The sequence below is a fragment of the Microcystis sp. Msp_OC_L_20101000_S702 genome (assembly GCF_007095705.1).
In the GTDB taxonomy this organism is placed as follows: Bacteria; Cyanobacteriota; Cyanobacteriia; order Cyanobacteriales; family Microcystaceae; genus Microcystis; species Microcystis ichthyoblabe_A.
On sequence record NZ_SFBO01000103.1, the window covers coordinates 1 to 43,980 of the forward strand.

Consider the following 43,980-nt stretch of genomic DNA (forward strand, 5'->3'; position numbering starts at 1 on the left):
ATCTCCAGAATTACGCGAAAAAATTCTGCAAGAAGGGTTTTATGTGGCTCGGATTCATGACCAAGTATTTGAATTAGATATTCCCGATAATTTTCAACCTCGACCTTATTAAAAATTTAAATGTAATCGCTCTATCTTGCCCAAAGGCAGCAACACTTTTTTCTTCATGAATCGGCAAAATTCAGTAAAATAGTAATAGACCAAATCAGAGAGAAAAAACTCTATGGCATATTAGTGTCCCTGGGTAAGCGCATCTTAACAATCCTTGACAAGATGAACTTTATGTGAGTTGCCTACCCAGACGACAATTCAGGCATATTTGAGTAGAATTTGCCATCTCAATTGTTAAGCAACAATCGACCAAATAGGTCGAGTTCGTAACTATTCTGATTGACTGGTATCACTTGAAATGCCCACGCAAATCACAAAATTGACCAATTGTCAATAGCCTTTGAGATGCCCTTACCCCAGTTTGGGTCTAGGTTTTAAAAATCCCACAAAAGAAGATTTATATCTCAAATCAGCAACGCTGGAAAAATTATTGCTATGACAGGAGGTACCCCGACTCATATTCGCTCATCAAATACATAAACAAAGAAAATTATCTGTATATTTAATCACTTAATCAGAAGCATTTACCTTTGAAATAGCAGTTTTTAAATAGGAAACCACCTCATTAATTGCTACTTCTGACGCTTTTTTACCGGCTCTTTCGACTAATTCCACCTTACCCGATTTGAGAGATTTACCCGTGACAATGCGATAGGGAATCCCAATTAAATCCGCATCTTTGAACTTAACTCCCGCACGTTCATTCCGGTCATCCAACAGGGTTTCAATGCCGGCTTGATTTAACTCATTGTATAAACTTTCGGCGGTTTTTACCTGCTCGGCATCGGCTAAATTAGGAATAACCACAATCGCTTGATAGGGGGCAATAGCTACCGGCCAAATAATGCCATCTTTGTCGTAGGATTGTTCTACGGCTGCCTGGGCCAAACGGGATACTCCTATACCATAACAACCCATACAAATGGGGGTAGATTCTCCCGCTTCATTAGTATAAAAAGCATTCATAGCTTGAGAATATTTATAACCCAATTGGAAGATATGACCAACTTCAATTCCTCTAGCACTTTGCAAGGTTTGATTAGGATCGTGAATAGCTCGATCGCCTACCCGGGCTTTGCGTAGATCGACGATTAATTCTGGTAAGATAAAATCTTTACCCCAATTGGCTCCCACTACATGAAATCCGCTTTCATTAGCACCAGTGATAAAGTTTTCTAAGTCTATCACTGTGTTGTCTGCTATGCGTAAAAACTTAGGAGCTATATCGCTGGCTTTTTTGAGTAAATTATCTTCTAAGTCGGGAGCAATATAACCTAAAGGTAAAGGTTTAGTTGCCCATTTCTGTTGAGCGGCAGCATCGGGTATTTTTAAAGCCAAAATTGTTTTAGCATTGTAACAGCTCGCCTGTCTAACTAATTCATTTTGTAGTTTAACTTCATTAACCTCTTGATCGCCGCGAATATGCAGTAAAACTAAAACAGTTATGCCGCTATCATAAAGCACTTCGTAGAGAACATTTTTGACGATGGCAGTGGCAGAACAATCAAGAAATTTAGCTAAACTTTCGATCGTGTTGGTGTTAGGAGTCTCTTTTTTAGCAAACTTTTTAAAGGGAGAAGCCACTTTATCTGCTGGCAAAGAAACGGCTTTTTCTACATTAGCCGCATACTTTTCATCGGCAGTAAATAAAACCTCATCTTCCCCAGCATCAGCTAAGACCATAAATTCTTGGGATGCGGAACCGCCAATCGCTCCAGAATCCGCTTCTACTGCCCGAAAAGCTAACCCACAACGGCGGAAAATATTGCGGTAAGCTATATCCATCGCTTGATAGGTTTTCTTTAAACATTCCTCGTCGAGATTGAAAGAATAGGCATCTTTCATAATAAATTCTCGCCCCCGCATTAAACCAAAACGAGGGCGAATTTCATCGCGAAATTTAGTTTGAATCTGATATAAATTAACCGGTAATTGTCGATAGGAACGAATTAAATCACGAGCGACGGCAGTAATTACTTCTTCGTGAGTCGGTCCTAATCCTAACTCCCGGTTTTGCCTGTCCGTCAGGGCAAACATAATCCCTTCTGCTTTTGTGTAGGTGTCCCAACGGCCCGATTCTTGCCAGAGTTCCGCCGGTTGCAGTTGGGGAAGTAAACATTCTTGGGCGCCGGCTTTATTCATTTCTTCCCGGACTATCTGGGAGACTTTCTGCAAAACCCGCCACATCAGAGGTAAATAGGCGTAAATACCGCTGCCGATACGACGAATGTAACCGGCACGGACTAAGCATTTATGACTGGGGATTTCCGCCTCGGCTGGATCTTCCCGGAGGGTGACAAAAAGCTGTTGAGAGAGTCGCATCCTATCGATATCCTTTTGAACAGAAGACTTTCTATTATCTCATCAAAGGAGAGCGACTGCAATTATCAATTACTTGTGTTGACAAACAATAACAGCGATCAGTTTACCGATTCTCAGGTATTTCCCCTCATAACTTGAGACTGGTTGGAGAAGCATTGAACCTCGGTTGCAATTGCCTAACTCCCTTGTTCTCTACTCTAGGAAATATGAGCGTTCAGGTTGATCGCTGTTATCGCCGTTATCGAGACAGAATGGAACTTTAACAGGGTTTACTCCTTTGTGAACTTGACCTTATAACCTTGCCAGTTGATCTGTCAGGGAGGCTTTTCTCTTTAGCCTCAATTATTAATATAACATCGGATCGGAGCTAGAAGTCTTTCTCTTAATTAAAGTTTACATTGCCAGGGTCAAGGAAAAGCTTAGATGTTTTGACGCTTGACCGACCATAACTCTTATTATTCAAAAATTATGGCAGCAGTGACCTCAACAGTAGTCAAAGAAAGCGCAGAAGAATTAACTAACTCAACAGACCAAAGAAGCAATCACCGCTAGGGAAAAAGACAAACTGCCCCTAAAGCAAGAAAAAGCTCCCACCCTCAAGGTGATAGCTAAAAGTTGATGGCATCATAGAAACACAGTGCCAAGGTGCTTGTGTAAATATCGTGAGCAAGGCAACGAAAAGAACTTTATAAGATGAATCGGAACGATCCCTTAAACTTCCCGTTGCCGAGGTCCCAGTGAGACAGGTGAGTAGTATGCTTATCCACAGGGAGGCTTGATTTGGGCGCTATATATACAACCAGTCTCAATGGCTGGCTGGTACGAATTATCGTGTCTGACTTCAAATATGTTCTTGTTCCCCAAACTGAAACATCTTTGGCCTGTTTGCCGACAAGATACAAAGCTGAAATTATTGTGGCATCCGAGGCGATGCGGACGGCGAATGGGATTGATATCGCCCCTAAAGAACTCTTCGCCTTCACCATGAACTGCAAAGTTCTTGGCGCTATGAGTTGGACTCTGGTAAATGCGTAGCCATCTGAAGATTCTCCCTGCTTGAGATAGTCACTGCTTAGTCTTTCAATGATATCGAGATCAATTTCATGATCTAGCACTTCTGAAGGGGGGTGCGTCGGCCTGGAAAATCCCAAGAAACTGTGATCGGCAAATACGTCCTCAGCAGCGTAAGCCGTTTCTATTTGACCCATTTCATCTATGGTTATATGCCCGGGCCCGTGAAACCCATTAAAGTGATTGCTTACTGAATAGCAATATGCTCCTGCGTGTTGGATTAACAATGGATCCCCACGACTCTGGCCTTCTAAATTGGTCGATGGTAGCAATATATCGCCAGCAAAACAAAGTGGCCCTCCAATAGCATCGTCCCCTTGAGTAGGCAGGGTGCGATGATTGCGATCGATAATTTGGTGGCTCCATGAGAGGAGAGTCACCTTGATTAGCTGGTCGGAGCCAACATCAACAATAGCCCAACGTCTGCCCCGCATCTGCTTAAGCTCGCGGATACGAGTCAACAAGGCGACGGCATTACCAACCAGTGCGTGTCCAGGCTCGACTATGTACTCAATACCGGGTAACAAGTGTTTCTTTAATGCTTCTGTGTACTCTAGGATTGTTGGAAACTGTTGCCCGTCATGGAAGTCAATGCCAAACCCACCGCCAAGATTTAGTTTTCTCATGCAATGATTCGAGCTGGCTTCGATTAAGTTTTTCAAATGATGAATAAACTGAACCGAATTATTAAATGCCGATACATTATCCATCTGAGTTCCAATATGGATATGCAAGCCAGCTATAGGTAGTTTGCAACTGGCCAGAGCATCTGGCAATTCCTCGGATGGGATGCCAAACTTACTGTTAGGCGAGGCGTGAGAAACCAGATCCTGCCAATCAGTATTGTGGAAATATTCCACCGGTTTTTCTGGGTTAACTCGAACCAGCAAGCTCCCACTCCAATCCTTGCCATAAAGCTTATGTTGAAGGTCATCTAATATAGCTTGGGAGTCAGCAACTACTGTTGAGCCTCCATCGAGGAGATCTACCATTAGCTGGTGGTCGGGCGCCGGACTGTTGTATGTGATCCGATTCAACGGGAATCCCCAAGAAAGGGCCAACTCAACTTCATATTTAGAAGAGCAGTCTGCGGAGCATCCCAGGGATGCCAGTTCATTCAGAATCGCCATCGACGGATTAGCCTTGATCGGGTAGGCAACCTGAGATGGACTGCCGACAAGCTCCACAAAGTGGGACAGGTTCCGACGAAGCTGACCGACGTTCAGTATGTAGAGAGGAGACCCATGGCGTTTTGCTATCTCCTCGATGTCAATTGATCGCGTCCAAGTTTCCATAATCCCTTCTATAATCTCGCTTTTGTCCAACGCCTAGCATCACCCGCAAACAGCGATCAGTTTATCGATTCTCAGGTATTTCCCCCCACTACTTGGGACTGGTTGGAGAAGCATTGAACCCTAGCTGCAATTGCCTAACTCCCTTGTTCTCTACTCTAGGAAATATGAGCGTTCAGGTTGATCGCTGTTATCGTCGTTATGCCACCCTATCGAACCATACCAAGTAAGGAAGAACCTTTTTTTTTAGCCTCAATTATTAATGTAACATCGGATCGGAGCTAGAAGTCTTTCTCTATAATCAAAGTTTACATTACTAGGATTAAGGAGAGGCCTAGATGTTTTGACGCTTGACGATAATTACCCTCAGTTCGGTATCAGAAAAGGAGGGGGTGGTAGCCTGAAAAAATACAAACGATTCAGCACCCCCGTTCTACATTAGCCGAGTCCCGCCCTCTCGAACCGGTCATCGAGTTTTTCGCCACGCTCTGACGTAATATGAAAAATCACTTAGCGATGGCGTACTGCTAGGCAGTGGCTTCGACATTGCAATCAACTTATGGAACAGGGTCAGACGGAAGGCGATGTTAGTCCAAAATTATTTATTTTGAATTACCATTGTTGCACAAGTAATTATATTTTCTAAATTGTTATACTCATATCTTTGTCTTTCAATATAATTATCAAATAAATAATTTTTGTCTGGATATTTTATCGCTAAGTCTTGGCATTTTTGTTTAAGATAATTGAATTGTATTTCATACTCATCATTTTGATAACCGAACAACCCTGAGAACAGTTGAAGGAATTAACAATAAACTGAATGTGATTAAAAGGAGAGGCTGTGGATTTAGAAACTTTAAAAACTTTAGTCTTAGATATTTATTAAATTGGCATTTTGCTAGTTGATTTTACATGGTAAGTTCGGAAAAACTAGAAAAATGAAAGACAAGAGTTTGAAAATCTGCGAAGACTTCTTAAAGTAGAAAGAAAGGGTAGTCGCGGGGATAAAACTTATGAAGAAACAGCTTACTATATCAGCGGTCACTGAGCCTTTACATTGAGCTTGTCGAAATGTGTCGAAGTGTAGCCTAACCGAATCCGCTCAAGTATTTGCCAAAATTATTCGCGGTCACTGAGCTTTTACATTGAGCTTTTACATTGAGCTTTTACATTGAGCTTGTCGAAATGTGTCGAAATGTGTCGAAGTGAGGACATTGGAAAATAAAAAATCAGTTACATTGGGTAAAAGATGTAATTTTTGAGGAAGATAAAAGCCAGATCAGGGATTTTCAAGCGGCAAGCAATTGGTCAATTCTCACAACTATAGGATTGAATCTTTTCAGAGGTTTGGGTTTTCTCTCAATAACAGAGGGACAAAGGTGGTTAGCTGAACGTTGGGAAAAACTGATAGTTTTATCGACGTAAGAAGTAAGCAGAAAAATTAGCTAAATTAACAGGATGTACTCTCAGACAATTTCAAGAGAGATAGGCTTTTAGTGGCTTGATAACAAGCTTTATCAATCTATTCATAATAAATATTAGCAGAGGATTAAAGATTAATTGTTGTGACTAACTCTTTTAGTTAGAGAAAGATAAACTTGAGAATCTTCAGTCAAATTTATTAACTCAAAATCAGATGTACTTAATTTAAATGAATCAACCCTACCTTAATAAGGGGGCATCTGAAAGTTTTTAATACCTACCTACCCATTGATTGACTCCCTCAATTGATTATAGCAATTATTATACTGATGAAATGCAAAAGAATTACCAGAAATTAGCTATGTTTACCCAAGGAAAAGATAACAGCTATCTTAATAAGACTCTTGAAATTTTTTACCCAGCAACTAAACAGGAATTTGATCTCTCCCAAATGTGGGACAATTGACAAAGAACTAAGAATTGTAGAATCCCCCCATCATGACCTCGGAACTATCGAAGCAATACGATCCCAAGATCACAGAAACGAAATGGCAGCAATATTGGGAAAATCAAGAAATATTTACAGCAAACCCCGAAAAAGGCGGCGAAACCTACTGTATAGTTATCCCCCCTCCCAATGTTACCGGTAGTCTCCACATGGGTCACGCTTTCGAGAGTGCCTTGATTGATACACTTGTTCGCTACAAACGCATGACCGGCAAAAATACCCTCTGGCTGCCCGGAACAGATCACGCTAGTATTGCAGTACAAGCTATACTCGATCGCCAATTAAAAGCCGAAAAAACCGACCGTTATCAACTAGGAAGGGAAAAATTCCTCGAACGCGCTTGGCAATGGAAAGAGGAGTCAGGTAGTACCATTGTTAATCAACTGCGACGCTTGGGGGTATCCGTCGATTGGACGCGGGAACGTTTCACCATGGATGAGGGACTTTCCCATGCTGTCCGTACTGCTTTTATCAAACTCTATGAGGACGGATTAATCTATCGCGGTCAATACTTAGTTAACTGGTGTCCGGAATCCCGGTCGGCCGTTTCCGATTTAGAGGTGGAAAACAAGGATATTGAGGGAAATCTCTGGTATTTTCGCTATCCTCTCAGCGATGGTAGTGGTTATCTTCAAGTAGCCACCACAAGGCCCGAAACCATGCTCGGTGATACTGGTGTCGCTGTCAACCCGCAAGACCCCCGTTATCGCCATTTAATCGGCAAAACCGTCACTTTACCGATAATGGGGCGAGAAATCCCGATTATTGCCGATGAATTAGTGGATCCCCAATTCGGTACTGGTTGCGTCAAAGTTACGCCGGCCCACGATCCCAAGGATTTTGAGATGGGTAAACGCCATAATTTAGCCTTTATTAATATCATGAATTTAGACGGCAGTTTAAACGAAAATGCCGGAATATTCGCAGGTCAAGATCGTTTTGTTGCCCGCAAAAATGTCGTTAAAAAACTCGATGAAGACGGTTTTTTAGTTAAGATTGAAGCCTATCGCCATAGCGTCCCCTATAGCGATCGGGGTAAAGTTCCCGTGGAACCCCTTTTATCTACCCAATGGTTCGTTAAAATCGAACCTTTAGCCACAAAAGCTTTAACCTGTTTAGATCAGGAAAACTCGCCCCGTTTTGTGCCAGAAAGATGGACAAAAGTTTATCGCGATTGGTTAGTTAAACTAAAAGATTGGTGTATTTCTCGACAACTATGGTGGGGTCATCAAATTCCCGCTTGGTATATTATCAGTGAAACCAATAACGAAATTACTAACCATACTCCCTTCGTTGTTGCCTGGGATGAAACCTCCGCTTTAGCCAAGGCCAAACAAGAGTATGGAGAGGATATAATTATTCAACAAGACCCCGATGTTTTAGATACTTGGTTTTCCTCGGGATTGTGGCCATTTTCGACTATGGGATGGCCAGAAAAAACCCTTGATCTAGACACCTATTATCCCACCACAACCCTCGTCACCGGTTTTGATATTATCTTTTTCTGGGTGGCTAGAATGACGATGATGGCGGGCTATTTTACGCGACAAATGCCTTTTAAAGATGTCTATATTCACGGTTTAGTTAGGGATGAAAACGGCAAAAAGATGTCTAAATCTGCCAATAACGGCATCGATCCCCTAATTTTAATTGATAAATATGGAACCGATGCTTTACGATATACCTTAATTCGAGAAGTTGCAGGAGCAGGACAGGATATCAGTCTGCAATATAACCGTAAAACCGATGAATCGGAATCCGTAGAAGCTGCCCGAAATTTTGCCAATAAAATTTGGAATGCTTCCCGTTTTGTGATGATGAATCTGGAGGGAAAAACTCCAGAAGAATTGGGAGAACCAGCTTTAGAAAATTTAGAATTAGCCGATCGCTGGATTTTATCTCGTTATCATCAAACAGTACAAAAAACTAGAGATTATCTAGAAAATTATGGCATGGGGGAAGCGGCAAAAGGTCTATACGAATTTATCTGGCGCGATTTCTGTGATTGGTATATCGAGTTAGTGAAAACTCGTTTATGGAAGGATAAAGAATCGGTTTCCTGTGCTACGGCCCGGCAAACTTTGGCTTTTATCTTGGCAGGAACATTAAAATTATTACATCCCTTTATGCCCCATATTACCGAGGAAATTTGGCATCATTTAACCCAAGAAAATCAGCAAGTTTTGGCTTTAGAAACCTATCCAATAGCCGATAGTTCTCTGATCGATCTAGACTTAGAAAATACTTTTGAGTTATTAATAGAAAGTATTCGGGTGTTGCGTAATTTGCGGGCCGAAGCGGGGATTAAACCGGGAGCAACGATCACGGCAATTTTACAGACAGAAAACAGCCAAGAATTAGCTATTTTGCAACGCGGACAAGTGTACTTAAAAGACTTGGCCAAGATCGAAAACTTAATTTTGACGGCCAAATTAACCGAGGAAGTCAATCAAGCGATCGCTGGTGTTGTCGCTACGGTAGAAATCCTCATTCCCCTGTCCGGATTGGTTGATATATCGGTATTGGCCGGGAAATTAGCGAAAAATTTAGCTAAAGTAGAAGGGGAAATTAAGAGTTTGAGCGATCGCCTGAATAAACCTAGCTTTGTCGAAAAAGCTCCAGAAGCTTTAATCCAAAAAACGAAGCAAGCTTTAGCAGAGTCCGAAAAACAAGCCCAAATTCTCCAAGAACGCTTAAAACGTCTGCAGTAGTGCCTTCGTACTAACTAAGTCCAGTGGGCTAGAGCAAAGCTACTGCGATCGAGATTATCCCTTAATCCATTGACTTAGTTGTTCAAGTAGTTGAAGTTAAAGGAGAGGGGCTAACCTAGGGATGACTTTGGGGAACTTAAGCATCTCATAAACTTGCTCCTCTTAACTCCCTATCTAACTCGGACTCCTTGTCCAGCAAGTCTTTCAGGAGTTTTCTGCACCACTGGGTCAATTAAGTTAGCAATTTCAAATTCCGGCTCAATAACAATAAAGCTAACCTTGACTCGCTGCATCTACGACCAAAACCTTATTTTTTTCTGTCACATTTCTAAATAAACAATCAAAATGATGATCAACAAGGATACAGTCCTTTCTGGACAACAATTAAATATTTGTTCAGCGATTTGATTGAATAATTTTTCCTTTACAAAAATACAAGAATTATTATAAAGATTTAGATAAACAAGAAAAAATATAAAGTCTTATGAAGATTATTCAATAATTATCTCAAAAGTCAACAATTGATGAGATTCTGGCCAGATAATGGCGGTGGAGGGGTGAATCAACCTGATCCGAAAAAGAGATTGTTGTCGAGAGTCGGAGAGAAAAGCAATGAATATCAAGGATACATTACACAATTTTGTCCAGTACCTAACAGAGGCTTTCGCTCGCATTTTTAGTCCCAACAATGATGAATATCCCGATGTGGGGATGCAGCCTTTTGATTCTGAACCTTACCATGCTCCCAAGGGTAATTCTTAACTATAGCGATCCTAAATTATTTTTGCTCTTCGGTTTGTGTTATGCAATGGACGGGGGTTATAAAGGATGAAACCCTTATAGAAAAAGACATTACCGCAATTTTTGTCAATTGTTTGCGATCTGGAGCGAACTAATCAATTAAATCTCTTGCCAGATAAGAATTTAGTCGATTTATGCCCCCCTATCGAACCATACCAAGTAACGTCCACAATCGGTCAGTCGAGTCTGACCCCAATCGGGGGCTTAGACCATTTTTTGGATGGCCCCATTTGGCTTTCAGGACTGGCACCGGCGCGTCAACGCAAACAACAAATTTGGAGAAAAGATTATGCCTACGCGAACCATCAATGGCAACAACAGCGGCAATACGATCAACGTCCTCGACGACACAGGCGGCTATAAGGTCACCGGGTCGGGATTCACCATCTCCCCTGGGGGGTCACCTCCATTCACCGACACCGATCTGGTGATCAACACCTTGGACGCCACCGGCGGCACCGACGTCGTCAATCTGTCCGGCTTGACCACAAACTCCGGTGTCAGCTTCACCAGCATCAACATCAACGGCGGCGGCGGCACCCAGAACGTTACCGGCAGCGGCTTCGCCGAGACGATCAGCACCGGTAGCGGCAACGACATCATCAGTGCCGGCGCGGGCGATGACACTCTCATAGGCGGCGACGGTGCCGATAGCATGGATGGGGGCGATGGCAGCGACACCTACAACATCGCTGGCTTACAGCTGGGCGGCGACACCTTCAACGACACGGGCACCAGTGGCAGCGACACCATCAACGTCACCGGCGCCCTGTCCACTTCCCTTTCCTTCGGCGTCGCGGGGACGAACTACTCCCTCATCAACGGGTCTCTGCCGACCTCAGCCGGAGCGACCTATCAGGGCATCGAGACCTTCAAAGGCAACAATTTTGCCATCAACGGCACCAACAACGGCAGCGACATCTTCGACCTCTCTGGGTTCAGCAGCGCCACCGGGGTGGGCGCGATCAACACCTTTAATGCCACCGGCGGCACCGACTACGTCAACGTCTCCACCGCGGATGCCGGGGTGACCATCAACGGCGGCGGCGGCACCCAGATCGTCGTCGGCAGCAGCTTCGCCGATACGATCAGCACTGGTAGCGGCAACGACAGCATCAATGCCGGCGCGGGCAATGACACCATCACCGGCGGCGACGGTGCCGATAGCATGGACGGGGGCGATGGCGACGACACCTTCAACATCGCTGGCTTACAGGTGGGCGGCGACACCATCATCGGCGGCACCGGCAACGACACGATCAGGAACACGGGTGCTGGTGCGCTGAGCATATCTTCATTCGGCCCGTCGGGCAGCGGCACCACCGCCACCTATTCCAGCATCGAGACCCTGGACGGCAACAATCAGGCCATCAACGGCAGCAACGCCACCAACGAGGTGGTCAACCTCAGCCTGATCGGCCAGGTGCTGAACGTCACCGGCGTCAGCATGGCTGACGGTGCCGACACGGTTTGGACGGCGGCGAGCCACAGCGGCCAAGTCACCGTCTATGACGGCGGCGGTAGCGGTTCCACCCCACAAGACACCATCAATCTGGTGTTGACTCCCCTGCAGCTTGGGGCTTTCAGTGTCGGCGATATCGGGTCGCTCAACACTTACGTTGCTGCTCCCACGGGTAAGACCCTCGCGCCCAGTGGAGGCACCATCAATATCGCGAGCCTCCAGTTCAAGGCTAAAAACTTCGAGTCGGCCACAGCCAACGTGCTAGATGATGGCCAGGTTTACAACATCACCGATTGCTTGATCCCGATCAACAATGTGGTGGTGATGACCACGGCTAGTTATACGGATGTAGCCGGGAAAAGTAGCCTCATTGTGGGCACCGCAGCGAACAACACGATTCAGGCTGGTGATGGACAAGACTTGGTGTTTGGCCTTGCCGGAAACGACTCCATTACCGGAGGTGCGGATGAAGACTGCCTATTTGGCGGTGCGGGAGACGATACCTTCTTCGCCAACCTGAGCGAGGCTGAGTTTGACAACCTGCAAGGCGGGTCGGGGACAGACACTTTACAACGCACCACCACCGGCGGCCAGGGCAATCTGGTGCTGAACCAATTCTTGGCCACCAACGGCATCGAGCGGGTCAACCTGGATGCGGGCGGCTCAAATCGCGGGATTGATGGCAACGCGAATGGCAATGTGCTTGATTTCAGTGCCACCACCTTTCTCTCTAACGGCGTCAGTGGTTTAGGCGGAGACGACAGCATTACTGCCACCAACGCCTCGGCTCGCACCTATAATGGCGATGCCGGCAATGACACCCTGAACGGTGGTACACAGAATGACACCCTGAATGGTGGTGCCGACAATGACTCCATCTCCGGTGGCGGCGGGAACGACACCATCAAGGGGGGTGCGGGTGTTGACAGTCTGATTGGCGGCATTGGCGACGATACCTTCCTCGCCAACCTGAACGAGGCTGAGTTTGACACCCTGCAAGGCGGGTCAGGTATCGACACCTTGCAGCGAACCACAGATGGCGGCCAGGGCAATCTGGTGCTGAATCAATTCTTGGCCACCAACGGCATCGAGCGGGTCAACCTGGATGCGGGTGGTTCCAACCGAAACATCGATGGCAACGCCAGCGACAACATCCTCGACTTCAGCGCCACAACCTTGCTCTCTGGCAGCGTCTTCGGACAAGGCGGGAACGACACCATTACTGCCACCAACGCCTCGGCTCGCACCTATAATGGCGATGCCGGCAATGACATCCTGAACGGTGGTACACAGAATGATATCCTGAACGGTGGTCCCGACAATGACACTCTGGTTGGCGGCCTCGGCAATGACTCCCTAACTGGGGGGATCGGCAATGACACGTTCCGCTTCGCAAGTGGTTTCGGTAACGATGTCATCACTGACTTCAGTGGGGGTGGTGCTGACAAGATTGACTTGTCTGCCTTTGGTCTCGGCGGCATCGGGGCTTTGACGATTACTGTCGGCCCTGGTGCTGGTAACGACATCATTACGAGTCCTTCTACTCCAGGCTTCGGTCAGATTACCCTTGTAGGATTTGCGGGCACGTTAACTGCTAGTGACTTCATCTTTACTTGAAAGAGGGTGTAGGGTGTGGGGTGTGGGCTTCGGCCGTGAGCTTTTGCGTTCGACAAAAGCTCACGCCGAGGTCTGAACGGGTGTAGGGAAGGAAACCTCTTTCATCTCTGGTGGTGAAAATTTTTTCATCGGGACTGACTCCCGCGAATGGCTCGGAACGAGAAGCTCTCTGGGATGTCATTGGCTCGATTCAAGGATTACTGATTGGGGACAAAGGATACCTTTTTTTGACCACAACAACGATAAGGGACTTGCGTAGGAATAATATCCCAGCTAGAAAATCGCTCTGTAGAAGAACCAGACCAGCCAGATGGTAAATTATCAAAGCGCAAGTCCCTAACTGCTTTGAGATAAAAGTTATGGGTAGGGATAATAACCCTACCTGATTTTATAGGAAAATAATTAATCCTCTGCTTGCCAATCGGGACAACTATCACTATCCCAACCGTAGGGATGGAAACCGCAGACGAGAAGATTGCCTCCGTAGATATAACCGTGATAATTACGGCAACCGATACAAGCAGCATGGGTGTTAGGATCGGGGTTAACCTTAGGAGTGAGGGTAAAATCCGAGGGTTCGTCTAATTCCGAAAATAGGGATTCATCGAGGTTAAAAAATTCTTCTAATTCCTGGGGTAAAACCTCTTGAATAAACTGTTCCAGATCGATGATAATTTCCTCATTGATTTCTTCAATAGCTTGGGTCACTTCTTGGAAAAAATTTTCAATTCCCAGTGCCACAGTTTCGATCACTTCCCAAAAATCCTTCTGCCAATCGTCCATGTTTATACTTGCATCCCTTGTCTGGTAATAATTAGTTATTTATCCCTAAAATCTAGGTTTTAATCCTGTTGCAGTTTCCGTAATTCCTCCTGAAGACGTTCCACCTTTTGCCGCAATTCATCTACTTTGGGATCAGCTGCTTTGGTGTCCTCCTCATCTTCAATAATTTCTATCCGTCGGGGTTCATGGGGAATATTAGATTCGTTAGCTGTCACCGGTTGCTGTTGTGCCTGTTTCACCAACTCATCGACGTATTTCCTCGCTTCTTCTGCGTTTATTTCGCCGCGAGAAATCATTTCATCGGCTAATTTTTGGGCTTGATTTCTTAATTCTTGTAAATTTACTTCAGCTTTTTCGGCGGCATAAGTAGCAATGCCTACGCCCAAATAAACTGCTTTTTTGACTAAATCACCTAAGTTGGCCATAGCAAAAATCCTGAATCGATCGCTCTTACTTCCTAGAATAAACGATCCTTCTCCCAAATGGAGATGGGTTTTGGGAGTCAGTGAACAGTGAACAGTAATCAGTAATCAGTGAACGCTTGCGCCGCTAATGTAACACCATGAACATTTTTCAGCCAATATCCAAGAGAGCCATCAGTGAACTGAAAACTCACATCTGATAACTGGTAACTGATAACTGGTAACTGATCACTGATGAGGTAAAGTTTTGTAAAGAGATGAGGTGGTGGCAACAGCAAAAGTGATCGCTATAAAGATTAAATTTTAGTCAAATTGCTGGTTTTTCGCCCTCAAAACGACGATAAAGCCTCATTAGGTCAAAAATGATCTAAATAGTTTGATTAAGCTCAAAATAACTAAATATTGCGGATAGCTGCCGGCAGCCAGCTGCCGGCTGAATCGATTTGTGTTCATCCTCAGCAAAGATTTAAACTAAAGAATCGAGACAAGATTCCCGATTTAATCACAAAAAACTATGTTTCCTATTCATCGCCCCCGTCGTCTGCGTCAAACCCCTCAAATGCGCCGTCTGGTGAGTGAAACCGTCTTGACAGCCAATGACTTTATCTATCCCCTTTTCGCTACGACGGGGGAAGGTATTGCCCGGGAAGTCAAATCGATGCCGGGAGTGTACCAATTATCAATCGATAAAATTGTTGACGAAGCCAAGGAAGTGCGGGATTTAGGAATTCCAGCGATTATTTTATTCGGGCTGCCAGAAAGTAAAGACACAGAGGCGACGGGAGCATGGCACGATCATGGTATTGTCCAAAAAGCGGCCACAGCAATTAAAGAGGCAGTTCCCGATCTACTCATTGTCGCCGATACTTGTTTGTGTGAATATACCAACCATGGTCATTGTGGTTATCTGCAAACGGGAGATTTAACCGGCAGGGTGTTAAATGATCCCACTCTGGAATTATTGCAAAAAACCGCCGTTTCTCAGGTAAAAGCGGGAGTGGATATCATTGCACCGTCGGGAATGATGGATGGTTTTGTGCAGGCAATTCGTCAAGGATTGGATGAGGCGGGTTATAGTGATACGCCGATTCTTTCCTATACGGCTAAATATGCCTCTGCCTATTATGGGCCGTTTCGGGATGCGGCTGATTCTACCCCCCAATTCGGCGATCGCAGAACCTACCAAATGGATCCGGGTAATGCCAGGGAAGCCTTAAAAGAGGTGGAATTAGACCTATTAGAGGGAGCAGATATGTTAATGGTAAAACCTGCCCTATCTTACATGGATATTATCTGGAGAATCAAGGAAATGACTAATTTACCCGTGGCTGCCTACAATGTGTCGGGGGAATATTCAATGATTAAAGCGGCGGCGTTAAATGGCTGGATTGACGAAAAACGGGTGACTTTAGAGACTTTAACCAGCTTTAAACGGGCGGGTGCCGATATTATCTTAACCTACCACGCTAAGGATGCCGTGCGCTGGTTAGCAGAGGGTTAAACTTGATGATTGAACCCACCATGCCGATTATTGAGTAGGTAGGCACAATTCATTCAAGCAACTACATAGCGCACTGCTGCAACAATTTGTTAACCGATCGTGGAATCTATAGCGTTTCCTAAGCTAGTGAGGTACACCTATTTTTCTTCCCTTTCGCCTTTTGCCTAAAACCCATAACTTTTGTACCTCAGCCGACTGAAAAACGCTATATGATGCCTTTTATTTTTGGATGTTCAAGTGCCGACGGTTCCACAGTTTTAGTCCTTCAAACCAGAAAATACTGACAACTCCAGAAACTAAGCTGACCAGCAAATCATCAGTATGTAGAAATGAAAAGCCGAACAGGTGTCGTAACAAGGGAACATAGAGAACTAATCCCAAAAACAGCAGTCCACCGCCGATCACCCACCACAAAGCCTGATTAGGAGCTTGGAGCATTTCTGGAATCGTTCGGGACCAGGAACGATTGGTGAGAATCATAGCCAGGTTAGAGATAATCAATGTCGTAAATGCTAAGGCACGAGCATTAAATTCACTATTGCCGTTGCTATAGGCGATCGCAAATACAATAACCAGTACCACTAAAACGCTGGTTCCTTGAAGCAAGGCTAATCGCAACGTCCGACGACTGAACAAGGGTTCTTTGGGATTACGGGGGGGGCGACGCATAATATCGCTTTCTGCCGGTTCAGCTTCAAACACAACCGTGCAGGCCGGATCGATAATTAAGTGCAGAAAGGCAATGTGGATCGGGAGTAGCACCAAAGGCCAGCCAAAGATGACTGGAATCAACGACATACCCGCGATCGGAACGTGAACGGCCAAGGTATAGGCCATCCCCTTTTTCAGGTTGTCAAAGATACGTCTGCCCAGTTTGACCGATTCGACGATGGATGAAAAATCATCTTTCAACAGGACCAAATCGGCAGACTCGCGCGCTACATCCGTACCTCGTTCACCCATGGCAATGCCGATATGAGCAGACTTGAGGGCCGGGGCATCGTTGACACCATCACCAGTCATGGCCACAATTTCCCCGGAGCGTTTCAGTGCATTGACAATCAATAGTTTTTGTTCGGGGACGACACGGGCAAAGATGTTGGTGCTTTGAATGCGATCGCGCAGTTCCGACTCACCCATTTGCTCCAGTTCCCTACCGGTGATCACCTTGTCTAAAGGCCTGAGTCCAATCTGACGGGCAATGTTCTGGGCTGTTACCGGATAATCACCCGTAATCATGACAACGCGAATTCCCGCACCATAGCATTCAGCGATCGCAGGTGCCACAGTAGGACGCACGGGGTCTTCCAGTCCGATCAGTCCCACAAATTCAAACTCAAAGTCGTGTTGTTGCACAGGTAAGCGATCGTCAGATTCTAAGTAGGCTAGAGGCCCGGATGACTCAAGAGCGTGAGTTTTGGGTAATGTTCCCATTTTGCGTCCTTGGGCGACTCCCAGAACTCGCAAACCCTCTCCGGCCATTGCCTGGATCTGTTCGACAAGCTCCTGTTGTTGAATCGGGCTGAAATGGCAGAGATCAGCGATCGCTTCTGGGGCCCCTTTTGCCGCAACGGTAAGCTCCCCCGTCAGGGATTCCCAGACACAGGACATGGCCAAGAGATCGGTGGACAGGGGATATTCGCGCAGTAGTTGCCAATCGCTATGCAGGTGTTCAGTCTTGGCTAGGTAATCCCAACCAATTTGCTGCAACGCTTTCTCCATCGGGTCAAAGGGATCTTTGCGACTCGCTAGAATGCCAAACTCGATCAGGGGATGAAGGACTTCGGGCAAGGGTTCGCGCTCGTGGAGCGTCACATCGTACAGATAAGCATTGGAGCCGCTGTAAACCAACAATTGTTTGACGGCCATTTGGTTCAATGTCAGGGTTCCAGTCTTATCGACACAAAGAACGGTGACAGAACCCAGGGTTTCAACCACTGGAATGCGACGGGTTAGTACCTGTTTTTGCGAGAATCGCCACGCTCCCAGAGCCAGAAAGATGGCCAGCACCACCGGAATTTCATTGGGCAAAATTGCCATCGCTAGGGCTAATCCTGCCAAAAAGCCATGCAACCAATCGGCCCGGGTTAATCCATAAATCACGACCACCGCCGCACAAATGGCCAGCGCGATCATCGTCAATTTACCGACAATGCGACGGGTTTCTTTTTGTAAGACCGTGTCTTCCGGTTCAACCGTTTGCAGAGCTTTGCCAATTTTTCCCATTTCAGTATGTATGCCCGTTGCTTGCACCTGGGCAATGCCCTGCCCTTGTACCGCCAGAGTGCCAGAATAGACAGTGGGTAAGTCGTCTCCACCCGGTCTCAAGGTGGCTGAAAGCTGCTTCGGGTCTTCTGCCGTCTGGATGGTGCGTTTCCTGACCGGAACAGACTCTCCGGTTAACAGCGATTCATCAATCGTCAAGTGAGTGGACCACAGCAAAATCGCATCCGCAGGAACGCGATCGCCTTCCTCCACCACGATCAGATCGCCCTGTACCACTTCTCGGCCGGCAATCCGCTGCCGTTCCCCATCTCGAATCACCAAGGCCCGCGGACTGGATAAGTCCCGCAGTGCTTCTAGAGAACGTTCCGTTTTTTGCTCCTGGTAAAGATTGATGCCAATAATAAAAAAGACAAACCCCAGTAAAATTAGAGCTTCTTGTGCATCACCCAAAAAGAGGTAGATGACACCACAGGCAATTAGGAGCAGGAAAATCGGCTCTTGGATAATGTCTAGGGCGATGGTTAAAAAAGTACGATGCTGAGTTGAGGGGAGTTCGTTGTAGCCGTGCTGTTTCAAGCGCTCACTAGCTTCTTGGCTAGACAACCCGTTAAACTGTCTATTTTGTATAGGTGCAACCATAACAATTACCTAGGTTTTTCACACAGGCTATTCTCGCACACAGAGAGTGGGTAAGCTGTACTGAATTTAAACTGCGTATTAACAATTTTAGTACAAATGCTCAAACTTCCTCTCCCTGCTCCCAACTCTGACACTCCGGTGCAGTCTTAACGGCTAATTTAAGTAGCTGGTTATAATTAAATTAAAAATGGATTTTAGGTTCGATCCCCCCTGCCCCCCTTGATCTACCCATTATAGGGATCTTTCTTAACAATTTTTGCAGTAAGCACTCCAACCCTTATCCTGACTTGATTTCAGTTTTTTCGTTGTCAGTAAGGGTGTCAACAAGGAATATTACAAATTGTTAACCGAGTCTTGAAAGCCTTGTGCTACAAGGGTTTGAAATGTTAAGAAAGATCTGACTAATGGATAGCCCCCTTGATAAGGGGTGTGCCGATCCCCCCTTAGTCCCCCCTTTAATCCCCCCTTAATAAGGGGGGCATCTGACAACTTTTAACGCCTACCTACTTAGATAGTCAAGAGCTTGGCCGGTCGTCAAGACCAAATTAGGTTATAAGCTAAGACGCATCTTAACCGCCTATCCTTAGATTAGCTGAATCTCCCCCAATCCTTTTACTAAGTACCTAAGCAAAATTAATTACACATATCTAACCTCCCCTTTGCCTATTGCCTATTGCCTATTGCCTCTCCTAACCAAGAAGTTAATTTTTTTCTAGTGCTTAATCATATTCTTTTGCCGCTTGTACTAAGGATAAAAGTTGTCCAGTTTGATCGGTTCCCGATACTCCTAAATCACTGTGACAGAGGATAACTTTTTCGCTTACCCTTGCTAATAAATCCCTTAAAACTCTCTGTAAACGGCCCTGATTTTCCTCTAATTCTGCTTCCGTTGTCCAGGGTTGATAGGGACTTTTTCGCCAAAAAATTGGCGCAGCAAAAAGAGTAGCAGCACCTCCTTGTTCCCAGAGTGGGGAGGAACAATCTAGCCAAAAATGCCAACGATGACTAGAACGAAAAGAACGATATTGAAAGATATTGCCTAGGGTAACTGCTGAGGAAGATTTAATAAATTGTCGCACAGGATAGGGATTAGCGGTAATTGTACCACGGCGCAAAAGTTGGATAAACTGACTAATAGTTTCGCTGGGACTTTGAAAAGAGGGTTCACTCTCACGCAAACGGCGATCGATCTCCCAAAAATGTTGGGCAGTTTCCATTAATTCTCGCAAAGCTGCCAAGTGATCGAAGGGCAAATTTTCCCCATCGTTTAATAATTGTTCGATCGCTTGATTTAAGACAAAAATCGGGAAAAGTTTGGCTTCCTGCTGCCGTTTTTTCATCCCTTCGATCCAGTGACAAATTCTTTCGTAGGCAGTACAAGCTTTTTGTCCTAAGCGATCCCAACGGGGAAAAGTTTCGATCGCTAATAAACGAGGATTTTCCAGATCCACTTGATAACAATAATCGGCAATTAATCCAGCGCGAACCGGATCGATATCGGGAATTAAATTTTGTTCTTCATCCCAGCGATAACGGCTAAAAATCACCAGCATTTCCGCTATAGCCTCTTGGGGGGCTAAACGCCCCAAATTTTCATAAACAAGGGCGAGAAGGGTCAATAATGCCCGAATCAGAGGACAACTGATCAGGGGTCGTTGTTCGTTCAGGGGTTGAACGGCTATCCCGGCACCAGTTAAAATTTCCATCAGGCTATAACGGGCTATTTCGTCTAAACCGGGGGCAATAATGGCGATTTCTTCGGGTTTTACTGCTCCTTGCTTGACTGCTTGAATAATAGCTGTGGCTGTCTTCCGTAACAATTCAGCGCGAGAGGTGGTTTGCAGGGAGATGAATTGATCGGGAAGATTGCCACGATAGTCACCGTCGCTAATTAGGGAGATAATCGTCTCGCTAAACTGAGCGGCTAACCCCTCAGTGGTGGATAATGGCATAATTTGACAGCGTGCCGCTAATTTTTGTAGATAATCGGGATCGGCAGTTAATCCTAAGCGAATTTTTCCCTGGGGATTGTAGGTAAAAACGCTAAAACAATCATGATCGAGGAAAAAACTGAGTAAATCCTTGGCAATAGCCGGATAATCGTCCACATCGTCCGCAAAAACTCCCCGGAAGCGTTTTAATAGTTGCTGTTGATAGCGACTATCAGGGAATAAATAGCGCCAATAGAGTTCGTAGATGATACCATAACTTAATAAACCACGTTCTAGAGACCAATCACGCCATTGAATGATTAATTCTCCCACTTTTTCTGGTGTTTCCTGCTCATTAATCGCTAAAACTCGTTTTAGATCTGTTTCTGATAATCCTTCGGCTAATCTTTCGGGTATCTTTTCTGCGGGAACACCACTAGCGCCGGCTAATTGTAACAGATCGAGAACTTGACGCACGAAACGATATTCATTTATGCTAGTAAGCTGGAAGAATTCGGCGATTGCTGGTTGCCAGAGACGGGTGGCGAGTTCCTGCTCCGTTTCTGGGCGTAATCGGCGGGGAAATTGCGCTTTTAGCTCCAAAAACTCGAAAATTAACGGCCAAAACAGGATGACTTCATCGGTGAGAAAACCTAAAGGGGTTTTACAGAGAATCGGATAGCTACCCCTAACAGCAATGGCTAATCGATCGGCTAATTCCCGTTTATTATCATCGTTGGCAGCGAAAACTAAGATCGATCGAGGAAGGGGGGATGATTTTGAGCGATCGCGAGACACCCAGCGCCGAAATTCCCCGACTAAAGTGGTGGTTTTTCCTGATCGCGTGCCACCTTCGATCCAAATTGGTATGATTGACATCGTTTTTTCTCGATTGTATTTGTTAAGATGACTGATCGGTACTCTAGCTTTTCTCCCTTGTGGAAGTAATTGTTTTCTATGAATCTTAATCGGATTTTGCAAGGTGTTAATCAATGGTTATTACAAACTCCTGAACGTTCTTTAGATGAGGCGTATCATGCAGCTTTGAAGATTAAGGAGATAGAAGACAAGCATTTTCAAGGGCGAAAAGTGGCGAATGGGTTCTCGAATTATGGCAGCAGCACTAATTCCTATTTTATCGCAGAAGTTAAAGGTTATCTGCAAAAAATTAAAGTCAGATTGACGGAGTTTAAAGCTAGTCGCTCGATCGTGAATACCTTCGGACCCAATCAACCGACAATTAGTAATGGGGTGATTACTGTCACCACAGATGTTTGTCTGAAAAAACTTCAGTTTATCGATAGTGTTATCGGAAAATATCAAGATAATTATTGGCAAGAAGATATTGAAGATGTCCCCAAAAGTCTCCAGAACCGAAATTTTGAGCAGGAAACAGCCAAAAATAAAACTTCGAGAAATCGCTCTTTTTTAGCGGCGGGTAGTCTTGAAGATGAGGAAATAATCAAAAGTAATAAATCCCAAAAAGCTACGGAAAAACCGGGGGTTTTGCCCCGTTCTTTTGTCAACACTTTTAATCGCATTAAACAGGAAATTGATCCCCAAGCGGAGGAATCGGAGGAGGCAGTTTTAAAGAAATTTCGCAATTCTCGTTATAAAACAGCCATTTCCCTCAAGTTTATTTTACTGTTAATTATTGTTCCTTTATTGACCCAGCAATTAACCAAAACTTTCCTGATTACCCCCTTGGTTAATAAATATTTCCAACAACAGGAACAGTTTATTTTTATCAATCAGGATTTAGAAGAAGAAGCTTTTTCGGAATTGAGAAGATTTGAGGAAGCTTTACATTTTCGAGGTATGATTGGTTTAGCACCCAAATTATCTAACGAAGAAATCGAGGGAGAAATTACCAAAAAAGCAGCGGTACTAAGTGAAGAATTTCGCCAACGAGGTTTAAATGCGATCGCTAATATTTTCGCCGATATTTGTTCCCTGATTGCCTTTGGTTGTGTTGTCGCTTTTAGTCGTCGAGAAATTGAGATTGTCAAGTCTTTTCTGGATGGCATTCTCTATAATCTTAGCGATTCAGCTAAAGCTTTTTTAATTATTCTTTTTACCGATATATTTGTCGGTTTCCACTCTCCCCACGGTTGGGAAGTGATCCTAGAAGGGTTAAGTCGTCATTTCGGTTTACCAGAAAATCGCCAGTTTAATTTTCTCTTTATCGCCACTTTTCCCGTTATCTTGGATACAGTCTTAAAATATTGGATTTTCCGTTATCTCAATCGCATTTCTCCCTCGGCAGTGGCTACCTATCGTAATATGAATGAATAGGGTAAAATCCGGGAGAAAACTGATAATTTATCCTTCTAATTTGGAGGGATAATTTGGCTGCATCTCACATTTGCAGAAATACCGACAATCAGCAATTATCAGTGACTCTTAAATTATTACAGATATATCAGCAGCTGTTTGTAAGCATCCCTCCGAAAAACTAATGCACGGGGGGGTTTTCAGCTATTTATTCCGATAAATCGACTAAAAACGTTGCCAGATAAGGATTGGAGAGAATGACATTGGAGAGAGTGAAAGAACCCTAGGAAGCGTTGATTCATGAATCAACCTACAAAGCACGACGTTTTGAAAAATGCAATATCTCTCTTCAATTTAATCATAACTACTTACTTATGATAAAATGCTATCAAGGTCAGGGAGGGAAAACTTGCAATTATTCACCCAATAAAATAACTGATAGCCGAGATGAAACCCTGTTACTGTATTAATCCCAATTGTTATCAACCAGACCATCCGAGTAATAATAACTCGAATACTCGTTACTGTCAAAGTTGCGGCTCTGAGTTGTTGTTAAATGGTAAATATAGGGTAAGTCGGTTATTGAGTGATACGACCGGTTTTGGCGTTGTTTATGAGGCTTTTGAAGGTTTTACAGCCAAAATCCTCAAGGTCTTACAAGAAAAATGGAATAATGAACCGAAGGCAGTGGAATTATTTAAACGGGAATATGACGTTTTATTAGAGTTGAGTCGTCAAAATGTCACCGGTGTTCCTCGCGCAGATGCCTATTTTCAATATTCCACAAGGGAGGGGAAAATATTACACTGTTTAGTTATGGAAAAAGTGGAGGGGATTAATTTAGAACAGTGGCTAAAGCAGTATGATAAGTTAAGTCAAAAACGAGCCTTAAAATGGCTGAGAGAAATTACTTTAATTCTCGATAAAATTCATCAACAGAATTGGCTGCATCGAGATATTAAACCCCCTAATATTATGCTGCGGAATAGTGGCGAGTTGGTGTTAATTGATTTTGGCACAGCAAGGGAAGAAACCCAAACCTATCATCAAAAGGTAAAAGGTCAACAGGTGACAGGTATTACCTCAGCCGGATATACCCCCAATGAACAACAACATGGTCAAGCAGTGATTCAATCAGATTTTCATGCTTTAGGACGAACTTTTGTGCATTTATTAACCGGAAAACATCCTTTAGAAATTTATGATCCGATTAATGATGTTTTACCTTGGCGAGAAGAAACGGAAAATATTCACCCGTTATTGTTGGATTTTATTGATGAGTTGATGGGAAGATTGCCAAAGAATAGACCGGCTAATACTAGGGTTATTTTACAGCGTTTGGATGAGATTGAACGGCAATTAAAGTCACCTACTATAACTCCTAATAAACCATCTCCACCACCACCAAATCCGCAGCCTGTTGTAACTCAAAAACAACCGCCGGTTATGCCTAAGATTAATCCTTCTCCGCCGGTTTCACCCGCACCTGTACCCAAAAAAACACCAGCACAACCGGTTAAAAATAATAATCTGAGAAATAGAATAATAGCTCTTGGTGGAGTTTTGTTATTAGGAGTAGGAATAACGCAAGCTTACGGTTATTTTAAATATAAAAATTTTCCTGCTAGTCCTCAATTATTAATATCTGATTTATCTAGTCTTCGCTTCTTAGATAAAACCCTAACTGGTCATTCTGATACGGTTTCGTCAGTGGTATATAGTCCCGATGGCCGCTATTTAGCTAGTGAGAGTGGTGACAAAACTATCAAAATTTCGGGGGTAGCAACGGGAAAACAATTGCGTACTCTTACCGGTCATTCTAGCTGGGTTAGTTCAGTGGTATATAGTCCCGATGGCCGCTATTTAGCTAGTGGGAGTAATGACAAAACTATCAAAATTTGGGAGGTAGCAACGGGAAAACAATTGCGTACTCTTACTGGTCATTCTTTCTGGGTTAACTCAGTAGTATATAGTCCTGATGGCCGCTATTTAGCTAGTGGGAGTCTTGACAAAACTATCAAAATTTGGGAGGTAGCAACGGGAAAACAATTGCGTACTCTTACTGGTCATTCTTTCTGGGTTAGCTCAGTAGTATATAGTCCCGATGGCCGCTATTTAGCTAGTGGGGGTGATGACAAAACTATCAAAATTTGGGAGGTAGCAACGGGAAAACAATTGCGTACTCTTACTGGTCATTCTGGTAGTGTTTGGTCAGTGGTATATAGTCCCGATGGCAGCTATTTAGCTAGTGGGAATGGTGACAAAACTATCAAAATTTGGGAGGTAGCAACGGGACAAGAATTGCGTACTCTTACTGGTCATTCTAACGGGGTTACTTCAGTAGTATATAGTCCCGATGGCCGCTATTTAGCTAGTGGGAGTGGTGACAAAACTATCAAAATTTGGGAGGTAGCAACGGGACAAGAATTGCGTACTCTTACTGGTCATTCTAACGGGGTTTATTCAGTAGCATATAGTCCCGATGGCCGCTATTTAGCTAGTGGGAGTGCTGACAAAACTATCAAAATTTGGCGGGTGGGACAGTAAAGTTGTGTTTGGGGTGACAGCAATAACTTTTGTCTATCAAAAATGAGCGACACTTGCGGGAAACTGCACCGATGTCTTTAAAAATATTGGGTTTTGGCTCAAATTTTTGAATCGAGCAGTTTTCTCCTAAATAGGGTATGCGGCAAAAAGTACGGGCGAAGCATTCGGATAGAAAATCTACAGTTTCACCGATAGGTTATTGTCCGAATGCTTCGCCCCTACAGGACGCGGGCCGATAAAGACGCAAGATTTTGAACGACGATTCTCTCACAATCTTGCACCTGTTTTGCGAGAAAAGCCACAAAATCTCTACCTTGCTTACATCTCACATTTATTCAGCAAACCCTATATAATGTGTATATTAACAATCTACTATACACAACTAGGAATAGGATGATGACTAACATTATCATTGATGACCAACTCATGGCTGATGCTCTTAAAGCTACTGGTTTAAAGACTAAACAAGAAGTTGTTGAATTGGGTCTTAAGACTTTGATTCGGCTCAAACAACAGGAGAAAATTAAAGCCTTTAAAGGTAAGCTTAAATGGGAAGGAAACCTTGAGGAAATGAGGCACAATCAATGATTCTTGTGGATTCTAGTGTTTGGATTGATTATTTCAATGGTTATAATACTACGGAAACAACAGAACTTGATTTATTGCTGGGAGTTGAGCCGATAGCTATTGGTGATATTATTCTCACCGAAGTTCTCCAAGGTTTTAGGAGTGATAAGGATTATCAAATAGCCTATCGCTTACTAACTTCACTGACTATTTATGATTTACTAGGTTTGAGAATGGCATTGAAAAGCGCGGACAATTATCGCCAGTTACGCAAGAAGGGGATAACTATTAGAAAAACTGCTGATGTTATTGTTGCCTCCTTTTGTATTTAAAATAATCTTCCGCTCCTTTTTTCAGATAAAGATTTTATTCCTTTCGTGAAGCACTTAAAGCTAATTTCAGCTTGTCCTACTACTAATGATGAACGATGATTGAGTTGCGACTCATTTCTATTAAGGAATGTTGAGTAAAAAGTGCTTTTATTTGGGTTAGATTATTCTGAAATAATGCTTCTAATTCAACATTCGTAATATTACCCGTAGTCACTAGCAGAAGCTTATAAGGTTCTTGACTAATTAAAAATGAATCGAGAAAATCTGTGTCTTTGGTAATAACAATTCGATTTTGTTGAATTGAAAGAGCGTTAATTTATGTATCTGTCGTGGCATTTTGTTGGGGTAAATCTTTAGTATGAATTGTATCATGACCAGCAGCTTGCAAAAAACGGGCTAAACGAACTGGCAATTGGGCATCGACTAAAAAGTTCATGGTGCAATTTGGTAGATGCTTTTTACCTGAGTTAATCGAGTGGCAAACAATAACGCCGCTAGAATATCCTCCCGTTCCAAATCATCGTAGTCGGCTAAAATGTCTTCGATACTCATGCCAGAACTAAGTAATTCTAGGATAAATTCAACAGGATAACGCAATCCTCGAAGGCAAGGTTTGCCATGACAGATATTTAAATCGAGGGTGATTCGCTGCCAAAGTTGGTTTTCCATAGGTAATTCAGTTGCTTGTAATCGTCCAATCTTCTGCTCTTAAACCGGCAATTTGCCCAAAATCTGAGAGATTTCTCGTCAGCAGGATAGCCTGATTAACCATTGAGATAGCAGCAATCTTCAAATCCATCGAACCCAAACGAGGGTAAGTTACCCGAAGTTCTTGAAAAACTTGACCTGCCTTTTCATCAAAGCCGACAATGGGAATCGTGCGATAATTAGCGAGGTGCTTTTCTAGCCTTCGATAGGCAACAACTTGGGTTTCAATCGAATTGGTCTTGGCTATGTAACTGAGCCATCCCCGCATTTGTTCTTCGTAGGTGATAATTGTGGTGGCAACTTCGCTGCTCGTAATAGCAGCCAGTTTTTTCAGCAATTGTTGTGCCGGTTGACCCCCGCGATCGAGAATAGTAATATGATCTGTGTCAAGGAGATACATTTGAGGGTTCGGATGCTTCCTCAGCTAATGGTTTTAGGGACTGACGGTACTCTTGACCAAACTGCATTGCCTCTTCGTAAACCGGATCTTCAGCAAAAGTGCCGACAATTTTTTCCCACCAGGGAGTTTCGCTGACAGTAGGTAGCAAACGCTTAAGCAGTGCTACTTCAGCTTCTAAAGCTGCTAGTCTTATCTCTAGATCAGTGGTTAACATGGTTGACATATCCTCCTATTCTGCTCTTGCTCAAAGGTTAGCTTTAAAACAAAAACTGCTAAATCCCAGCCAGAAGCCATAAGATGAACTGATGAAACCATACACAGCACTCCGGGTAAAATTACCGATGAAAGATTGTACACAATTCTGTCTTTAAGTCAAGTGGCTTTAGAAAACTTTAAGCAATTTCTTGACAAAATTTAACTTTTTTTCTCATTTTTGAACCCTCACAAATTAATTATGCAAGAGGTTTAATCTACTATACACAACTAGGGATACTATGAGAACTAACACTGTCATTGATGACCAACTCATGGCTGATGCTCTTAAAGCTACTGGACTCTCCTATTCTTTGTGTGATAAATTTAACTTATATAGTAGTGATCGATCTTTGTGTCTCTGTGGTTCGTTCCCCTCACTATTTATTGCCGGCAGTCTTCATTAACTATCTAGAGCAAAAAAGCCAGTCTTCCCTAATTTTTCAGGAAAACTGGCCAAGCTAATCTTGAGATTTTAACCGACGTTAGCGGTTTGTTTTTGGCTAAAAAATGCCGCTAAAACCTGTTGGGCAATCTGGGGACTGGTTAAACCCAAATCAGCGAAGGATTGCTCTGGTGTTGCGTGGTCCACTAATTTATCGGGAACCCCGAAACGCTTGACTGGAACTAGAATATTAGCATCCTGTAAAGCTTCCAAAACCGCAGAACCAAAACCACCCATCAAACAACCTTCTTCTAAAGTCACCACCTTACCAAGACGTTGAGCAAGGGGAAAGATAAGTTCTGTATCAAGGGGCTTGACAAAACGAGCATTAACCACTGTGGCTTCGATGCCGTGTTCGCTGAGGATTTCGGCCACCTGTAGGGAAGTGTTGACCATAGTGCCGTATCCTAACAGGAGAATATCATCGCCACTGCGGAGAATTTCGCCCTTACCGATGGGTAAAGCTTCCCAACCCTCTTCCATCAGGGGAACCCCTAAACCGTTGCCCCGGGGATAACGCATGGCAATGGGTCCGCTGGTATGATTAATCCCCGTTACGACCATTCTTTGCAGTTCTGCCTCATCTTTCGGGGCCATAATGGTCATATTGGGGATACAACGCAGGTAGGCGATATCGTACATCCCTTGGTGGGTCGGTCCATCAGCCCCGACAATACCGGCCCGGTCCATACAAAAGAAAACCGGTAGATTTTGAATGCAGATATCATGAATAATCTGATCAAAAGCCCGCTGCAGGAAAGTAGAGTAAATGGTGACAACCGGGCGCATTCCTTCGCAAGCAAGACCACCAGCGAGAGTAACCGCGTGTTGTTCGGCAATTCCCACATCGATATACTGTTTCGGCAGTTTTGCCTGAAATTTATCTAATCCTGTCCCGGTGGCCATAGCGGCGGTGATACCGATAATGCGCGGGTCATTTTCCGCTAATTTGGTGAGAGTATGCCCGAAAACTTTGGAATAAGCCGGAGGTTTCGGTTTACTGGAGGGAATCGGTTTACCCGTGGCTAAATTAAAGGGATTTTGGGCATGATAACCCACTTGATCTTTTTCGGCCCATTCGTAGCCTTTGCCTTTAACGGTGGCAACGTGGACGAAAACCGGTCCTTGGACCTTATGGGCCTGTTTAAAAGTGGCGATTAATTCGGGAATATTATGACCATCAATCGGGCCAAAATATTTAAAGCCCAATTCTTCAATGACAGCGCCGACTTTGGGAACTGCTAACCGTTTCATCCCTTCTTTGACTCGTTCCATTTCGGGGGTGAGGGAGTCACCGAAGAAGGGTAGGTGTTTCAATTGTTCTTCGAGATTATCGGCGATAAACTGGACGGGTTCGCTCAGACGCACTTTATTGAGATAGCGGGAAATTGCCCCGACGTTGGGGGAAATGGACATCTCGTTATCGTTGAGGATAACCATGATGTTGGTGTTCGGTAAATGTCCGGCATGGTTAATCGCTTCTAGGGCCATACCCCCGGTTAAAGCGCCATCCCCGATGATCGATACTACCTTGAAATCTTCCCCCTTGGCATCCCGGGCTAAAGCCATTCCTAACCCCGCAGAAATGCTCGTGGAGGCGTGTCCAGCCCCAAAATGGTCAAATTTGCTCTCGCAACGTTTTAGATAGCCCGCAACGCCATTTTTTTGGCGCAGGGTGTGAAAATCGTTATAGCGACCGGTGAGGAGTTTGTGCGGATAAGCTTGGTGTCCCACGTCCCAAAGGACTTTATCGCGATCGAGATCGAGGGTTTGGTAAAGGGCGATCGTTAGTTCTACGACTCCTAACCCCGGTCCCAAATGTCCACCGGTAGCGGCGATCGTCTGGAGGTGTTTTTCGCGAATCTGACGGGCAATATCTTCTAATTGACGGAGTGATAAACCATGTAACTGGTTGGGATGAGTAATTTCACTTAGGTGCATATCGGCTTCTTTTTCAAAGTAGTTTATCCCTATACCAACTGTATAGGATTTTCAGTCTGAGATGAAGGAAAATCTAGGCTAATCTGGCCGCCGTGCGTAAAATTTGGCCGGCTAACATGGCAGCCCCAAAACCATTATCTATATTAACCACACCGATGCCGACCGCGCAGGAATTGAGCATAGTTAACAAAGGAGCAATACCGCCGAAACTGGTTCCGTAACCGATACTGGTGGGAACGGCGATCACCGGGCGATCAACTAATCCCGCTACCACACTTGGTAAGGCTCCTTCCATTCCCGCAACAACAATTAACACATCAGCAGCATCCAGTAGATGGCGATGATTCAAGAGGCGATGAATTCCCGCTACTCCCACATCCCAGAGACGCTGCACGGAAAAACCGCATAATTGAGCAGTAACCGCCGCCTCCTCCGCTACGGGAATATCGGCAGTTCCCGCCGTTAGGATGGAAATTATCCCTTTTGGGGGATTTTCTGGAGCAGCTGCGGCAATGGCACAGATGCGGGCTAAGGGATAATAAACTAAGTCTGTTACCTGTTCCTGTAGCTGGACTGCTATCTCTGCTTCAATGCGGGTGGCCATAACCACGGGACTATTTTGACGCAATACACCGATAATTTGGGCAATTTGAGCGGTGGTTTTACCCGGTCCCCAGATAACCTCCGGAAATCCCGTTCTTAATTGACGATGATGGTCAATTTTAGCAAAGTCTTCCACCGGTTCAAAGGCCAGATGTTTAAGTTTATCTAAGGCTGTCTCCGGGTTAATTTCTCCCCTGGCAACGGCGGTCAGCAGCGATCGCAAATCGGCAGCATGGAACATGGTCAGTTATCAGTTATCAGTTATCAGTTATCAGTTATCAGATTTGAGTTTTAAGTGAGCAGTATGTGTTAAGTGACCAGTATTAAATAGCAGTTTCTTGCCATCTTTTCACTGTTTACTGATCACTGTTTACTGATCACTGTTTACTGATCACTGATATTAGGAGGCCATGGTGGCTGCCGGACGGCGGCGGCGATAAGTACGATTGTTCGCTGGTTCCGTTGCCGCCGCTTGCAGGAGGAAAATCACTAGAGGTTGACTCTTTAACTCCCGTTTGATTAAACGCTGCAAAGTCGTCTCGATTTCGGCCCGCAAACCGGCCCAATCTGGGTCCCCCGTGGCAGTTTTAAATTCACTACTGCGATCGCTTAAACAGCGTTCGATCGCCCGAATAATTAACTGATTCAGCAGCGAGATTTCCACTTTTGTCACCACACCGCGCAAATTAATCTCTGGAGGTGCGCTTAATTGTCCCTCAGCGTTAACGAAGGCGGCGATCGTAATCACACCATCTTCGGCTAACTGTTGTCTTTCCTGCATAATGTGTTCGTGGACCACACCCGCTTGATCGACTAACTCGATTCCCGATGGCACTGGTGCGCCGAGGCTAATGCGATCGCCAGTTAACTCGATCGTGTCACCATTTTTGACAATTACCATATTTTCGGCGGGAATCCCCATACTTTGGGCCATCTGAGCGTGTTTGACCAGCATTCGGTGTTCTCCATGCACTGGCACAAAAAACTTCGGCCGGGTCAAAGATAGCATCAATTTATGGTCTTCTTGGGAACCATGGCCAGAAACGTGAATTCCCTTATCGCGTCCGTAAACCACGTTAGCACCCTGCATCATCAGGCGATCAATTGTATTGACCACAGCGATCGTATTACCCGGAATCGGATTAGCGGAAAAGACAATCGTATCCCCCTGACGCACGCGAATATGAGGATGTTCACCCTTAGAAATCCGCGTCATGGCCGCTAAAGTTTCTCCCTGGGATCCTGTGGTTAAAATAACGATTTTTTCATCGGCTAAATTGCGGGTCGCTTTTAAGGGTTCAAATAGATCGTCGGGACATTTGATATACCCCAAATTACGCGCATGAGCGATGACATTTAACATCGATCGACCCACTACCACTACTTTCCGGTTAAATTTCTGGGCCAATTTCAACACCAGATTAATCCGATGCACCGAGGAAGCAAAGGTAGTGATCATAATCCGTCCCGTTGCTTGGTTAAAAACCCGCTCTAAACCGGGATAAACGGAAGCTTCCGAGGGAGTATAACCGGGTACTTCCGCGTTAGTGGAATCACTCAATAAACATAGAACCCCTTTCTCGCCATGTTCGGCAATTTTTTGCAGATCAAAGAATTCGCCATCGACGGGAGTATGGTCAATTTTAAAATCTCCTGTGTGAATAACTACCCCTAAAGGAGTGTGAATTGCTACACAAAAACTATCGGCGATCGAGTGGGTATTGCGGATATATTCCACCATGAAAGATTTACCTAAACGCACCATTTGCCGAGGAACTACGGTTTCTAATTTGGTACGATTTGCTAATCCTGCTTCTTCCAATTTATCCCGCAATAAAGCCATCGCTAGACGCGGACCGTAGATAATTGGTACATCAAATTGTTTGAGATGGTAGGGAATACCACCGATATGATCTTCGTGACCGTGGGTGACGATCATACCCTTAATTTTATGGCGATTTTCTCTTAGATAAGTCATATCGGGAAGGACTACATTGACCCCGTGCATATCATCGGAAGGAAAAGCTAAACCAGCATCCAGGAGAATAATCTCATCATCGTATTCAAAAACACAGGTGTTTTTGCCGATTTCGTGTAATCCTCCTAGGGGAATGATCTTTAGTTTTGCTTGGGTTTTATCTTGACTCATTAGGTATCCTTTGATGGTAAGTTATGGTGATTTTTCAGGTTGGTTTTGTGGACGGGAAATCTCAAAAAATGAATAGTTAGAATAAGTCGAACTAGGTAAACAACACCTAGTTAAATTCACTTAGTATCAATACTTTCTGGCTGTTCTAAACTATATTTCTTTTCTTCTAGTGAAGCTATTAATATTATAACCTACTTTCTCGAAAAATCCCAGTTTAGTGGGCAAGAATTTCTAGTATTTTTCTAGATTAAAGCCAATTCTTGCATGATTTTTGCTAATCCTTCTTCTAACTCTGGACTTAAGGAACATAAAGGAAGTCTTAGACCCCCCACTTCCCAACCGACTAGATTTAAGGCCGCTTTAATTGGAATTGGATTAGTGGCACAGAATAAACCTTTAAACAGGGGAAATAATTTCAAATTAATCTCGATCGCTTTGGCCGCATCTCCAGTTAAGAAAGCTTGAATCATTCCTTGAATTTCTTCTCCCACTAGATGACTAGCAACACTGACCACTCCCACCGCACCACAGGTCATTAGGGGTAAGGTGAGAAAATCATCGCCGGAATAAATAGCGAAATTTTCAGGAGTATGACAGTAAATCTTGCAGGTTTGTTCTAAATTACCACTAGCTTCTTTTACCGCCACAATATTATCAACTGCTGCCAGTTTAATAATCGTTTCCGGGGTCATATTTTGACCAGTACGACCGGGGATATTATAAAGCATTACTGGCAGATCGGGACAAGCTTTGGCAATGGCGCGAAAATGCTCATATAAACCCTCTTGGGGAGGTTTATTGTAGTAGGGAACCACTTGTAAAGAACCATCTAAACCCAGTTTAGCAGCCTGTTGGGTCGCTTCGATCGCTTCGGAAGTGGAATTAGAACCCGTCCCCGCGATCACTTTTCCCCGACCATTAACCGCTTTTTTGACAATACTAAATAGTTCGTATTCTTCCTGCCAACTTAGGGTGGGTGATTCTCCCGTCGTCCCACAGACCACTATACCATCGCTACCGTGAGTAACTAGATAATCGGCCAATTTTTCCACCAGGGCATAATTAACTTGACCCTCGACGGTGAAGGGTGTCACCATCGCCGTAATTACTCGTCCAAAATATGTTTCACTCATTGATCAGTTATCAGTTATCAGTTATCAGTTATCAGTTATCAGTTATCAGTTATCAGCTTCTCAAGGCAAGAGGCAACAGAAAGAATCTAGCAATCCTCCTACCTAAAAAGAAGGTTAGAAACTAAGTACATCCAAGCTTTTAGCTTCACAAATTAGGTTTTAGGTTCGGCCTTTATTATCAGTTTTTGAGCAATCAGCAATCAGCTTTCAGACTTTACTTATCCGGTTAATTAGCTATTTTTCTAATTATTATCGCCTTGATTTAGCTGATGGCTGATCGCTTAATTATCAAACTGTTGCAAATCTTGAACCGACGAGATTTTTCTTAACTAAAAGCTCGGCAATTTGTACAGCATTTAAAGCCGCACCCTTGCGAATTTGATCGCCGCATAGCCACAATTCTAGACCGTTAGGATGGGAGATATCTTGACGAATGCGTCCCACTAATACTTCATCGCGACCGGTGGCATCAATTGGCATGGGAAAATAATTAGCGTCCCAATCTTCCACTAATCTTACCCCCGGAGCAGACTCAAGAATTTCTCTGGCCTTCACCACAGAAAAAGGCCGACTAAATTCTAGGTTAACCGATTCCGAATGGGCCCGCAGGACGGGAACCCTCACACAGGTGGCACTAACCCGCAGCTCTGGACAAGCAAAAATCTTGCGGGTTTCGTTGACCATTTTCATTTCTTCCTCGCAGTACCCTTGGCCATTAATTGGGGTATTGTGGGGAAAAAGATTAAAAGCGAGGGGATAGGGGAAGGAATTAGTGGGAGGTTGTCGATTGTCAAGAATTGCTTGCGCTTGCTGTTTTACCTCCTCCATGGCTCGCGCTCCGGCACCACTAGCGGACTGATAAGTAGAAACTACTACTCGCTCGATCGCCTGTACTTGGTGGAGAGGCCAGATCGCCACTCCTAAAAGAATTGTCGTACAGTTGGGATTAGCGATAATGCCCCGGTGATTGTCCACACTGTCGGGATTGATTTCCGGGACAACTAAAGGCACTTCGGGATTCATGCGAAAAGCGCTGGAGTTATCGATAATCGTTGCACCCGACTCGACAATAGTTTTCGCCCAAGCTTTCGAGGTAGACCCCCCCGCAGAAGCGAGAACAATATCCACGTCCTGAAAAGAGCGCTCGTTTACCGCTTCGATTAGGAGACTTTCGCCCCGAAAATCGAGGGTTTTTCCAGCAGAACGCTCGGAAGCCAGTAATTTTAGACTAGCGAGAGGGAATTGACGACTAGCTAATAACTCTAGCAATTCCGTTCCCACGGCCCCAGTGGCCCCTAAAATAGCGACCCGTACTTTTTGACTCAAATTGTGTGACCTCCTGACGAGTTGGGTGATGATGATGATCCGAAGAAATCGTTAAAATAAAAAATCTTTTTTGTCCACCGAGTTATTCTCAAGCTTGGATTGATCGGCTTTTGATCAGCAAAATTTTCTGATTGGGCTTAACTGCCCCAAGGACGGAATAAGTTAAATATACCCCATTGACCGCTAAAATAAAAAGATTGTGACAGCTTGGGGAACAACTGCAGCTATTCCCCTAGAATATCATGAGCGGGACGGATCCACCGCAGGCGTAAACACCGCTCACCCTATTATAAACGTTCCTTGTCGTAAGAGCTAGAAAAATCAATGAAAGTTATTCAGGAAAAGCTTCCTGCCAGTCAGATAGGTTTAGAAATTGAAATTCCCGCCGAAACCACGAAAAACACCCACGAGAAAGTGGTAAATAATTTAGCGAAGTCGGCCAATATACCCGGTTTTCGCCCCGGCAAGGTTCCCCGTCAGATTCTTCTGCAAAGATTGGGTTCTAAAGCTGTAAAAGCGGCGGTAATTGAGGAATTAATCGAAAATTGTCTCGAATCTGCCCTAAAACAGGAGGGGATCGAGTCCCTGGGTACTCCGCAGCTATTGTCTAAGTTTGAGGATTTGATCGCTGCCTATGAACCGGGTAAAGCTTTGACTTTTTCAGTTTCCGTGGATGTGGCCCCGACAATTATTCTCGGAGATTACGAAAATCTGAGCGTTACTGCCGAAGAAACCGTTTATGATCCCGAATCCGTGGAAAATTGGTTTAAAGAGCGTCAAGAACAGTTAGCGACATTGGTTCCCGTGGAAGATCGCGGGGCGCAGCTAGGAGATGTGGCGATTGTTGATTATCGGGGAAAATCCGCCGAAACTGGCGAAGATATCCCAGATATTGACGGCGAAGATCTGCAGGTGGATATGGAAGCAGGACGCTTTATCGAGGGGATGGTGGAAGGAATCATCGGCATGAAACCGGAAGAAGTCAAAGAGATGACTTTAACTTTCCCAGAAGATTATCCCAAAGAGGATGTGGCAGCAAAAGCGGTAATCTTTACCATTACGATGAAAGAGTTAAAAGCGAAGGAATTACCAGAGCTTGACGACGATTTTGCCCAAGAAGTCAGCGATCAGGAGACAATCGCCGAATTAAGAGCAAGTTTAGAGAAACGCTTCCAAGAACAAGCGGAGAAGGAAACCAAAGAAAGCATTTATGACGCTTTAACCAAGGAATTAGTTAAGGGTGCCACTTTAGATTTACCGGAGACGCTGATCGAAAAGGAAGTGACGCATATTTTGACCCAAAGCTTCATGGAATTTCAACAAATGGGGCTAGATGTCAACCAGTTGTTTACAAAAGATAATATTCCCAAAATGCGGGAAAGCACCCGTCCCGATGCGATCGAAAGTCTAAAAGAGACTCTCGTGGTGCAAGAATTGGCTAAAGTCGCAGGCATTGAAGTCAGTCCCGAAGCGGTAACGGAAAAAATCGCTAATATCATGGCCCAATTGTCCGATCGCGACATAGATAGGCAGCGTCTGGAACAGGTGATCACCGAAGAAATGCTGGCAGAAAACACCCTGGAATGGCTGAAGGAAAAAGCTACTATCACCCTCGTCCCCAAAGGTTCCCTAGAGGAAGAAACAAGCGAGGAGGAGGAAACAGAAGAAACCTTCGCATTCACCGAAGTGGAAGTGTTGGCAGCCGAGGAAGAACCGTAAGGAGTTAGCAGTCGTGTTGGGTGTTGGGGTGTTGGGGTATTGGTTGAATTCCCCCATTCCCCCATTCCCTGATAACTCAGCAATTCTAAATTTGCGCTGTAGCAAGGGTTTCAGGTTTTAGTTCACGTAATACGGGGTAAAATTCAACGGGATTAACAAGTTCATTTTACGAGTCTTCAGGCTTTTAGGCATGATAGTACACTCAGAATTGCCCCAAAAACCCCCTTTTAAATGTTCTTTAAATCCCTAAAAGGCTTGCTGTGTCTAAAACTGATAACTGATAACTGATAACTGATCACTGATAACTGATCACTGATTCCTGCCAACCGGGGAAAACTTAGGGCATAATAGATGGACAGAAGTGCTAAAGATGCTTAACATTTGCCAGTCAAAGCTCCACAGCCAAGCAAAAACCCTAAGATTGTGATAGCGGAACCGAAAAAATTATGCTCGAATCGAGATCACCTGACTACCCAATTACCAGTAATTGTCGCCCTGCTATCTACGCCAACACGGGAAGAAACTCCCTAGCTAACGTTTTACCCGTGGTAATCGAACAGTCTGGCATGGGTGAACGGGCTTTTGATATCTATTCTCGACTCCTGCGCGAGAGAATTGTCTTTTTGGGAACTCCCGTCGATGATCAGGTCGCTGATTCGATCGTCGCCCAACTCCTCTACTTGGAGGCAGAAGATCCCGAAAAAGATATCCAACTCTATATCAACTCCCCCGGCGGTTCCGTTTATGCCGGACTAGCTATCTACGACACCATGCAACAAATTCGCCCCGACGTGGCGACAATTTGTTTCGGTTTAGCCGCTAGTATGGGAGCATTCCTGCTTTGTGGCGGCGCAGCAGGTAAACGGATGTCCCTACCCAGTAGCCGGATCATGATTCACCAACCCCTCGGCGGCGCCCAAGGTCAAGCTAGTGATATCGCCATCCAGGCCAAAGAGATCCTCTATATTAAACAGAGACTCAATACCATGCTGGCTCACCACACCGGTCAACCCTACGATCGCATCGCCAACGACACCGAACGGGACTTTTTCATGTCGGCCGTCGAAGCCAAAGAATATGGGTTAATCGATCTGGTGATTTCCCGTCCCGAACTGCCCGATCCTACCGTTCCCGTTACTTCCCTGTAAATAAACTATGTCTAAGTACGACTCCCACCTCAAGTGTTCATTTTGCGGCAAATCCCAGGAACAAGTGCGAAAATTAATCGCCGGGCCGGGGGTCTATATCTGTGACGAGTGTGTGGAACTGTGTAACGAAATTCTCGATGAGGAATTAATGGAACCGCCCAGTCCGGTCGCCCCAGTGGAGGAACGTCCCAACAAACGGCGATCGGGCCAAAACAAAACCACTTGGGAACAAATTCCCAAACCAAGAGAGATTAAAAAACACCTCGATGACTACGTTATTGGTCAAAATGAGGCGAAAAAAGTGCTTTCGGTGGCCGTTTATAACCATTACAAACGCCTCAAAGATATCCAAACCCAAAAAGCCGGTGGCGGTAGTCCAGAAGATAGCATCGAACTGCAAAAATCCAATATTCTGTTAATTGGTCCCACAGGATCGGGAAAAACCCTTCTAGCTCAAACTCTGGCTAAAATCCTCGATGTACCTTTTGCTGTCGCCGATGCCACCACTTTAACCGAGGCCGGTTATGTGGGGGAAGATGTGGAAAATATTCTCTTGCGTCTGTTACAAGTGGCAGATTTAGACGTGGAAGAAGCGCAGCGGGGCATTATCTACATCGATGAAATCGATAAAATTGCCCGTAAGAGCGAAAATACCTCGATTACCCGGGATGTGTCCGGAGAAGGTGTACAGCAAGCTTTACTGAAAATGTTAGAGGGAACGATCGCCAATGTTCCCCCCCAAGGCGGCCGCAAACACCCCTATCAGGATTGTATTCAGATTGACACCAGCAATATCCTGTTTATCTGCGGTGGGGCGTTTGTCGGTTTAGATAAGGTGATCGATCAGCGTCTCGGTAAAAAATCCATGGGCTTTATTCAACCGGGAGATGGCCAAGTTAGTAAGGATAAGGTAGCGGCAGGGTTATTAAAACAAATGACTCCCGATGATTTAGTCAAATTTGGCATGATTCCGGAGTTTGTCGGTCGGATTCCCGTCCTAGCGGCGCTTTCACCCCTGGATGAGGAAGCTTTAATCGCTATCCTGACGCAACCCCGCAACGCTTTGGTGAAACAGTATCAAAAACTGTTGAAGATGGACAATGTACAGTTAGAGTTTAAATCTGATGCCGTCCTAGCGATCGCCCAAGAGGCCTATCGTCGCAAAACTGGGGCCCGGGCCCTACGGGGTATTGTCGAGGAATTAATGCTCGATGTCATGTACGAATTGCCCTCGCGCAAGGACGTGAAACGCTGTTTAATCACCCGCGAAATGGTGGAAAAACGTTCCACGGCAGATCTATTGGTTCATCCTTCCTCTCTACCCAGTCAAGAATCCGCTTAAGGGGAAAAATCGAGGTTAACCATGCTCAATACCGTTCCCGCAATTGTCAAAGAAGGCCGGATCGAACTCCTCGAATCCGTGCCGATTCCAGAGGGTACTAGGGTTTTAGTCACCCTCATCCCGGAGGAGACAAACTCGGATTTCTGGCAAAAAGTCAGCGAAACTGCACTGGCTAAGATTTGGGATAATCTGGAAGACGACATCTATGAACGATTACTCGAAGCTTGAAATCGTTCTCGTTCGTTATCCTTTTTCAGATTTAGCGGACGCTAAAATCAGACCGGTTATCATTGTTAGTTCTCCTCACCGTTCACGGGATGTTTTTCTGGTTCCCCTTACCAGTCGCATCAATAATTTACTGGAGGGCGAGTTTTTGCTGGAAGATTGGGAGAACGAGGGATTGAATGTACCGACGGCCGTTAAGCGGGGGATATACACAATCCAACAAGATTTACTCCTTAAGAGAATCGGACGACTATCGGACACAGATGCGCGACGTTTGCAAAACTCTTTACGAGGATGGCTAGGTATCTAACTATCATGAAAACTCAAATAATCGATAAAACAATCACTGTTCGCGGTGTTCCCCACTATTACGAGTGGATTCGACAGTCGGAATCTGCCCAGAAAAAGCCGGTGATGGTGTTTATTCATGGTTGGGGAGGATCGGGACGCTATTGGCGATCAACAGCTGCGGCAATTTGCGATCGCTTTGATTGTTTATTGTACGATATGCGGGGTTTTGGTCGGTCTAAATTGCCGGAAAAATCCTCCGAGCTTTCCTACGATTTAGAAGAATATGCCCTTGATTTGGCCTTGTTTTTAGATAGTTTGGAAATTGAAAAAGTCTATCTTAATAGTCACTCTATGGGGGCATCGGTGGCGACTTTTTTTATTACTATGTACCCCGAAAGAGTGGTCAAAGCAATTTTAACCTGTAATGGCATTTTTGAGTATAATAAAGCGGCTTTTGCTGCCTTCCATAAATTCGGTAAGTATGTGGTACAGTTTCGTTATGATTGGTTTTTAAAAGTACCTTTTGCCGATCGATTATTTATGGCGAGATTTTTGCATCGATCGATCCCAAAATCAGAAAGAATTGCTTTTTTAGAAGATTTTTTAGCGGCAGATTATGATGCCGCCCTAGGCACAATTTATACATCTGTGAGTAAAAAGGCAGTGGAAATTATGCCTGGTAAATTTGCCGAGATTAAGATACCAACTCTTTTAGTATCGGGGGAAAAAGACATTATTATCCCCGCCAAAATGGGCAAAATGGCGGCGGATTTGAATAATAATATCCAGTATGTGGAGATGGCTAATACTGCTCACTTTCCCATGTTAGAAGATGCCCCTACTTATCTAAAAAAATTGCAAGATTTTTTGGAAATTAATTAGGGTTTGCTAGGGGAAATGAGTTTCAATGATGTGACTGACAAGTATATTGAGGATAAAGAGTTACGCCGTCAGGGCGGATATTTGGGGGTACAGCGTCGCCAGGATTTAAAACCAGAAATATCTGCTGCTGTGTTTGCTACGAAACCTCCTCAGTTGCTTAAACCTATTGTGAAAGCTAAAGGGATAAGCTTGATTTTAGTGGAGGAAATTATACAGCGGAATTGGATGATAAGTACCTAAGCAAAATTAATTACACATATCTAACTACCTCTTACCTTCTGGGCTCTTCTCAAATTTGTGTGATAATTTTTGCTTATGTAAGGTTAAATGCTTACTGGTCAGGACTTTTAGGACTATTTTGAAAGAAGAAACTATCAGTATAGACCTCGTTTCCACACAGAAACCAGAAGAGCCATAAATGAACAACACTATGTTAAGGAATGTAAAAGAGGCGGTTTTCGCTGCTGCATACAGCTTTCTACCCTATTTACAAAACTTTATACAGCAGCGAAAACTTATGTCCGACTACTTAAACCAGAAGGATCTGGTATAATGCTCAAAAAGCATGGGCGACATACACCGTGCTAACTGCCCACCATCTGTTCTACGAGTACGAGGTAATACCCGTGTCTAATTGATTTATACCGCAAATACGCAACGCCAAATTTTGTTTTGCAAAGATGTCGCAGATTGTCCAAAATCCTCTAATGCCAATGAGTATCAGCTTATGAAATCATCTCAAACTGGTATTAATTTTCCCAATAACTCTGGTCGATTTCTCAGTGCTTTTCAGAGAAAACACTTAGAAAAAAGCCTAGAAAAAGGGTTGTCTAAGCGCCATTTTCAACGAATTCAAATTATGCTGCTGGCAGATGAGGGTAAAACCCAAACCCAAATTTGCCAAGAGTTGGGCTGTTCCCATAGTACAGCACGCCATTGGATAACCCTCGCCAAGTCTGGTCAGGCTCACCAGTGGAATAGTGGCCCAATTGGCAGACCTCAAACTGTAGACGAGGAATGCTTGCAGCGTTTGAGGAAGTTAGTCAGTCAAAGCCCTAGAGAAGTTAAAGTCCCTCACCGTGATTTTAGTTATTCGGCTTCCCGATGGACTGCTAAGAAACTCAGCGAGCACCTGAGCGCAGAATTAGGAATTAAAATCAGCGATCGCCATATCAACAGACTACTCAAACAAATGGGTTTATCTACCAGACCAAAATCGAATAACCTTGAAAAAAATGAGCCGAAAAAATCCAGTAAAAGCGGCATTGTGATTAGGGACATTCCAGAGGAGGTGGCATTTTCTTAATCATCATGAAAAATCTATTAAGTGCTATTAAGTGTTTGCAACACTATCGAGGGAGAAATGACTACCAAAGAATATCTATCTGGTCTAATCGGTCAATTTTTATCAGAAGAGGATTTAGCCAGTTTAGTTGAGTCGGCTGAATTTTCAAAACCTAACCCCGGTTTGTTGTTGGAAAGTATCTCAGCATCCGATGGCTTATATATTTTGGTCGCTGGCAAAGTAAGACTGGTTAACAGTAGCCTGGACTTAATTAGCACCCTGCATCCGGCTCAACTATTTGGGGAATGTACTTTGTTTCCTGAAGCCGGTTTTTTAGATTATGCTGTCAGGGTTTCGCCTCAAGCAGAGCTATGTTATATTCCTGGTAAAGTTTTGCGCTCTATCATTCATAAAAATTCCCGATTTAAGGAGTATTTGTACAATTTAGCTACCGCTAAAGATAATGAACAAAAAAGTAAATTTTCCATCAATACTCAACTAGATTTATCCGTAAACGACGACCAGGAACTAATTGCGTGAATTAGCACAATCAAAGATGAAATATATCTAAAAACCCACAAGCAAAAAGTTAACAAGGCTTATTTCCCTAGCCCCACTCAGCGCGTTACTCATCTATGGCAGCATATTACTAGACGCTATCCTTTTTTTGAGCAACAAAGTGGTTCTGACTGTGGTGCTGCTTGTTTAGTAATGGTTGCCCGTTATTGGGGCAAAAAGTTTAGTGTCAACCGCATTCGAGATATTGCTAATGTAGATGCCAATGGGGCTTCTTTGCGAGGACTATCCGCTGCGGCGGAAAGTATCGGATTTTCCACTAGACCAGTTAAAGCCAGTATTGACCAACTAGCTAAACAAAAATTACCCGCAATCGCTCACTGGGAAGGTAATCATTATATTGTCGTTTATGAAATCACTCGCAATCAAGTCATTGTTGCTGACCCTGCTATTGGTCAACGGAGTTTAACATATCCAGAATTTAAAACAGGTTGGCAGGGTTATACACTACTCCTACAACCGACAGCTTTAATCAAGGAACTCAAAAATCATACTACCCCATTTTGGCAATTTTTTAATTTAGCCAGTCCTCACGGTCAAGTATTACTAGAAGTATTTATTGCTTCCTTAGTCATTCAAATTTTCGGATTAGTTACCCCACTATTTACTCAGTTACTCCTCGACCGGGTAGTTGTTCAAGGCAGTACATTAACCTTAACGGCTGTGGGATTAGGGTTAGTCATTTTTGGTTTATTTCGGGTTGCTTTGACTGGGTTACGACAATATCTCCTCGACCACACTGCCAACAAAGTAAATTTAGCCATGATTGTGGGATTTATTACCCACACTTTCCGATTACCCCTGCGTTTTTTTGAGTTTCGCTATGTGGGGGATATCATGGCCAGGGTGCAGGAAAACCGCAAGATTGAGAGATTTCTAACGGGTGAAGCCCTATCTAAGTAGTCATGCAAAATTAATTACCCAAATAAAAAATTAAGAAGTATAATACATAAAAAAACGAAGCAGCAGGAAAATACAATGAGATTGATTAGAGACCTAAACCCCGAGAGCCA

General features: G+C 44.3%; 32 protein-coding genes and 5 pseudogenes. 21 read left to right on the plus strand and 16 right to left on the minus strand.

All coding sequences use genetic code 11. The features are described from left to right. Positions 1-621: 621 nt before the first annotated feature. Complete coding sequence (locus EWV60_RS11420) at positions 622-2,433, minus strand: proline--tRNA ligase (RefSeq protein WP_287232338.1); 1,812 nt, start codon at positions 2,431-2,433, stop codon at positions 622-624. Positions 2,434-3,119: 686 nt separating this feature from the next. Then, entirely contained in the window at positions 3,120-4,829 is a 1,710-nt protein-coding gene (locus tag EWV60_RS11425; RefSeq protein WP_287232340.1) for a diaminopimelate decarboxylase family protein, read from the minus strand. Positions 4,830-5,564: 735 nt separating this feature from the next. Here EWV60_RS11425 and EWV60_RS11430 point away from each other — a divergent pair. The 3 genes and pseudogenes from EWV60_RS11430 to EWV60_RS11440 all read left to right on the plus strand — a co-directional run. Further along, a pseudogene (locus tag EWV60_RS11430) lies at positions 5,565-5,705 on the plus strand (transposase); the annotation flags it as partial. A gap of 28 nt (positions 5,706-5,733) precedes the next feature. After that, positions 5,734-6,224: pseudogene (locus EWV60_RS23395) on the plus strand (hypothetical protein); the annotation flags it as partial. Between the two features lie 495 nt (positions 6,225-6,719). Continuing rightward, on the plus strand, positions 6,720-9,440 hold the full coding sequence (locus EWV60_RS11440; protein ID WP_287232342.1) for a valine--tRNA ligase: 2,721 nt from the start codon (positions 6,720-6,722) through the stop codon (positions 9,438-9,440). A 170-nt stretch (positions 9,441-9,610) separates the two neighbouring features. On the opposite strand, the gene EWV60_RS11445 is transcribed toward EWV60_RS11440, so the two are convergent. Continuing rightward, the gene (locus tag EWV60_RS11445; protein ID WP_002738230.1) at positions 9,611-9,733 is read right to left on the minus strand and encodes a hypothetical protein; all 123 of its coding nucleotides are present in this window, start codon (positions 9,731-9,733) and stop codon (positions 9,611-9,613) included. Positions 9,734-10,052: 319 nt separating this feature from the next. Here EWV60_RS11445 and EWV60_RS11450 point away from each other — a divergent pair, with 319 nt between their 5' ends. The 3 genes and pseudogenes from EWV60_RS11450 to EWV60_RS11460 form a co-directional block, all read left to right on the plus strand. Next, a complete protein-coding gene (locus EWV60_RS11450) occupies positions 10,053-10,202 on the plus strand; it encodes a hypothetical protein (RefSeq protein WP_002752187.1) in 150 nt (49 codons plus the stop codon). A gap of 328 nt (positions 10,203-10,530) precedes the next feature. Then, positions 10,531-13,320, plus strand: coding sequence for a beta strand repeat-containing protein (locus EWV60_RS11455; protein ID WP_287232344.1), 2,790 nt, complete (start codon positions 10,531-10,533; stop codon positions 13,318-13,320). 134 nt (positions 13,321-13,454) lie between these two features. Continuing rightward, positions 13,455-13,544: pseudogene (locus tag EWV60_RS11460) on the plus strand (IS982 family transposase); the annotation flags it as partial. Positions 13,545-13,722: 178 nt separating this feature from the next. On the opposite strand, the gene EWV60_RS11465 reads toward EWV60_RS11460, so the two are convergent. Continuing rightward, a complete protein-coding gene (locus EWV60_RS11465; protein ID WP_002752180.1) occupies positions 13,723-14,103 on the minus strand; it encodes a hypothetical protein in 381 nt (126 codons plus the stop codon). 59 nt (positions 14,104-14,162) lie between these two features. Beyond that, a complete protein-coding gene (locus EWV60_RS11470; protein ID WP_002777874.1) occupies positions 14,163-14,528 on the minus strand; it encodes a phasin family protein in 366 nt (121 codons plus the stop codon). Between the two features lie 511 nt (positions 14,529-15,039). On the opposite strand from EWV60_RS11470, the gene hemB reads away from it, so the two are divergent. Next, the gene (gene hemB, locus EWV60_RS11475; protein ID WP_002752178.1) at positions 15,040-16,026 is read left to right on the plus strand and encodes a porphobilinogen synthase; all 987 of its coding nucleotides are present in this window, start codon (positions 15,040-15,042) and stop codon (positions 16,024-16,026) included. A 219-nt stretch (positions 16,027-16,245) separates the two neighbouring features. On the opposite strand, the gene EWV60_RS11480 is transcribed toward hemB, so the two are convergent. Both EWV60_RS11480 and EWV60_RS11485 read right to left on the minus strand, forming a co-directional pair. After that, on the minus strand, positions 16,246-18,891 hold the full coding sequence (locus tag EWV60_RS11480; RefSeq protein ID WP_287232347.1) for a cation-translocating P-type ATPase: 2,646 nt from the start codon (positions 18,889-18,891) through the stop codon (positions 16,246-16,248). A 719-nt stretch (positions 18,892-19,610) separates the two neighbouring features. After that, the gene (locus EWV60_RS11485; RefSeq protein WP_287232349.1) at positions 19,611-21,701 is read right to left on the minus strand and encodes a PD-(D/E)XK nuclease family protein; all 2,091 of its coding nucleotides are present in this window, start codon (positions 21,699-21,701) and stop codon (positions 19,611-19,613) included. A 78-nt stretch (positions 21,702-21,779) separates the two neighbouring features. On the opposite strand from EWV60_RS11485, the gene EWV60_RS11490 reads away from it, so the two are divergent. The 4 genes from EWV60_RS11490 (at position 21,780) to vapC (ending at position 26,542) form a co-directional block, all read left to right on the plus strand. Further along, on the plus strand, positions 21,780-23,117 hold the full coding sequence (locus tag EWV60_RS11490) for a proton extrusion protein PcxA (protein WP_002777880.1): 1,338 nt from the start codon (positions 21,780-21,782) through the stop codon (positions 23,115-23,117). A gap of 426 nt (positions 23,118-23,543) precedes the next feature. Beyond that, positions 23,544-25,643 (plus strand): serine/threonine-protein kinase, encoded by a 2,100-nt coding sequence (locus EWV60_RS11495; RefSeq protein ID WP_287232351.1) that lies wholly within the window; start codon positions 23,544-23,546, stop codon positions 25,641-25,643. A gap of 393 nt (positions 25,644-26,036) precedes the next feature. Further along, positions 26,037-26,231: a type II toxin-antitoxin system VapB family antitoxin gene (locus EWV60_RS11500; protein ID WP_002752171.1), complete on the plus strand. Its 195-nt coding sequence runs from the start codon at positions 26,037-26,039 to the stop codon at positions 26,229-26,231. Next, positions 26,228-26,542: a type II toxin-antitoxin system VapC family toxin gene (vapC, locus tag EWV60_RS11505; protein ID WP_287232354.1), complete on the plus strand. Its 315-nt coding sequence runs from the start codon at positions 26,228-26,230 to the stop codon at positions 26,540-26,542. Before EWV60_RS11500 ends, vapC begins: the two co-directional genes overlap by 4 nt. 82 nt (positions 26,543-26,624) lie before the next feature. Here the strand turns inward: vapC and EWV60_RS11510 are convergent. From EWV60_RS11510 to EWV60_RS11525, 4 genes and pseudogenes are all read right to left on the minus strand, one after another. Further along, positions 26,625-26,978 (minus strand): annotated as a pseudogene (locus tag EWV60_RS11510) (DUF5615 family PIN-like protein). After that, the gene (locus EWV60_RS11515) at positions 26,975-27,211 is read right to left on the minus strand and encodes a DUF433 domain-containing protein (RefSeq protein WP_002758607.1); all 237 of its coding nucleotides are present in this window, start codon (positions 27,209-27,211) and stop codon (positions 26,975-26,977) included. Before EWV60_RS11515 ends, EWV60_RS11510 begins: the two are co-directional and overlap by 4 nt. 7 nt (positions 27,212-27,218) lie before the next feature. Then, positions 27,219-27,650 (minus strand): type II toxin-antitoxin system VapC family toxin, encoded by a 432-nt coding sequence (locus EWV60_RS11520; RefSeq protein ID WP_004160482.1) that lies wholly within the window; start codon positions 27,648-27,650, stop codon positions 27,219-27,221. Further along, positions 27,637-27,864 carry a hypothetical protein gene (locus tag EWV60_RS11525; RefSeq protein ID WP_016516281.1) on the minus strand — a complete coding sequence of 76 codons (228 nt, stop codon included), beginning with the start codon at positions 27,862-27,864 and terminating at the stop codon, positions 27,637-27,639. Before EWV60_RS11525 ends, EWV60_RS11520 begins: the two co-directional genes overlap by 14 nt. 280 nt (positions 27,865-28,144) lie before the next feature. Between EWV60_RS11525 and EWV60_RS11530 the strand changes: the two genes are divergently transcribed. Next, positions 28,145-28,309, plus strand: a complete 165-nt coding sequence (locus tag EWV60_RS11530; protein ID WP_016516282.1) for a type II toxin-antitoxin system VapB family antitoxin — start codon at positions 28,145-28,147, stop codon at positions 28,307-28,309. Positions 28,310-28,377: 68 nt separating this feature from the next. Here the strand turns inward: EWV60_RS11530 and dxs are convergent, their stop codons facing one another. The 5 genes from dxs to EWV60_RS11555 all read right to left on the minus strand — a co-directional run bounded on the left by dxs (position 28,378) and on the right by EWV60_RS11555 (position 35,499). Then, positions 28,378-30,288, minus strand: coding sequence for a 1-deoxy-D-xylulose-5-phosphate synthase (gene dxs / locus EWV60_RS11535; RefSeq protein ID WP_002777891.1), 1,911 nt, complete (start codon positions 30,286-30,288; stop codon positions 28,378-28,380). A 73-nt stretch (positions 30,289-30,361) separates the two neighbouring features. Beyond that, positions 30,362-31,132, minus strand: a complete 771-nt coding sequence (gene larB / locus EWV60_RS11540) for a nickel pincer cofactor biosynthesis protein LarB (protein ID WP_002777893.1) — start codon at positions 31,130-31,132, stop codon at positions 30,362-30,364. A 159-nt stretch (positions 31,133-31,291) separates the two neighbouring features. Continuing rightward, on the minus strand, positions 31,292-33,040 hold the full coding sequence (locus EWV60_RS11545) for a ribonuclease J (protein WP_287232360.1): 1,749 nt from the start codon (positions 33,038-33,040) through the stop codon (positions 31,292-31,294). Positions 33,041-33,282: 242 nt separating this feature from the next. Further along, positions 33,283-34,173: a 4-hydroxy-tetrahydrodipicolinate synthase gene (gene dapA / locus EWV60_RS11550; protein WP_069475724.1), complete on the minus strand. Its 891-nt coding sequence runs from the start codon at positions 34,171-34,173 to the stop codon at positions 33,283-33,285. Between the two features lie 288 nt (positions 34,174-34,461). Beyond that, a complete protein-coding gene (locus EWV60_RS11555; RefSeq protein WP_287232362.1) occupies positions 34,462-35,499 on the minus strand; it encodes an aspartate-semialdehyde dehydrogenase in 1,038 nt (345 codons plus the stop codon). A gap of 324 nt (positions 35,500-35,823) precedes the next feature. Between EWV60_RS11555 and tig the strand changes: the two genes are divergently transcribed. The 9 genes and pseudogenes from tig to EWV60_RS23225 all read left to right on the plus strand — a co-directional run. Beyond that, complete coding sequence (gene tig, locus EWV60_RS11560; RefSeq protein ID WP_287232364.1) at positions 35,824-37,218, plus strand: trigger factor; 1,395 nt, start codon at positions 35,824-35,826, stop codon at positions 37,216-37,218. A 446-nt stretch (positions 37,219-37,664) separates the two neighbouring features. Beyond that, complete coding sequence (gene clpP, locus EWV60_RS11565) at positions 37,665-38,366, plus strand: ATP-dependent Clp endopeptidase proteolytic subunit ClpP (RefSeq protein WP_002736918.1); 702 nt, start codon at positions 37,665-37,667, stop codon at positions 38,364-38,366. A gap of 7 nt (positions 38,367-38,373) precedes the next feature. After that, a complete protein-coding gene (gene clpX, locus EWV60_RS11570; protein WP_069475722.1) occupies positions 38,374-39,708 on the plus strand; it encodes an ATP-dependent protease ATP-binding subunit ClpX in 1,335 nt (444 codons plus the stop codon). Positions 39,709-39,729: 21 nt separating this feature from the next. Continuing rightward, a complete protein-coding gene (locus EWV60_RS11575; RefSeq protein WP_002737934.1) occupies positions 39,730-39,936 on the plus strand; it encodes a hypothetical protein in 207 nt (68 codons plus the stop codon). After that, complete coding sequence (locus EWV60_RS11580; RefSeq protein ID WP_016516286.1) at positions 39,914-40,243, plus strand: type II toxin-antitoxin system PemK/MazF family toxin; 330 nt, start codon at positions 39,914-39,916, stop codon at positions 40,241-40,243. The genes EWV60_RS11575 and EWV60_RS11580 overlap by 23 nt, the downstream gene beginning before the upstream one ends. 5 nt (positions 40,244-40,248) lie before the next feature. Beyond that, positions 40,249-41,106, plus strand: coding sequence for an alpha/beta fold hydrolase (locus EWV60_RS11585; RefSeq protein ID WP_287232368.1), 858 nt, complete (start codon positions 40,249-40,251; stop codon positions 41,104-41,106). Positions 41,107-41,121: 15 nt separating this feature from the next. Continuing rightward, positions 41,122-41,346, plus strand: coding sequence for a peptidylprolyl isomerase (locus EWV60_RS11590; protein ID WP_016516288.1), 225 nt, complete (start codon positions 41,122-41,124; stop codon positions 41,344-41,346). Between the two features lie 487 nt (positions 41,347-41,833). Then, entirely contained in the window at positions 41,834-42,412 is a 579-nt protein-coding gene (locus EWV60_RS11595) for a helix-turn-helix domain-containing protein (protein WP_002737810.1), read from the plus strand. Between the two features lie 57 nt (positions 42,413-42,469). After that, positions 42,470-43,864: pseudogene (locus EWV60_RS23225) on the plus strand (cysteine peptidase family C39 domain-containing protein); the annotation flags it as partial. Between the last annotated feature and the right edge of the window lie 116 nt (positions 43,865-43,980).

Bases quoted from the DNA above. Each gene is read 5' to 3' on its own strand.
- EWV60_RS11420 (WP_287232338.1), bottom strand. From the start codon at position 2,433: ATGCGACTCTCTCAACAGCTTTTTGTCACCCTCCGGGAAGATCCAGCC.
- EWV60_RS11440 (WP_287232342.1), top strand. From the start codon at position 6,720: ATGACCTCGGAACTATCGAAGCAATACGATCCCAAGATCACAGAAACG.
- EWV60_RS11445 (WP_002738230.1), bottom strand. From the start codon at position 9,733: ATGCAGCGAGTCAAGGTTAGCTTTATTGTTATTGAGCCGGAATTTGAA.
- EWV60_RS11450 (WP_002752187.1), top strand. From the start codon at position 10,053: ATGAATATCAAGGATACATTACACAATTTTGTCCAGTACCTAACAGAG.
- EWV60_RS11455 (WP_287232344.1), top strand. From the start codon at position 10,531: ATGCCTACGCGAACCATCAATGGCAACAACAGCGGCAATACGATCAAC.
- EWV60_RS11465 (WP_002752180.1), bottom strand. From the start codon at position 14,103: ATGGACGATTGGCAGAAGGATTTTTGGGAAGTGATCGAAACTGTGGCA.
- EWV60_RS11470 (WP_002777874.1), bottom strand. From the start codon at position 14,528: ATGGCCAACTTAGGTGATTTAGTCAAAAAAGCAGTTTATTTGGGCGTA.
- hemB (WP_002752178.1), top strand. From the start codon at position 15,040: ATGTTTCCTATTCATCGCCCCCGTCGTCTGCGTCAAACCCCTCAAATG.
- EWV60_RS11480 (WP_287232347.1), bottom strand. From the start codon at position 18,891: ATGGTTGCACCTATACAAAATAGACAGTTTAACGGGTTGTCTAGCCAA.
- EWV60_RS11485 (WP_287232349.1), bottom strand. From the start codon at position 21,701: ATGTCAATCATACCAATTTGGATCGAAGGTGGCACGCGATCAGGAAAA.
- EWV60_RS11490 (WP_002777880.1), top strand. From the start codon at position 21,780: ATGAATCTTAATCGGATTTTGCAAGGTGTTAATCAATGGTTATTACAA.
- EWV60_RS11495 (WP_287232351.1), top strand. From the start codon at position 23,544: ATGAAACCCTGTTACTGTATTAATCCCAATTGTTATCAACCAGACCAT.
- EWV60_RS11500 (WP_002752171.1), top strand. From the start codon at position 26,037: ATGATGACTAACATTATCATTGATGACCAACTCATGGCTGATGCTCTT.
- vapC (WP_287232354.1), top strand. From the start codon at position 26,228: ATGATTCTTGTGGATTCTAGTGTTTGGATTGATTATTTCAATGGTTAT.
- EWV60_RS11515 (WP_002758607.1), bottom strand. From the start codon at position 27,211: ATGGAAAACCAACTTTGGCAGCGAATCACCCTCGATTTAAATATCTGT.
- EWV60_RS11520 (WP_004160482.1), bottom strand. From the start codon at position 27,650: ATGTATCTCCTTGACACAGATCATATTACTATTCTCGATCGCGGGGGT.
- EWV60_RS11525 (WP_016516281.1), bottom strand. From the start codon at position 27,864: ATGTTAACCACTGATCTAGAGATAAGACTAGCAGCTTTAGAAGCTGAA.
- EWV60_RS11530 (WP_016516282.1), top strand. From the start codon at position 28,145: ATGAGAACTAACACTGTCATTGATGACCAACTCATGGCTGATGCTCTT.
- dxs (WP_002777891.1), bottom strand. From the start codon at position 30,288: ATGCACCTAAGTGAAATTACTCATCCCAACCAGTTACATGGTTTATCA.
- larB (WP_002777893.1), bottom strand. From the start codon at position 31,132: ATGTTCCATGCTGCCGATTTGCGATCGCTGCTGACCGCCGTTGCCAGG.
- EWV60_RS11545 (WP_287232360.1), bottom strand. From the start codon at position 33,040: ATGAGTCAAGATAAAACCCAAGCAAAACTAAAGATCATTCCCCTAGGA.
- dapA (WP_069475724.1), bottom strand. From the start codon at position 34,173: ATGAGTGAAACATATTTTGGACGAGTAATTACGGCGATGGTGACACCC.
- tig (WP_287232364.1), top strand. From the start codon at position 35,824: ATGAAAGTTATTCAGGAAAAGCTTCCTGCCAGTCAGATAGGTTTAGAA.
- clpP (WP_002736918.1), top strand. From the start codon at position 37,665: ATGCTCGAATCGAGATCACCTGACTACCCAATTACCAGTAATTGTCGC.
- clpX (WP_069475722.1), top strand. From the start codon at position 38,374: ATGTCTAAGTACGACTCCCACCTCAAGTGTTCATTTTGCGGCAAATCC.
- EWV60_RS11575 (WP_002737934.1), top strand. From the start codon at position 39,730: ATGCTCAATACCGTTCCCGCAATTGTCAAAGAAGGCCGGATCGAACTC.
- EWV60_RS11580 (WP_016516286.1), top strand. From the start codon at position 39,914: ATGAACGATTACTCGAAGCTTGAAATCGTTCTCGTTCGTTATCCTTTT.
- EWV60_RS11585 (WP_287232368.1), top strand. From the start codon at position 40,249: ATGAAAACTCAAATAATCGATAAAACAATCACTGTTCGCGGTGTTCCC.
- EWV60_RS11590 (WP_016516288.1), top strand. From the start codon at position 41,122: ATGAGTTTCAATGATGTGACTGACAAGTATATTGAGGATAAAGAGTTA.
- EWV60_RS11595 (WP_002737810.1), top strand. From the start codon at position 41,834: ATGAAATCATCTCAAACTGGTATTAATTTTCCCAATAACTCTGGTCGA.